The 57,671-nt window shown below is 55.7% G+C and carries 51 protein-coding genes and 2 pseudogenes (2 of these 53 cut by a window edge); 15 read left to right on the forward strand and 38 right to left on the reverse strand.

All coding sequences use genetic code 11. The annotated features are described in order from the left end of the window. Positions 1-331 carry the end of an ABC transporter ATP-binding protein gene (locus KHQ26_RS08435; RefSeq protein WP_002892698.1) on the forward strand. The gene continues 467 nt to the left of window position 1, outside the view, so 331 of the gene's 798 nt are visible here — the last part of the coding sequence; the start codon falls outside the window, past its left edge; the stop codon is at positions 329-331. Positions 332-371: 40 nt separating this feature from the next. Here the strand turns inward: KHQ26_RS08435 and KHQ26_RS08440 are convergent, their stop codons facing one another. The 3 genes from KHQ26_RS08440 to KHQ26_RS08450 all read right to left on the reverse strand — a co-directional run bounded on the left by KHQ26_RS08440 (position 372) and on the right by KHQ26_RS08450 (position 2,635). Beyond that, entirely contained in the window at positions 372-1,514 is a 1,143-nt protein-coding gene (locus tag KHQ26_RS08440) for an HlyD family secretion protein (RefSeq protein WP_002892697.1), read from the reverse strand. Continuing rightward, positions 1,514-1,858: a DUF3302 domain-containing protein gene (locus KHQ26_RS08445; RefSeq protein ID WP_002892695.1), complete on the reverse strand. Its 345-nt coding sequence runs from the start codon at positions 1,856-1,858 to the stop codon at positions 1,514-1,516. The genes KHQ26_RS08440 and KHQ26_RS08445 overlap by 1 nt, the downstream gene beginning before the upstream one ends. Before the next feature lie 135 nt (positions 1,859-1,993). Continuing rightward, positions 1,994-2,635: a helix-turn-helix domain-containing protein gene (locus tag KHQ26_RS08450; protein WP_004151802.1), complete on the reverse strand. Its 642-nt coding sequence runs from the start codon at positions 2,633-2,635 to the stop codon at positions 1,994-1,996. Between the two features lie 238 nt (positions 2,636-2,873). Here KHQ26_RS08450 and KHQ26_RS08455 point away from each other — a divergent pair, with 238 nt between their 5' ends. From KHQ26_RS08455 to KHQ26_RS08475, 5 genes are all read left to right on the forward strand, one after another. Beyond that, a complete protein-coding gene (locus KHQ26_RS08455) occupies positions 2,874-3,797 on the forward strand; it encodes an aminoimidazole riboside kinase (protein WP_004142652.1) in 924 nt (307 codons plus the stop codon). Between the two features lie 164 nt (positions 3,798-3,961). Continuing rightward, the gene (locus KHQ26_RS08460) at positions 3,962-5,479 is read left to right on the forward strand and encodes a carbohydrate porin (RefSeq protein ID WP_004147437.1); all 1,518 of its coding nucleotides are present in this window, start codon (positions 3,962-3,964) and stop codon (positions 5,477-5,479) included. A gap of 104 nt (positions 5,480-5,583) precedes the next feature. Continuing rightward, a complete protein-coding gene (locus tag KHQ26_RS08465) occupies positions 5,584-6,954 on the forward strand; it encodes a sucrose-specific PTS transporter subunit IIBC (protein ID WP_002892640.1) in 1,371 nt (456 codons plus the stop codon). Next, positions 6,954-8,354 carry a sucrose-6-phosphate hydrolase gene (locus KHQ26_RS08470; protein ID WP_004199626.1) on the forward strand — a complete coding sequence of 467 codons (1,401 nt, stop codon included), beginning with the start codon at positions 6,954-6,956 and terminating at the stop codon, positions 8,352-8,354. Before KHQ26_RS08465 ends, KHQ26_RS08470 begins: the two co-directional genes overlap by 1 nt. Positions 8,355-8,377: 23 nt before the next feature. Continuing rightward, positions 8,378-9,388 (forward strand): LacI family DNA-binding transcriptional regulator, encoded by a 1,011-nt coding sequence (locus KHQ26_RS08475; RefSeq protein WP_014907957.1) that lies wholly within the window; start codon positions 8,378-8,380, stop codon positions 9,386-9,388. 53 nt (positions 9,389-9,441) lie between these two features. On the opposite strand, the pseudogene KHQ26_RS08480 reads toward KHQ26_RS08475, so the two are convergent. The 5 genes and pseudogenes from KHQ26_RS08480 to KHQ26_RS08500 form a co-directional block, all read right to left on the reverse strand. Beyond that, positions 9,442-10,045, reverse strand: a pseudogene (locus KHQ26_RS08480) (hypothetical protein). Positions 10,046-10,206: 161 nt separating this feature from the next. Beyond that, entirely contained in the window at positions 10,207-11,229 is a 1,023-nt protein-coding gene (locus tag KHQ26_RS08485) for an ABC transporter permease (protein ID WP_004152946.1), read from the reverse strand. A gap of 19 nt (positions 11,230-11,248) precedes the next feature. Beyond that, complete coding sequence (locus KHQ26_RS08490) at positions 11,249-12,733, reverse strand: sugar ABC transporter ATP-binding protein (RefSeq protein WP_004142660.1); 1,485 nt, start codon at positions 12,731-12,733, stop codon at positions 11,249-11,251. 32 nt (positions 12,734-12,765) lie between these two features. Then, entirely contained in the window at positions 12,766-13,689 is a 924-nt protein-coding gene (locus KHQ26_RS08495) for a sugar ABC transporter substrate-binding protein (RefSeq protein ID WP_002892597.1), read from the reverse strand. Between the two features lie 429 nt (positions 13,690-14,118). Further along, a complete protein-coding gene (locus KHQ26_RS08500) occupies positions 14,119-15,138 on the reverse strand; it encodes a LacI family DNA-binding transcriptional regulator (protein WP_020804406.1) in 1,020 nt (339 codons plus the stop codon). A 101-nt stretch (positions 15,139-15,239) separates the two neighbouring features. Between KHQ26_RS08500 and KHQ26_RS08505 the strand changes: the two genes are divergently transcribed. Then, positions 15,240-16,247 carry a Gfo/Idh/MocA family oxidoreductase gene (locus KHQ26_RS08505; protein ID WP_004177011.1) on the forward strand — a complete coding sequence of 336 codons (1,008 nt, stop codon included), beginning with the start codon at positions 15,240-15,242 and terminating at the stop codon, positions 16,245-16,247. 523 nt (positions 16,248-16,770) lie between these two features. Here the strand turns inward: KHQ26_RS08505 and KHQ26_RS08510 are convergent. From KHQ26_RS08510 to iolE, 3 genes are read right to left on the reverse strand one after another with little or no spacing between them, the layout of a single operon-like run. Then, on the reverse strand, positions 16,771-17,802 hold the full coding sequence (locus tag KHQ26_RS08510; RefSeq protein WP_029497349.1) for a Gfo/Idh/MocA family protein: 1,032 nt from the start codon (positions 17,800-17,802) through the stop codon (positions 16,771-16,773). 9 nt (positions 17,803-17,811) lie between these two features. Next, the gene (locus KHQ26_RS08515; protein WP_004142667.1) at positions 17,812-18,984 is read right to left on the reverse strand and encodes a Gfo/Idh/MocA family protein; all 1,173 of its coding nucleotides are present in this window, start codon (positions 18,982-18,984) and stop codon (positions 17,812-17,814) included. Continuing rightward, the gene (iolE, locus tag KHQ26_RS08520; protein ID WP_002892496.1) at positions 18,981-19,901 is read right to left on the reverse strand and encodes a myo-inosose-2 dehydratase; all 921 of its coding nucleotides are present in this window, start codon (positions 19,899-19,901) and stop codon (positions 18,981-18,983) included. The genes KHQ26_RS08515 and iolE overlap by 4 nt, the downstream gene beginning before the upstream one ends. A gap of 571 nt (positions 19,902-20,472) precedes the next feature. On the opposite strand from iolE, the gene KHQ26_RS08525 reads away from it, so the two are divergent. After that, positions 20,473-20,898, forward strand: a complete 426-nt coding sequence (locus KHQ26_RS08525; RefSeq protein WP_020316409.1) for a hypothetical protein — start codon at positions 20,473-20,475, stop codon at positions 20,896-20,898. A gap of 76 nt (positions 20,899-20,974) precedes the next feature. Here KHQ26_RS08525 and lysS read toward each other — a convergent pair whose 3' ends face one another. The 7 genes from lysS to KHQ26_RS08560 form a co-directional block, all read right to left on the reverse strand. Next, entirely contained in the window at positions 20,975-22,492 is a 1,518-nt protein-coding gene (gene lysS, locus KHQ26_RS08530; RefSeq protein ID WP_002892491.1) for a lysine--tRNA ligase, read from the reverse strand. 331 nt (positions 22,493-22,823) lie between these two features. Further along, entirely contained in the window at positions 22,824-24,299 is a 1,476-nt protein-coding gene (gene dtpD, locus KHQ26_RS08535; RefSeq protein WP_004151795.1) for a dipeptide permease DtpD, read from the reverse strand. 59 nt (positions 24,300-24,358) lie between these two features. Continuing rightward, positions 24,359-26,506, reverse strand: coding sequence for a lysine decarboxylase CadA (gene cadA, locus KHQ26_RS08540; protein WP_002892486.1), 2,148 nt, complete (start codon positions 26,504-26,506; stop codon positions 24,359-24,361). Positions 26,507-26,588: 82 nt separating this feature from the next. Continuing rightward, on the reverse strand, positions 26,589-27,923 hold the full coding sequence (cadB, locus tag KHQ26_RS08545) for a cadaverine/lysine antiporter (protein ID WP_002892484.1): 1,335 nt from the start codon (positions 27,921-27,923) through the stop codon (positions 26,589-26,591). A 365-nt stretch (positions 27,924-28,288) separates the two neighbouring features. Further along, positions 28,289-29,857 (reverse strand): lysine decarboxylation/transport transcriptional activator CadC, encoded by a 1,569-nt coding sequence (gene cadC, locus KHQ26_RS08550; protein WP_004147422.1) that lies wholly within the window; start codon positions 29,855-29,857, stop codon positions 28,289-28,291. A gap of 293 nt (positions 29,858-30,150) precedes the next feature. Continuing rightward, positions 30,151-30,423: a DUF1471 domain-containing protein gene (locus KHQ26_RS08555; RefSeq protein ID WP_002892402.1), complete on the reverse strand. Its 273-nt coding sequence runs from the start codon at positions 30,421-30,423 to the stop codon at positions 30,151-30,153. 100 nt (positions 30,424-30,523) lie between these two features. Beyond that, the gene (locus KHQ26_RS08560; RefSeq protein WP_002892400.1) at positions 30,524-31,444 is read right to left on the reverse strand and encodes a Kdo(2)-lipid IV(A) acyltransferase; all 921 of its coding nucleotides are present in this window, start codon (positions 31,442-31,444) and stop codon (positions 30,524-30,526) included. Positions 31,445-31,954: 510 nt separating this feature from the next. Here KHQ26_RS08560 and KHQ26_RS08565 point away from each other — a divergent pair. Beyond that, positions 31,955-32,821, forward strand: coding sequence for a GNAT family N-acetyltransferase (locus tag KHQ26_RS08565; RefSeq protein ID WP_004211259.1), 867 nt, complete (start codon positions 31,955-31,957; stop codon positions 32,819-32,821). 22 nt (positions 32,822-32,843) lie between these two features. On the opposite strand, the gene KHQ26_RS08570 is transcribed toward KHQ26_RS08565, so the two are convergent. The 4 genes from KHQ26_RS08570 to KHQ26_RS08585 are packed head-to-tail and all read right to left on the reverse strand — an operon-like array spanning position 32,844 to position 37,631. Next, complete coding sequence (locus KHQ26_RS08570) at positions 32,844-33,869, reverse strand: fimbrial protein (RefSeq protein WP_004147417.1); 1,026 nt, start codon at positions 33,867-33,869, stop codon at positions 32,844-32,846. Position 33,870: 1 nt separating this feature from the next. Continuing rightward, entirely contained in the window at positions 33,871-36,306 is a 2,436-nt protein-coding gene (locus KHQ26_RS08575; protein WP_020804402.1) for a fimbria/pilus outer membrane usher protein, read from the reverse strand. 10 nt (positions 36,307-36,316) lie between these two features. Continuing rightward, entirely contained in the window at positions 36,317-37,012 is a 696-nt protein-coding gene (locus KHQ26_RS08580) for a molecular chaperone (RefSeq protein ID WP_012068380.1), read from the reverse strand. Between the two features lie 58 nt (positions 37,013-37,070). After that, positions 37,071-37,631 (reverse strand): fimbrial protein, encoded by a 561-nt coding sequence (locus KHQ26_RS08585; protein ID WP_004151792.1) that lies wholly within the window; start codon positions 37,629-37,631, stop codon positions 37,071-37,073. Positions 37,632-38,102: 471 nt separating this feature from the next. Between KHQ26_RS08585 and KHQ26_RS08590 the strand changes: the two genes are divergently transcribed. Both KHQ26_RS08590 and KHQ26_RS08595 read left to right on the forward strand, forming a co-directional pair. Then, positions 38,103-38,765 carry a LuxR C-terminal-related transcriptional regulator gene (locus KHQ26_RS08590; RefSeq protein ID WP_020804404.1) on the forward strand — a complete coding sequence of 221 codons (663 nt, stop codon included), beginning with the start codon at positions 38,103-38,105 and terminating at the stop codon, positions 38,763-38,765. After that, entirely contained in the window at positions 38,743-39,048 is a 306-nt protein-coding gene (locus KHQ26_RS08595) for a hypothetical protein (RefSeq protein ID WP_002892375.1), read from the forward strand. The genes KHQ26_RS08590 and KHQ26_RS08595 overlap by 23 nt, the downstream gene beginning before the upstream one ends. 52 nt (positions 39,049-39,100) lie before the next feature. On the opposite strand, the gene KHQ26_RS08600 is transcribed toward KHQ26_RS08595, so the two are convergent. Continuing rightward, positions 39,101-40,405 (reverse strand): citrate synthase, encoded by a 1,305-nt coding sequence (locus tag KHQ26_RS08600; RefSeq protein WP_004147414.1) that lies wholly within the window; start codon positions 40,403-40,405, stop codon positions 39,101-39,103. A gap of 45 nt (positions 40,406-40,450) precedes the next feature. Continuing rightward, the gene (locus KHQ26_RS08605; protein ID WP_020804400.1) at positions 40,451-40,591 is read right to left on the reverse strand and encodes a hypothetical protein; all 141 of its coding nucleotides are present in this window, start codon (positions 40,589-40,591) and stop codon (positions 40,451-40,453) included. A 324-nt stretch (positions 40,592-40,915) separates the two neighbouring features. On the opposite strand from KHQ26_RS08605, the gene KHQ26_RS08610 reads away from it, so the two are divergent. Beyond that, positions 40,916-41,086 (forward strand): hypothetical protein, encoded by a 171-nt coding sequence (locus KHQ26_RS08610; RefSeq protein ID WP_002892370.1) that lies wholly within the window; start codon positions 40,916-40,918, stop codon positions 41,084-41,086. A gap of 78 nt (positions 41,087-41,164) precedes the next feature. On the opposite strand, the gene uraH is transcribed toward KHQ26_RS08610, so the two are convergent. Further along, on the reverse strand, positions 41,165-41,566 hold the full coding sequence (uraH, locus tag KHQ26_RS08615; protein ID WP_002892366.1) for a hydroxyisourate hydrolase: 402 nt from the start codon (positions 41,564-41,566) through the stop codon (positions 41,165-41,167). Positions 41,567-41,947: 381 nt separating this feature from the next. Between uraH and KHQ26_RS08620 the strand changes: the two genes are divergently transcribed. Further along, on the forward strand, positions 41,948-42,487 hold the full coding sequence (locus tag KHQ26_RS08620) for a hypothetical protein (protein ID WP_004183237.1): 540 nt from the start codon (positions 41,948-41,950) through the stop codon (positions 42,485-42,487). A 468-nt stretch (positions 42,488-42,955) separates the two neighbouring features. On the opposite strand, the gene KHQ26_RS08625 is transcribed toward KHQ26_RS08620, so the two are convergent. Together KHQ26_RS08625 and KHQ26_RS26015 are read right to left on the reverse strand one after the other, a co-directional pair. After that, positions 42,956-43,240, reverse strand: a complete 285-nt coding sequence (locus KHQ26_RS08625) for a hypothetical protein (protein WP_004183235.1) — start codon at positions 43,238-43,240, stop codon at positions 42,956-42,958. A gap of 230 nt (positions 43,241-43,470) precedes the next feature. After that, positions 43,471-43,551, reverse strand: a pseudogene (locus KHQ26_RS26015) (DUF4102 domain-containing protein); the annotation flags it as partial. A gap of 662 nt (positions 43,552-44,213) precedes the next feature. On the opposite strand from KHQ26_RS26015, the gene KHQ26_RS08630 reads away from it, so the two are divergent. Next, positions 44,214-45,062, forward strand: a complete 849-nt coding sequence (locus KHQ26_RS08630) for a DUF6236 family protein (RefSeq protein ID WP_087847085.1) — start codon at positions 44,214-44,216, stop codon at positions 45,060-45,062. Between the two features lie 125 nt (positions 45,063-45,187). Here the strand turns inward: KHQ26_RS08630 and KHQ26_RS08635 are convergent, their stop codons facing one another. The 7 genes from KHQ26_RS08635 to KHQ26_RS08665 all read right to left on the reverse strand — a co-directional run bounded on the left by KHQ26_RS08635 (position 45,188) and on the right by KHQ26_RS08665 (position 53,170). Continuing rightward, entirely contained in the window at positions 45,188-45,349 is a 162-nt protein-coding gene (locus tag KHQ26_RS08635; RefSeq protein WP_153908601.1) for a hypothetical protein, read from the reverse strand. Between the two features lie 49 nt (positions 45,350-45,398). Further along, on the reverse strand, positions 45,399-45,821 hold the full coding sequence (locus tag KHQ26_RS08640) for a hypothetical protein (RefSeq protein ID WP_211777874.1): 423 nt from the start codon (positions 45,819-45,821) through the stop codon (positions 45,399-45,401). Then, on the reverse strand, positions 45,743-49,279 hold the full coding sequence (locus KHQ26_RS08645; RefSeq protein WP_211777875.1) for a hypothetical protein: 3,537 nt from the start codon (positions 49,277-49,279) through the stop codon (positions 45,743-45,745). The genes KHQ26_RS08640 and KHQ26_RS08645 overlap by 79 nt, the downstream gene beginning before the upstream one ends. Positions 49,280-49,367: 88 nt before the next feature. Further along, positions 49,368-51,845, reverse strand: a complete 2,478-nt coding sequence (locus tag KHQ26_RS08650) for a MoaD/ThiS family protein (protein WP_211777876.1) — start codon at positions 51,843-51,845, stop codon at positions 49,368-49,370. Continuing rightward, positions 51,832-52,227, reverse strand: coding sequence for an NlpC/P60 family protein (locus KHQ26_RS08655; RefSeq protein WP_048265765.1), 396 nt, complete (start codon positions 52,225-52,227; stop codon positions 51,832-51,834). The genes KHQ26_RS08650 and KHQ26_RS08655 overlap by 14 nt, the downstream gene beginning before the upstream one ends. Then, positions 52,224-52,694 carry a hypothetical protein gene (locus KHQ26_RS08660; RefSeq protein WP_049185966.1) on the reverse strand — a complete coding sequence of 157 codons (471 nt, stop codon included), beginning with the start codon at positions 52,692-52,694 and terminating at the stop codon, positions 52,224-52,226. The genes KHQ26_RS08655 and KHQ26_RS08660 overlap by 4 nt, the downstream gene beginning before the upstream one ends. Beyond that, on the reverse strand, positions 52,694-53,170 hold the full coding sequence (locus KHQ26_RS08665; protein ID WP_065520028.1) for a hypothetical protein: 477 nt from the start codon (positions 53,168-53,170) through the stop codon (positions 52,694-52,696). The genes KHQ26_RS08660 and KHQ26_RS08665 overlap by 1 nt, the downstream gene beginning before the upstream one ends. A gap of 140 nt (positions 53,171-53,310) precedes the next feature. Here KHQ26_RS08665 and KHQ26_RS08670 point away from each other — a divergent pair, with 140 nt between their 5' ends. Beyond that, positions 53,311-53,550 carry a DUF1883 domain-containing protein gene (locus tag KHQ26_RS08670; RefSeq protein ID WP_122543637.1) on the forward strand — a complete coding sequence of 80 codons (240 nt, stop codon included), beginning with the start codon at positions 53,311-53,313 and terminating at the stop codon, positions 53,548-53,550. Here the strand turns inward: KHQ26_RS08670 and KHQ26_RS08675 are convergent. The 4 genes in view from KHQ26_RS08675 to KHQ26_RS08690 are tightly spaced (at most 59 nt apart) and all read right to left on the reverse strand, a layout consistent with a single transcriptional unit that may run on beyond the window. Then, a complete protein-coding gene (locus KHQ26_RS08675) occupies positions 53,527-53,706 on the reverse strand; it encodes a hypothetical protein (RefSeq protein ID WP_023301682.1) in 180 nt (59 codons plus the stop codon). The genes KHQ26_RS08670 and KHQ26_RS08675 overlap by 24 nt on opposite strands. 40 nt (positions 53,707-53,746) lie before the next feature. Continuing rightward, complete coding sequence (locus KHQ26_RS08680; protein WP_211657690.1) at positions 53,747-57,115, reverse strand: tape measure protein; 3,369 nt, start codon at positions 57,113-57,115, stop codon at positions 53,747-53,749. Positions 57,116-57,174: 59 nt separating this feature from the next. Next, positions 57,175-57,588, reverse strand: coding sequence for a hypothetical protein (locus KHQ26_RS08685; protein WP_032428681.1), 414 nt, complete (start codon positions 57,586-57,588; stop codon positions 57,175-57,177). A gap of 51 nt (positions 57,589-57,639) precedes the next feature. Continuing rightward, positions 57,640-57,671 carry the end of a hypothetical protein gene (locus tag KHQ26_RS08690; protein ID WP_049182523.1) on the reverse strand. 310 nt of this gene lie beyond the right edge of the window, so the window shows 32 of its 342 coding nt (coding positions 311-342); its start codon lies beyond the right edge, outside the window — the gene reads right to left on this strand; it ends in the stop codon at positions 57,640-57,642.

A 57,671-nucleotide genomic window follows, 5' to 3' on the forward strand; every position in this document is an offset into this window, starting at 1 on the left:
GATCCGCCAGCCGCGCCTGCTGCTGCTCGACGAACCGCTCAGCGCCCTTGACCTCAACTACCAGTTTCACGTGATGGATCTGGTGCGCCGGGAGACCCGGCGGCGCAACATCGTGACCCTGGTGGTGGTGCACGACATCAATATTGCCCTGCGTCACGCCGACCACGTGCTGATGCTCAAGGCGGGCCAGCTGCTCGGCGACGGCACCCCGGCCGCGGTCATCACCCCCGAGACTCTGGCGGCCGTCTATGGGGTGCGCGGGCGTATTGAACCCTGTTCGCAGGGGGTGCGGCAGGTGATTATTGACGGCCTGGTGGACAGCGAGGCCTGACCGCGGCGCGGCGCGGCACGTCCGCCCCGCGCCCGCCGGCTTAGTGATCGAGATAGATATAGTTTTCCCAGCTCTTCATGCGGATCAAGATCTTCCTGATCAGCGACAGCTCTTTCAGATGATCCGAGTAGACCGCCGCCTCGAGGGTAGCCCCCTGCGGCAGAGCGTATTCGGCAAAACGCGGATCGGTCACCTTCAGCACCACCAGCGCCCGGCCATGGGTATTGAGCGCGTCTGTGGTCAGCAGTTTGCCCTGCCCCTGGAACTGGCTCTCGCCAATCGCCGGCAGCACGTCGGCCACTTCTCCGCGAAAGACGGTGCCCGGGATAGCCGGAAACATCAGCTCCGCGGGCTCGCCTTTGTGCAGACGCTGCAGGGCGTTCTGGCGAAATGCCGCGACGTACTCCCGCGAGGCGGCGCCCTCCACCGGCACAAAGGTCATCAGCGGGATCATCCCCAGCGCAGTGGACATGGTGCCCGGCCGTAAGCCGACGGTACTGACATAGCCATCCTCCGGGGCGCGGACGACGGTGTTCTCCAGCTGAAACTGCGCCTTTTGCAGCTGCGCCAGCAGGGAGGCCACGGTGGTGTTTTTGCCCTTCACCACCGAGTCCAGCGCATTACGCGCCTGAACCACCTTCGCCTGAGCCGCGCTGACGCTGGCTTCATCGGCTTTCCACGTCTGCAGACGGGTATCAACCATTTGATCGGAGAAGGCGCCCTGGGCATGGCCCTCCCGATAGCGGGCATACTCTCGCCGCGACTGGTCGCGCTGGGCCACCGCACGGCTCAGCTCGGCCTGCGCCTGGCTTAACGCCGCGTTTAAGGAGAGCGCATCCTGACTGGCTGCTTTTATCTGCGCCTGCAGATCGTCTACTTTCGCCTGGAACGGCGTCGGGTCGAGGGTAAACAGCACATCGCCCTTATGCAGCATCTGGTTAGGCTTCACCGGTACGCTCTGCACCCGGCCGCGTACCTGCGACACAATCGGCACGGTGCGAAACACCTGGTTACCGACGTCGGTATAAGGGAAGTTGTAGTTCATCCCGAAGATCACCGCGCCAATCAGGGCGATACCGCCGAGCACCGCCGTCGGTACGGTCCACTTATTGAGCGGGATGCGAAAAACTTTAAACACCACGATGCATAGCGCGGCGTAGGTCAGCAACATTAACGTTTCCATTATTTTGCCTCCTTCGCTTTCAGAACGTCCACCTCGCGCTGGACCTGTTCCAGCTGCTGGACCACCGTTTCCAGACGCTGATGCAGCGCCTGCTGCTCGTCGGCAATGTGGCGCATCCCCCATCCGCGGTCTTCGCGCCACAGCGTCGCCCAGATCCATAACAAGGGCCACAGCGCGTGGAGGGTAAATAAGCTGACCCAACCGGCATAATGAATCGCATCCTGATGAGGATGACGCCGCTCTTTGGCGATTTCATAAGGAATATCGTGAATAACAATCACGCCATAAAAAAGTATTAAGGCCACGGCGATCAGAATGGCCAGCGCCACATAGTCCAGGGTCATAAAATAACTCCAGAGTGCAAGGTTAAATAAATAAAACAGCCAGATTCAGGCGTAACGGGGCCGGGGGAAAAAGCGCGCTTAGCGCTTTCCCTGGCGGTAATAGCAACGTGATGGCGTGAATCTGCCGAATCGGATTTAGAATTTCTCAGGAATATGACGGTCGATGGAGATCAGCTTGCCTTTTTTCACCGTGATATATCCCCCCTCGCGCAGCGCGGCCAGCACCTGGTACACATAGCTGCGCGAGAGATTGGTTCGTTTAATAATAAATGCCGACAGGCTCTCATGCTGACCCCCATCAATTTCGCCGCGATATAAATAGCGCGACAGCATCGATTTAATGGTCTGAAAGCTGGTCTGGCTGCCGCGTTCATAGTGGGCATCAAGGGCAAATATGCCCATATAGGCCAGGATCGTGGTCAGCTCTTGCATATAGCCCGGCGACGAATGAAAGAATATTCGCTCAAAATCGCTGGCGGTTATTTTCGCCAGCTGGCACTCGCCCAGACACTGATAATAGAGCGCGACCGACGGACAATAATGTTCCAGTAATCCTAACGGCATATGCGCGATAACAATCCCGACCAGGTTCTGCTCATCGCCAAAGGCCAATGTCATTTGCCCCTGCAGCAGAAAGTAGAGATAGCCCGGCTGCGGAATAAAGCCCTGGTCTTTGCCCAAACTCAGCGTTTCACTGCAGGCGATCACCGCCGGCAGATGCGTAGTCAGCGTCAGCTTCTGGTACCGATCGTAAATATCGCCAAAACTGGGGTTCATCGCGCTACGCACTCCTTTACCTTTGGCCACCGCGGCGGGGCTAACCGCGACCTGTTGAACTATACCTAAGCGGGTGGGGAAGGAAAAGTCCAGATCTGGAGTGGCGAAATATTCCGCCTGGCTCACATTTTTTACCCTCGCCTCCCTGTTTCGTGACCCAATCGTTCCGCTTACCGGTGGGCTGTGCTTTAATGAGCTAAACCGGTTTAATAAAGTTTAGCTTAGAGGAGCTTGTCGTATGAATGGAAAAATCTGGGTACTCGGCGATGCGGTCGTCGATCTCCTGCCCGATGGAGAGGGCCGCCTGCTGCAATGCCCCGGCGGCGCGCCGGCCAACGTGGCGGTCGGCGTGGCGCGGCTCGGCGGTGACAGCGGGTTTATCGGCCGCGTCGGCGACGATCCCTTCGGCCGTTTTATGCGTCACACCCTGGCGCAGGAGCAAGTGGATGTGAACTATATGCGCCTCGATGCGGCGCAGCGCACCTCCACGGTGGTGGTCGATCTCGATAGCCACGGGGAGCGCACCTTTACCTTTATGGTCCGCCCGAGCGCCGACCTGTTCCTTCAGCCCGAGGATCTCCCGCCGTTTGCCGCCGGTCAGTGGCTGCACGTCTGCTCCATCGCTCTCAGCGCGGAGCCGAGCCGCAGCACGACATTCGCGGCGATGGAGGCGATAAAGCGCGCCGGGGGCTATGTCAGCTTCGACCCCAATATCCGCAGCGACCTGTGGCAGGATCCGCAGGACCTTCGCGACTGTCTCGACCGGGCGCTGGCCCTCGCCGACGCCATAAAACTTTCGGAAGAGGAGCTGGCGTTTATCAGCGGCAGCGACGATATCGTCAGCGGCATCGCCCGGCTGAACGCCCGCTTCCAGCCGACGCTACTGCTGGTGACCCAGGGTAAAGCGGGGGTCCAGGCCGCCCTGCGCGGACAGGTTAGCCACTTCCCTGCCCGCCCGGTGGTGGCCGTCGATACCACCGGCGCCGGCGATGCCTTTGTCGCCGGGCTACTCGCCGGCCTCGCCGCCCACGGTATCCCGGACAACCTCGCAGCCCTGGCTCCCGACCTCGCGCTGGCGCAAACCTGCGGCGCGCTGGCCACCACCGCCAAAGGCGCCATGACCGCCCTGCCCTACAGGGACGATCTTCAGCGCTCGCTGTGATCCCCTTGGGCCGGTTAACGGCCCACTTTGCTGGCGACATCACAATTCTTAAACCGGTTTAGCAATTTTTATTTTCACCGCGTTACCGACATGTTTACCATATCAACTAAACCGGTTTAGCAAACATTAGCACACTCACTGATTTACCTTTGGATGTCACCAACATGTATAAAAAACGGAAGTTAGCCATTCTTATTGCTTTGCTAACCGGCACCGCCGCCGCCCATGGGCAGACAGACCTGAACAGCATTGAAGCGCGTCTCGCCGCCCTGGAAAAACGCCTGCAGGACGCCGAGACCCGCGCCAGCACTGCCGAAAGCCGCGCCGCCTCAGCGGAGCAGAAAGTTCAGCAGTTAACCCAGCAGCAGCAGCAAACCCAGGCCACCACCCAGCAGGTGGCCAGGCGCACCACTCAACTGGAAGAAAAAGCCGAACGGCCCGGCGGCTTTGAGTTCCACGGCTATGCGCGTTCCGGGGTGATCATGAACGACTCGGCCGCCAGTACCAAATCCGGCGCTTATATGACCCCCGCCGGGGAGACCGGCGGCGCCATTGGTCGCCTGGGCAACCAGGCCGACACCTATGTGGAAATGAACCTCGAACATAAACAGACCCTGGACAACGGGGCGACCACCCGTTTCAAAGTGATGGTGGCCGACGGACAGACCACTTATAACGACTGGACGGCAAGCAGCAGCGATCTGAACGTGCGCCAGGCGTTCGTCGAGCTGGGCAACCTGCCGACCTTCGAAGGCCCGTTCAAAGGCTCGACCCTGTGGGCCGGGAAACGCTTTGACCGCGACAACTTCGACATCCACTGGATTGACTCGGATGTGGTGTTCCTCGCCGGGACCGGCGGCGGGATCTACGACGTGAAATGGAACGACAGCCTGCGCAGCAACTTCTCGTTATACGGCCGCAACTTTGGCGATATCGCCGACAGCAGCAACAGCGTGCAGAACTATATCGTCAGCATGAATAACTTTGCCGGCCCGGTGCAGATGATGGTCAGCGGGATGCGGGCGAAAGATAATGACGACCGCCAGGACGCGAACGGCAATCTGGTGAAAGGCGATGCCGCTAACACCGGGGTTCATGCCCTGCTGGGCCTGCACAATGAGAGCTTCTATGGCCTGCGCGACGGGACCAGCAAAACGGCCCTGCTGTACGGCCACGGGCTGGGCGCCGAGGTTAAAGGCATCGGCTCCGACGGCGCGCTGCGCCCGGGGGCCAATACCTGGCGCTTCGCCAGCTATGGCACTACGCCGCTGAGCGATCGCTGGTTTATTGCCCCGGCCGTGCTGGCGCAGAGCAGTAAAGATCGTTATGTCGATGGCGACAGCTATCAGTGGGCCACCCTCAACCTGCGTCTGATTCAGGAAGTGACGCAGAACTTCGCCCTCGCCTGGGAGGGCAGCTATCAGTACATGGATCTGCAGCCTGAAGGCTATAACGATCGCCATGCGGTCAATGGCAGCTTCTACAAGCTGACCTTCGCCCCGACCTTCAAGGTGGGCAGCATCGGCGACTTCTTCTCGCGGCCGGAGATCCGCTTCTATACATCGTGGATGGACTGGAGCAAAAAACTGGACAACTACGCCAACGATGACGCGTTAGGCAGCAACGGATTCAAATCGGGCGGCGAATGGTCGTTCGGTATGCAAATGGAGACCTGGTTCTGACGGCCACCGGGGCGACAGGGTAAATAACACATAAATATAAGGTTCGCGGCGCCTGCCACGGCTGGCGCCGCCCACGCCATATCATCATGCATTTAGAGGGTACTATGGATTTTGAACAGATTTCCCGCTCACTGCTTCCCCTGCTGGGCGGCAAGGAAAATATCGCCAGCGCCGCGCACTGCGCCACCCGCCTGCGGCTGGTGCTGGTCGACGACGCGCTCGCCGATCAGCAGGCGATTGGCAAAATCGACGGGGTGAAAGGCTGCTTTCGCAATGCCGGACAGATGCAGATCATCTTCGGCACCGGGGTGGTCAATAAAGTCTATGCCGCCTTTATCCAGGCCGCAGGCATCAGCGAATCGAGCAAATCCGAAGCCGCCGACCTGGCGGCGAAAAAGCTGAACCCGTTCCAGCGCATCGCCCGCCTGCTGTCCAACATCTTCGTGCCGATTATTCCGGCCATCGTCGCCTCCGGCCTGCTGATGGGCCTGCTGGGGATGGTGAAAACCTACGGTTGGGTCGACCCGAGCAACGCTCTCTATATCATGCTGGATATGTGCAGTTCGGCGGCGTTTATCATTCTGCCGATCCTGATCGGCTTTACCGCCGCACGCGAATTTGGCGGTAACCCCTATCTGGGCGCGACCCTCGGCGGGATCCTCACCCATCCGGCGCTGACCAACGCCTGGGGCGTCGCCGCCGGCTTCCACACCATGAATTTCTTCGGCATCGAAGTGGCGATGATCGGCTACCAGGGCACCGTCTTCCCGGTGCTGCTGGCGGTGTGGTTTATGAGCATGGTCGAGAAGCGGCTGCGCCGCGTGATCCCTGACGCGCTGGACCTGATCCTCACTCCGTTCCTGACGGTGATTATCTCCGGCTTTATCGCCCTGCTGCTGATCGGCCCGGCCGGTCGCGCGCTCGGCGACGGCATTTCGTTTATCCTCAGCACGCTTATCAGCCATGCCGGCTGGCTGGCGGGCCTGCTGTTCGGCGGCCTCTATTCGGTGATCGTCATTACCGGTATCCATCACAGCTTCCATGCCATCGAGGCCGGACTGCTGGGCAACCCATCGATTGGCGTCAACTTCCTGCTGCCGATCTGGGCGATGGCCAACGTCGCCCAGGGCGGCGCCTGCTTTGCGGTGTGGTTTAAAACCAAAGATGCCAAAATAAAAGCCATCACCCTGCCGTCGGCGTTTTCGGCGATGCTGGGGATCACCGAGGCGGCAATCTTCGGGATTAACCTGCGCTTTGTGAAACCGTTCATCGCCGCGCTGGTGGGCGGTGCCGCCGGCGGCGCCTGGGTGGTGTCGATGCACGTCTACATGACCGCGGTGGGCCTGACGGCGATCCCGGGGATGGCTATCGTGCAGGCCAGCTCGCTGCTGAACTACATTATCGGAATGGCGATCGCCTTCGCCGTGGCCTTCGCGCTCTCTCTGACGCTGAAATACAAAACGGACGCTGAATAATGTCATTACCGTCACGCCTGCCTGCGATCCTGCAGGCCGTTATGCAGGGCCAGCCGCAGGCGCTGGCCGACAGCCATTATCCGCAATGGCATCTGGCGCCGGTCAACGGACTGCTGAACGATCCTAACGGCTTTTGCCAGGTCGCCGGGCGTTACCACCTATTTTATCAGTGGAACCCGCTCGCCTGCGACCATACCTATAAGTGCTGGGGACACTGGAGCTCTGCCGATCTGCTGCACTGGCGGCACGAACCTATCGCCCTGATGCCGGATGAAGAGTATGACCGCAACGGCTGCTACTCTGGCAGCGCGGTCGAGTTCGAGGGCGCCCTGACTCTGTGCTACACCGGCAACGTGAAATTCCCCGACGGCGGGCGCACCGCCTGGCAATGTCTGGCGACCGAGAATGCCGATGGCACCTTCCGCAAGCTGGGGCCGGTGCTGCCGCTGCCAGAAGGCTATACCGGCCATGTGCGCGACCCTAAAGTGTGGCGGCAGGACGGGCGCTGGTACATGGTTCTTGGGGCGCAGGATGTGCAACAGCGCGGCAAAGTGCTGCTGTTTACCGCCAGCGACCTGCGGGAGTGGCGCCTGGTGGGCGAGATTGCCGGGCACGACGTAAACGGCCTGGCGAACGCCGGCTACATGTGGGAGTGCCCGGATCTCTTTCCGCTGGCGGACACCCACCTGCTGATCTGCTGCCCGCAGGGGCTGGCCCGCGAAGCGCAGCGCTTTCTCAATACCTATCCGGCGGTGTGGATGGCAGGCCGCTTCGACGCCGAACGCGGGATCTTCGACCACGGCCCGCTGCACGAGCTGGACAGCGGATTTGAGTTCTACGCGCCGCAGACCATGCAGGCCGACGATGGCCGCCGCCTGCTGGTCGGCTGGATGGGCGTCCCCGACGGGGACGAGATGCATCAGCCCACCCGCGCGCAGGGCTGGATCCATCAGATGACCTGCGTGCGTGAGCTGGAGTGGCAGGCTGGCACTCTGTATCAGCGTCCGCTGCGCGAGTTGGTCGCCCTGCGCGGGGAAGCCCAGGGCTGGTGCGGACAGACCCTGCCCCTCGCCCCGATGGAGCTGGCCTTTGACATCGCCCCCAACAGCACGCTGGGGCTGGACTTTGCCGGCGCCCTGCAGCTCACCGTCAATCGCGACGGTCTGCGTCTGTCGCGCCGCGGCCTGCAGACGGCGGAGATGCATCACCGCTACTGGCGCGGCGAGGCGCGACGCCTGCGGATCTTTATCGACCGCTCCAGCGTAGAGATTTTCATCAACGATGGCGAAGGGGTGATGAGCAGCCGCTTCTTCCCGGGCTATCCGGGGCAGCTCATCTTCAGCGGTGCGACGCCGGTGGCATTCTGCCGCTGGCTGCTGCGGCCATGCATGGTAGAATAAGCGTTTTGCTTTCAGGCTCCCGGGTGCTGATGAAAACCAAACGCGTAACTATCAAAGATATCGCCGAACTGGCGGGCGTCTCCAAAGCGACCGCCAGCCTGGTACTCAACGGTCGTGGTAAAGAGCTGCGCGTGGCGCAGGAGACGCGCGAGCGCGTACTGGCGATCGCTCGCGAACAGCACTATCAGCCGAGCATTCACGCGCGCTCGCTGCGCGATAACCGCAGCCATACCATTGGTCTGGTGGTGCCGGAGATCACCAACTACGGGTTTGCCGTTTTCTCCCACGAGCTTGAGACGCTCTGCAGGGAAGCCGGCGTGCAGCTGCTTATCTCCTGCACCGACGAAAACCCAGGCCAGGAGAGCGTGGTGGTCAATAACATGATCGCCCGCCAGGTCGACGGCCTGATAGTCGCCTCTTGTATGCACAGCGATGCCGACTATCAGAAACTCAGCGAACAGCTGCCGGTGGTGCTGTTTGACCGCTCCCCCAGCGACAGCGCCCTGCCGCTGGTGATGACCGACTCGGTCACCCCAACGGCCGAGCTGATCTCCCGTATCGCGCCTCAGCATGCGGACGAGTTCTGGTTTCTCGGCGGCCAGCCGCGGCTGTCGCCGTCGCGCGACCGGCTGGCGGGGTTCACCCAGGGCCTGGCCCAGGCGGGGATCACGCTGCGCCCTGAGTGGGTGATCAACGGCAACTACCACCCCAGCTCCGGCTATGAGATGTTCGCGGCGCTCTGCGCGCGGCTGGGGCGTCCGCCGAAGGCGCTCTTCACCGCGGCCTGCGGGCTGCTCGAAGGGGTGCTGCGCTATATGAGCCAGCATCATCTGCTGGATTCCAATATTCATCTCGCCAGCTTCGACGATCACTATCTGTATGATTCGCTTTCCCTGCGCATTGATACCGTGCAGCAGGATAATCGCCAGCTAGCCTGGCACTGCTACGATCTGCTCAGCCAGCTGATCGACGGCCAGGCCCCGGAGCCGCTTCAGCGCTACCTGCCCGCCACCCTGCAAATTCGCCATCCCTGACGGCGCGGTTGGCAATTAGCGTTTTCGCCTGGCGCGCGCCGCCTGCCTCAGCGTTAGCAGCGCGCTGGCGAGCACCGCGCCAAGGCCGATCGTTACCGGCCAGCGGTAAGCCACCAGCAACGAGGGCAATCCACCATCCGGCGCCAGCATCACCAGATTCCAGCCCGCCAGCCCCGCGTTGCCGTTCAGCGCCCGGCTTAACATCCTTTGATGCGGGGCGAATGGCTGAATGGTCTGGTAGTGGCTGCCGAACAGCGGGGGCTGCATCTCTCGCGGGAACTGCGCCTGCACCTGGGCCAGCACGCTGGCCGGCAGCGCGTGCGATGCCGCCAGCAGATGCCCGTCGCCATTCACCAGCAGCAGCTGATAATGCCGCTCCTGAGCGAGGGTCTGGAGAGCGGCGCGCATCGCCGCCAGCGGCCAGGTCGCTTCCCGCTGCGGCGCCGGAATGTTCATCCGCCGCTCAAGGCGTTCCGCCACCCACTGCGCATCCTCCTCCAGCTGGCGGATCTGCCTCTCACGGTAAACCTCTCTGGCCGGCAAATTCATGCCCCGACCGAGCGCCAGGATCGCCAGCCCCGCGAGCAGCGTGACGATAAGGCCCCTTTTTCCCGCTAGCCAGCGCGGCGAGAATTTGCCAAAGGATGGTGTATTCATACGACTCCAGAAACCGCAGGCCACGCGTGGCCCCTGACGAATGGACAACGGAAGTGGCGAAACTGTACAGGATGCGCAGCGCGGGCAAAACAGACAGGCGGAGCCTGGCGGGGAGTATTTTGTTTATTTCTGGACAGGACGGGNNCCGCCCGTTGATAAGATTAGTGTTTTTTCCGGTTGCGACGCATATCGATGGTTACCGCCGCAACGATAATGATGCCTTTAATAATATCCTGCACATAGGCATCGACGCCGACAAAGGTAAAACCGCTTTTGATCAGGCCAAGGATCATCGCGCCAATCAGGGTGCCGGTAATACGCCCCACTCCGCCCATTAAGCTGCTGCCGCCGATCACCGCGGCGGCAATCGCGTCCAGCTCGTAGGACATCCCCATGCTCGACTGGCCGCTACTGACGCGCGCCGCCAGCACCACCCCCGCCAGCCCGGAGAGCGCCCCGGCGATGGTGTAGACGATCACCAGATATTTATTCACGTTGATGCCGGACACTTTGGCCGAGGTCATGTTGCCGCCGATGGCATACACATATTTGCCATACCGGGTATGCTTCAGCGCAATGTGAAACACGGCGGCGATCACGAAGAAGATGATCACCGGCATCGCACCCTGGCCTATCGCCGTAAAGCTGTCGGAGAGGAAGCTGATCGGGTTGCCCTGAGTGTAATACTGCGCCAGACCGCGCGCCGAAACCATCATCCCGAGGGTGGCGATAAACGGCGGGATACCGGTCCGCGTCACCAGGAAACCGTTGGTCAGGCCGCACAGCAGGCCGACGCCGATCCCCGCGCAAATGGGGATCACCGCCGGCAGGTTGACCAGCGCCGGGAACATTGGCGACAGGCTATCGGAGGTTTGCGCCAGGCTGGCCGCCACCACCGCCGCAAGGGCAATAACCGAGCCGGAGGAGAGGTCAATCCCGGTGGTGATGATCACCTGGGTGACGCCGACGGCGATGATGCCGATAATCGCCACCTGCAGCACAATCAGCACCAGCCGGTTGGTATTGAGCAGGAACGACTGGTCGCGAACATACCAGCCGGCGATTTCAAAGGTCAGGGCAATCACCAGCATCACCACAAAGATGCCGGTATCTTTCGGCATTTTATGCCGCAAATTAGCGAAGAAGGAGGAACCCTCGCTGGCCGGAGCCGCCGTTAATTTCATATTACTCATTCTCTTTGCCTCAATGGGATGCCAACGACAAAATGGTTTCCTGGTCGGCTTCGTCTTTTTCCAGGATGCCGGTGATACGACCTTCATGCATCACCATGACCCGATCGCTCATGCCAAGGATTTCCGGCAGTTCAGAGGAGACCATAATCACCGCCACCCCCCGATTCGCCAGTTCACTGATCAGATGATAAATCTCCGCCTTCGCCCCGACGTCGATACCGCGGGTCGGCTCATCGAGAATTAAGATTTTCGGTTGCGCTAACAGCCAGCGCGCAATCAGGACTTTTTGCTGATTCCCCCCGCTGAGGTTATTAATAATTTGATCCATCGTCGGCGTTTTAATATTGAGCCGGCGTATTTGCTCCATGCAGTCTTCGGCCATTTTCACGTGCTGGACAAAACCGCTCTTGCCGATATATTCCGGCATTTTGACGATACTCATATTTTCCAGCACCGACAGCACCAGAAACAGGCCCGACTTTTTCCGGTCTTCGGTTAATAATGCCATCCCCTTTTCAATCGCCACGGAGGGGGAATCGATGGTCACCGGCGCCCCGTCGATCAGCACTTCGCCGCTGTCGAAGCGCTCCATACCGAACAGGCTTTCCATCACCTCGCTGCGCCCGGCGCCCACCAGCCCGGCCACGCCCAGGATTTCGCCACGGCGTACGCTAAAGCTGACGTCATGGAACACGCCCTGACGCGTCAGGTTGCGCACCGTCAGCACCTCTTCGCCGATGGTGTTATTAAATTTCGGAAACAGCTGGGTTAATTCGCGGCCCACCATCTGGGTGATCAGCGACTGCCGGGTAAATTCGGTGGTGTTTTTGCTCCCTACCCAGGTGCCGTCGCGAAAGACGCTGATCTCATCGGTGATGGCAAAGATCTCATCCATTTTGTGGCTGATATAGATGATCGCTTTACCCTGGGCGCGCAGGTCGCGGATGATGGTGAACAGGTGAGCCACCTCGCCTTCGGTCAGCGCCGAGGTGGGCTCATCCATGATCACAATATCCGCGTTCCATGAAACCGCTTTGGCAATCTCCACCATCTGCTGGGCGGCGATGCTCAGGTCGCCCACCAGCCGGTCAGCGGTTAAGCGGATATTGAGCTTATCCAGCAGCGCCTGGGTCTGGCGGGTCAGCTGGCCGTGGTCGACAAAGCCGTATTTCATCGGCTCGCGCCCCAGCCAGATATTCTCCGCCACCGTCATATGCGGCACCAGATTGAGCTCCTGGTGGATCATCGAGATCCCCGAGCGCAGCGCATCCATGGTGTCGGTAAACTCCACCGGCTCCCCTTTCACGCGAATCGACCCTTTATCGGGGCGATAGATACCGATCAGGCATTTCATCAGCGTGGATTTACCGGCGCCGTTCTCGCCCATCAGGGCATGCACCGTTCCCGGACGCACGCGCAATGAGACATTATCGAGCGCCTTCACGCCGGGGAAGAACTTACTGATACCTTCGGCTTCAAGGGCAAAAGCGTTCATACATCCACCTCCGTACCACAGGTTGGCCAGGACTATTTCTGATTACGGTTGGTAAATTCAGCCATGTTCTCTTTGGTGATCAGCTGATACGGCACGTCGATGATTTTTTCCACTTTCTCGCCGTTCGCCAGCTTGATGGCCGCGTCTACTGCGCCTTCACCCTGGCCTTTCGCATCCTGGAAGATGGTGGCGATCATCTTGCCGCTCTTCAGCATCTGCAGGGCATCCGGGGTGCCATCCACGCCGGCGATGAGAATATGGTTCGGGTTTTTGCCCAGCGCCTGCAGGGCGCCGATCGCCATTTCATCGTTGTTGGAGGCGATGGCCTGGATATCCTCACCGCTGGTCATCCAGTTGCTGACCACATCCACGGCGTCATTGCGGGTAAATTTCGCGGTCTGCTTCTGGACGATTTTGATGTTCGGGTATTTCGCTACCACCTCTTCCACCCCTTTGGTGCGGTCGCGAGTGGATTCATTCGCCAGGTCGCCGAGCAGGATCGCCACATTGCCCTTACCGTTCATCGCTTTCGCCAGCGCTTCCATCTGCAGACGGCCGGCAAGAATGGAGTCCGATCCCACATAGGCCATCTTGTCGGTCAGCTCCGCCTGCGGACGGCGGTTCACAAACACCAGCGGGATCCCGGCTTTGGTGGCCTGATCCATGATCGGTTTCACCGCGTTGGTATCCACCGGGTTGACGATAATGGCGTCCACCCCCTGGCCGATAAAGTTCTGCACCTGCTGCAGCTGCTGGGAGACATCCCCTTTCGCGTCCTCGATCTGCGATTTAACGCCATCTTTTTTCATCTCTTTTTGCATCGAGGTACGCAGGATCGTCAGGAAGTTATCGTCAAACAGCGCCATCGAGACGCCAATGGAGACATCTTTTGCCATAACCACCGCAGGCAGCATGCAGGCTAACAAAGAGGCAACAATCGTTTTCTTAATATTCATAGTTGATCCTTGATTTTGTAGGTACGCCGGTGAATGAAACAAAATGAAAAATTAATTTCAGTTACGTTGCGGCAAATGTCTGCTGGTATATCGACGACGCTGCGGCACCTCTCGCACTCCATCGTGATCTAAATCACAAATAACGGCTGTTTTATCATCACTATTTTGAAACATCAGTCCATTTACGCCGCAACCTGGATTTCAGACCATTTATTTCATTAACAAGACATTTGAAACTTTTATAAGTAAATAACTGAAATGAAAATTTTAAAACTATGCAGTAACAGAATTTTGACAGACATCTAACATTGCCGCATAAATGAGCGAAAAATGAGAAGCAGACAACGCTTTGAAGCGATCCCTCCCGGCGGGGTGGTCATTTACCCGCCGGGGAAATCCGTGTTGTCAGGAAGGGAGGCGCCGCACGCCTTAGTCCACGTTCTCGGCGCTGTAGAGGATAAAGTCGACTTTACCGTCGGCATAGGTTTGCGGCTGGTAGCCGGACTCCAGATGGCGCAGCATCAGGTCGATCGCCAGCTGGGCGTGCTGGCGGATGTTCTGATCGAGCGTTAACGCCAGGCTGCCCTTCGCCAGCTGCTGCCGGGTGGTGTTGTAACGCTCATGGGTGATCCAGCAGACGTCGCCTTCGCGGCGGTGGCGGGCCAGCGCCTCGGCAATCTGGGTATTGCCAAGCCCGGTGTTATAGATCCCAACAATATTTCGGCTGCGGCACAGGGCTTGCTCCACCAGGCGGGTGATCTGCTCCCGCCGCTCCTCGCCCGCCAGCACGTCGCTGAGCTGCAGGTGGGGAAAGCGCTGGCTCAGCACCTCGCGGAACCCCTGAATGCGCAGGCGATGCGCGCTGTAATCTTGCCGGCCGCTGACCATCAGCACCTCGCCGGGCCGCGGCGTCATTCTCCCCAGCATTAACCCCGCCGTGCGGCCAGCCTGCAGCTGATTGATCCCCACGTGGCAGAGTCGGTCGGCGCCGGGCAGGTCCGTCGCCAGGGTGATCGCCGGGACGCCAGCCTCCCGGCAGCGGCGCAGCGCGTCATGCACCGCGGGATGGTCATTGCCGAAGACGATGATCCCCTGACGTTGCTGGCAACTGCGCGCAATGCGCCGGGCCAGCGTCGTCGGCTGCGACTCCGGGACAAAGGTGCGGTGCAAGGTCAGACGGCGATAGCCGAGGCTATCCGCCACGGCGGCAAAATCCTGCGCCAGCTGCGGAAAGAAGAACGAGTCATTGCTGCTGAGAAAGACCTCAATCTGCCAGGGAAAGCGGTGCTCCTCCGGCAGGATCCGCTTCAGTCCCGCCTCGCGCGCCGCCTGCAGCACTTTGCGCGTGGTCTGCGGCGATACGCCGCCGCGCTCGTTCAGCACCCGGTCAACGGTGGCCACGCCGACGCCAATCTGTCTGGCCAGCATCGCCAGTGAAATGTTTTTCATCGCCCCTCTCTTCATGATGGAAATCCATCAAAACGGCAGTGTCAGTGAGTTTAGCAAACCGATTATGGTGGCAGCGTCCCCTCGCCATTCTGGAGAAAAAAATGATCTGCAAACGTTTTGCCCTGGTAGGCAGTGGTTTTATCGGTCAGGTTCATGCCGCCAGTCTTGCCCGTCATGAAGGAAGTGCGCTGACGATGGTGGCCGATGCCGCCCCGGAGCGCGCCCAGGCGCTGGCCGCCCGCTATGGCGCCCGGGCGGTGACCGTGAGCGAGGCGATCCATAGCGACGCCATCGACGCGGTGCTGATCGCCAGTTCAACCCCGTCGCATGCCGAACTGCTGGAAGCCGCCGCCAGGGCGGGCAAGGCGGTCTATTGCGAAAAACCGATCGACCTCTCCCTGGCGCGCGCCCGTGAGGTGGTGGAGCGGGTGCTCCCCCTGAACGTGCCGGTCACTGTCGGCTTTAACCGGCGCTTCGATAGCAGCCATCAGCAGCTCCGCCGCCAGCTGGAGCAAGGGCTGATCGGCCGGGTCGAGCTGGTGCAGATGGTCTGCCGCGCCTCCAGCATGCCGCCGCTCGACTATCTGCGCAGCTCCGGCGGCCAGATGCGCGATCAGGCGATCCACTTCTTCGATCTCCTGCGCTTTCTCACTGGCGATGAAGTGCGCACCGTAGCAGCGATGGGCGCGGCGCTGGCCCTGCCGGACATTGCCGAATTTGGCGATGTCGACACCTCCATCCTGATGATGCAGATGCGCGGCGGCGCGCTGGCGCAGCTGGACAATACCCGCCGCACCGGCCACGGGTACGATGAACGGATCACCCTGCTGGGCGCCGAAGGCGCGCTGGAGTCCGGTAGCCAGTCGCCGGCGGGCCCTACCCTGTGGCGCGGCAATCAGCGCATTGAGCCGGGCCTGTGGCCGGACTGGTTCAGCCGGGTACAGGGATCTTATTACCAGCATCTTGACGCCTTTATTCGCTCCCTGAATGGTGAAACCGTCGCCGACCTGCCCGGCCTGCTGGACGGCCTGCAGGCGCAGGCCATTGCCGAAGCGGCAGTTCAGTCCCTGCAGCATGGCCAGTTTGTCGCCGTCGACGACTGTCGCTGAGCGGGTGCGAGGCAACCGCTATCAGGCGCTGTACCTGCCTTTATGCCGGGCGGCGGCGATGCCTTGCCCGGCCTACAGAAGACAGGCATTCATACACCGTAATATCAATCGGTTGCATTGATATCCCAGGCCCGTGCAAGCGCAGCGCCGCCGGGCAAGAACAGCGGGCGCGGAGCCGTTTTATGCCGGGCGGCGGCGCCGCCTTGCCCGGCCTACATAACACAGGCATTAATCTGATTTAATATCAAACGGTTGCAGTGAAATCGTAGGCCCGTGCAAGCGCAGCGCCGCCGGGCAAGAACAGCCGACGCGGAGCCGTTTTATGCCGGGCGGCGGCGTCGCCTTGCTCGGCCTACATAACACAGGCACTAATCTGATTTAATATCAAACGGTTGCATAGATATCCCAGGCCCGTGCAAGCACAGCGCCGCCGGGCAACAGACATCAGGCATCGTACGCGTCCTTTTGCCGGGCAATGGCAGATACGCTCGCGCTATCTGCAAACCAATGCCCGGCCGGCTCCTTAGCGTTCTTCGTTAAACACCGCGCCCACCTGGCGCCGCACCTCATCCATCACCTGCAGATTCTGCAGCACCCGACTGAGCGGCCGCAGCGGCGAGTCCTGCAACCCCTGCCCGATGCACCAGGCAAAATGCTCCGCCTGCCAGAACAGCTGGTCGTAACGATTGCGCGGCTCTTCCCAGCGCAGCACCTGCCCGCCCTGGCTGGCGGCGAGCGTGAAGCCGCCGGGGGCGTAAAACTGGCCGTCGATCGTCAGGGTCGCCTGGCGTCCGGCCACCACCGCCCCGCCCGGCGTGTTGCTGAACAAAGTGGTGTTTAACAACCCCTGCATCCCGTTCTGCCAGCCGAACAGCATCGACGTCTGACCGTTCAGCCCCTCCGCCGTGGCGCTGCCGCAGGCGACAATCTCCTGCGGCATGCCGCCCACCATCAGCGCAAACGAGGTCACATAGCTGCCGAGGTCCATCATCGGCCCGCCGGCAAGATCGGCATTGAAGATGCGGTGCTCGGGGGTGAAATACTCGCCGTGATCGGCCAGCAGGGTATGCAGGTCGCCGAGCGCCCCATCCTCCAGCAGCTGGCGGATCACATCATATTTCGGCGCGTAATCGCACCACATTGCCTCCAGCGCCAGCTTCTCCTGGCGGGCGGCTTCGGCCTGCAGCTCACGCCCTTCGCCGAGGTTGAGGGCGAAGGGTTTCTCTATCAGCACGTGTTTGCCCGCCTTCAGCGCCTGCATGCCGTCGGGAAAGTGATGGTTGTGCGGCGTCGCAATATACACCGCATCAATATCCGGACGCGCCAGCATCTCCTCCACCTGGCCGTAAGCCTGGGGGATCCCCCATTCCGCGGCCACCCGGTCGGCCTTCGCCTGGCTGCGGGAAACCACCGCCACCACCTGCTGCCGGCTGTAGGTTTTCAATGAGTGCACAAAGCGCTCGGCGATCCAGCCAGGACCGATAATGCCCCAGCGCAGGATGGGAATGCTCTGCGCCGCCGGGCGGCGCGGGGTTGGTAAGTGTGACGGAAACATAGCGGCTCCTTAGTCTTTAACCACGTTCACCCAGCGACGGCTGGCCATCGAGGCTTCAATCGCCGACAGCACGCGCTGATTCTGCAAACCAAATTCAAAGTTGGGATAGCAGTCGCCCTCCCCGCAAATCCCCTGCACCAGGTCATGCACTTCGATCACCTTGACGTCAAAATAGCCCAGCCCGCCGCCGCCAAAATCGAAGCCGAAGAAGCCGGCATAGGCCGGGATCTGGCTCCCGGCATACAGCGTCTTAAAGCCGCGGTCATGTTTGTCATCGTTGAAGCGATAGACCTGCAGCTCGTTAAAGCGCTCCCCATCCATATACAGCGTGCCTTCGGTGCCGGAGACCTCCCAGAACACGCCGAAGATCCGACCGGCGGCGATGCGCGAGGCCTCAATCACCCCCGCGGCGCCGCTGTCGAAATTGACCAGGCACTGAACCTGATCGTCATTTTCCACTTCCCGCCACTCGGCATCGGCCGCGACCCGGCTGGCATACCCGGCATCGGTCTGCGGCACCGGACGCTGGCGCAGGCAGGTTTGCGCGCTGGCGGTCACTTCACGGATCCCGCCCAGCAAAAACTGGGCGACGGACAGGGTATGGGCGCCGAGGTCGCCAAGCGCCCCGCTGCCGCCGAGGGTTTTCGAGCAGCGCCAGGACCAGGGCAGGTTCGGGTCGTTATAAAACCCCTGATCAAAGGTGCCGCGAAAGCGCACCGGTTCGCCAATATCTCCCCGGGCGATAATCTGCTTTGCCAGCAGCGCCGCCGGCGTTTTGATGTTGTTAAAGGCCACCATGGTCTTCACCCCCGCGCGCCGTGCCGCCTGCGCCATCTCCTGCGCCTGCTGCTCATTGACCGCCAGCGGCTTCTCGCAATAGACATGTTTACCCGCCGCGATCGCCGCCATCGCCATTGTGTAGTGCAGATGGTTCGGCGAGGTGATATCCACCACATCAACCTGCGGATCGTTTACCAGCTCGCGCCAGTCGCCGTAGGCCTTTTCCGCCCCCAGTTTCGCCGCGTGGCGTTCGGCCATCGCCTGATCCTGATCCGCCAGCGCGTAGAGATGCGGGCGCTTGGGCAGATCGGGATAGAACATCGCCGCGCGACGGTAAGCGTCAGCGTGTGCCTGCCCCATAAAACCTGAGCCGATAAGGCCAATATTTAACCGCGCGCTCATGATGCGTACTCCTCTGACGATGAAGGGGAAGATAAATGGTGCGCCAGCCAGGCATATGCGCGGCTGGCGGTGGCCAGCGGCGGCGCCATCGCCGGGTCCTGCTCGGCTTCGATAATCAGCCAGCCGCGGTAGTCGCTGTCCCGGACAAAGTCGAGGATCGGCGCATAGTCGATGCAGCCGTCGCCTGGGATGGTAAACAGCCCGGCGCGCACCGCCTCGTTAAAGCTCAGGTTTTCCCGATACAGACGCCCCAGCACCTGCGGACGCACGTCTTTCAGATGCAGATGGCGGATACGGTGGCCATATTTGTGCAGTACGCGCGGGATCTCGACCCCGGCGACAAAGGCGTGCCCGGTATCAAACGCCAGCCCGACGTTGTCATGGGTGTGAGACAGAAACCGCTCCAGCTCGTCATCGTGCTCCACCAGCATCATCAGATGATGGTGATAGGCCAGCTGGAGGTCATAGTCGCGCAGCAACAGGTCAGCAAAGGTATTCAGCTTGTGGCAATACGCCGCAAGGCTGACGCGGCTTAACGGCGGCGAGAGCGAAATAGGCTCATCAAGCGGGGTTTCACCTGGCAGTTGCCCGCATTCGCCGTAAACCATCACCTTCGCGCCGAGCTGCCGGAGGAGCTGGGCGTGCTCCCGCACCGCCTCCAGCTCCGCTTCCACGCTGCGGTCGGCCAGCATGCCGCTGTACCAGCCGGACGCCAGGCGCAGGTCAGCCGCCGCCAGCAGCGGGCCCAGGGTTGATGCCTGGCGGGGAAATTTCCGTCCTAACTCAATGCCCTGATAGCCCGCCTCCCGCGCCTCGCGCAGGCAGGTATCCAGGGGAATATCACCGCCTAAATCCTCGAGTACATCGTTGGTCCAGCACAGGGGGCTCACGCCCCACCGCAGTTGCTCTGTCGCCATCTTGTTCTCCTTTCCACCCTGTGGTCTTGTCTGGCGTCACTATAAGCAGGTGACGACCGACGATGAAAACGGAGAAATGATGGAAATCCATCATTGCGCTGGCGGTATATTCGCTATTTCAGGTAACCCTGAAAAATAAATGGAAACAATGCTTGCCGCCGGCTTATTTTGCGGATAAAAATTACTGGCTTAATAACCCGCTTCAGAGGTTATCCCTTTCATTCGAAATATGATGATAGCAATATGAAAAAAACTCAACACCGCACCAGCGCGGGCTTTTGCCGTGCGCCAAGGACAGGCCTGCTATTATTTGCCTGAATGACACATAGCCGCTTTTAAAACATCAAATAATTAACATTCTCTCTGCAATAATATGACAAGCTGTGGGAAGGTTGGCTTGCGAAATAAGCATGAAACTTTGATGCTTTACTAATAAATAACCCCAGAGCCTCTTGCTAATTACTTATCAGGACTGGTTGGGTTATTTTATTCTGACGCCAACGGGAGAATACACCAACGTGTATCCCTCTCTCTGGCCCGGCACGCCGCTATCGCGATGAGAAACAATAAGATGAATAAGACCTGGCTTTTCACCACCCTCACCCTGGCGCTGGTCGCCGCCGCGCCGGCCCACGCCATTAGCGCGAAATACCGGGAACAGCTTGAACGTTCCGGCTGCACGCAGATGACCGACGGGATCACCTGCGATATTCATAAAACCAAAGCCGAGAATGCCGCCGCCGCGCAGCAGGCCGACAGCGGCTTCGGCCCCTGGGTGGGCACCTGGTATGTTTATACGGAGTATGGCGATAAAATTGATGAGATTACCGTCACCGCTAAAACGGTGAAAACCCGCGGCCATCTGGTCGAGGAGGGGAAAGCCAGCCAGGGTAAACTGACCTTCCGGGTGAAAAGCTCAGCCTTTACGCTGAACGACGCCTTTAACGGCGTATGGGCAAACGGCAGCCAGCGCGGCACGTTGCAAAAAGTCCTGTAATAACATCGCTCTGCCGACAGGCCGGGGATAATGCAGGGAGAACCTCCCGGCGCAGGCCGGGAGGGAGTGCAACGGATTACTTCTGCGGACGCATGGCCGGGAAGAGGATCACGTCGCGGATGGTATGGCTGTTGGTAAACAGCATCACCATGCGGTCGATACCGATACCCAGACCGGCGGTCGGCGGTAGGCCGTACTCGAGGGCGGTCACGTAGTCTTCGTCGTAGAACATCGCTTCGTCATCGCCCGCCGCTTTGGCGTTCACCTGATCCTGGAAGCGCTGCGCCTGGTCTTCGGCATCGTTCAGCTCGCTGAAACCGTTACCGATTTCGCGGCCGCCGATGAAGAATTCAAAGCGGTCAGTGATTTCCGGGTTGACGTCGTTACGGCGCGCCAGCGGAGAAACTTCCGCCGGGTATTCGGTGATGAAGGTCGGCTGAATCAGATGCGCTTCCGCCACTTCGTCAAAGATTTCGGTAACTATGCGTCCCAGCCCCCAGCTTTTCTCTACCTGAATACCGATAGATTCCGCCAGCGCTTTCGCCGCGTCGAAGTTATCCAGATCCGCCATGTTGGTTTCCGGACGGTGTTTCTTGATCGCTTCCCGCATGGTCAGTTTTTCAAACGGCTTGCCGAAATCAAACACCTGGTCGCCATACGGCACTTCGGTTTTGCCCAGCACCGTCTGCGCCAGGGTGCGGAACAACGACTCGGTCAGTTCGATCAGGTCTTTGTAGTCCGCATACGCCATATACAGTTCCATCATGGTGAACTCTGGGTTATGGCGTACCGAGATCCCTTCGTTGCGGAAGTTGCGGTTGATTTCAAACACGCGTTCAAAACCGCCAACCACCAGACGTTTCAGATACAGTTCCGGCGCGATGCGCAGGTACATATCCAGATCCAGCGCGTTGTGATGGGTGATGAACGGACGGGCGGACGCCCCGCCTGGGATCACCTGCATCATCGGGGTTTCGACTTCCATAAAGCCACGAGCCACCATGAACTGGCGCATGGTGGCGAGGATCTGCGAACGGATACGGAACGTATGACGCGACTCTTCGTTGGCGATCAGATCCAGATAGCGCTGGCGATAGCGAACTTCCTGATCCTGCAGGCCGTGGAATTTATCCGGCAGCGGGCGCAGGGCTTTGGTCAGCAGGCGCAGCTCGGTGCAGTGGATCGAGAGTTCGCCGGTTTGCGTTTTGAACAGCTTGCCGCGGGCGGCGATGATATCGCCGAGGTCCCATTTCTTAAACTGTTCGTTGTAGACGCCTTCCGGCAGGTCATCGCGCGCCACGTACAGCTGAATGCGGCCGCCGACGTCCTGGAGGGTGACGAAGGAGGCTTTGCCCATCACGCGACGGGTCATCATCCGACCAGCCACCGCAACTTCAACGTTCAGGGAAGCGAGTTCATCGTTGTCCTTCGCATCGAATTCAGCATGCAATTGGTCAGAGGTATGATCGCGACGGAAATCGTTGGGGAAAGCTACGCCCTGCTCACGCAGCGCAGCCAGTTTTTCGCGACGAGCTTTCAGTTCATTATTAAGGTCAATGGCCTCATCGGCACCTTGTGCTTGTTGTTCAGACATATGGATTCCTCATAACCTTGCTTTCAAACTAGCTTCGATAAATTGAACCAGGTCACCCTTCCGCGCGGCCTGTCTCTGGGAAGACACCAGAGCACAATCTTAACGATCCTGGATTCACTCCAAGCTGATCTCACTCAGCTATGGCTTCAGTAACGGTATTTTTTATCGTTGGCCTCCGCGCATGCCAGAATATCCTCCTCCTGTTCACTAAGCTGTGCAAGGAGCGACTTCGCGCTCCGCTGTTGAGGTAATGTCCCCGGTCGCGCTGCGCTTACCGGGGCTACGAATCGCAGCCCGGACAAGGTGTTTACGCCACGAGCCGGGACGAGCGTCAGGCGCCGCCGCCGGTAATTTCACCGGCAGCCGCACGACGTTTGCCGACGCTACAGGCCGCGGCAAAGGCGATAATGACCATCACCGCCACGCAGCCAAGGGTCCATTCGCCCATCTGCGCGAAGAAATGCTGATAGGCGGCAATCGCCGTATCGCTGATTTGCGATTCGGTGGTTTGCTGGGCGACCACGCCCGCCAGCCAGTTGGCCACCGCGCCGGTGGCCAGCATATAAATGCCGGTCAATACGCCGGTGACGCCGGGCATGTTCAGACGGGTGATTTGCGCCATCGCCACCGGGTCGATAAACAGTTCGGCAAAGCCCATCATCGCCAGCCCGGCGACCATCATGCCCATCGAGGCCTGACCGTCAGCCGCGCCATGGCGGGCATTGAGCGCCAGCAGCATAAAGCCGCCGCCCATCAGCAGCAGGCCGAAAGAAAATTTCAGCCAGACGCGCAGCACCGAACGCACGCTGCCTTCCGGGCGCATCAGCCACGCCAGCACCACGCCGGCCGCCATCACCGCTATCGCGTTAACCGACTGGAACAGCGCGGTCGGCACGTCCCAGTTCAGCAGACGACGATTGACGAAGTGGTCGATAAACAGGCTAATCGAGCTCCCGCCCTGCTGCGCCAGCACCCAGAACAACGTTCCGGCGAGCATCAGCAGGACGATCTGCCACAGCGCGCGACGATGCTCCGGGGCTTTGATCATGATCCGCGCCACCATCTGGGCGGCGAACAGGCAGACGATCGCTAGCAGATAGCCGGACCAGTTGTTTTGCAGCAGCAGCGTGAAAAATACCGGCGCCAGGCAGAGCATCACCAGCAGCCAGCCCCAGGTCGGCAGCACGAACTTCACCGCCCGCAGCGCCGGTTTATCGACGCCGCGGGTATGCCGGAAGTGGCGGCTGCCGCTTAAGAAAATCATCAGGCCGATAAACATACCGATCCCCGCAAGGGCGAAGCCGATATGCCAGCCGTACCACTGCGCCGCCAGTCCGCAGGCGATGGGCGCGGCAATCGAGCCGACGTTGCCGGCGGCGTACAGCAGCGAGAAACCGCCGTCGCGACGCGGGTCGTCGTGAGCGTACAGTTCGCCAAGCAGGCAGCTGATATTGGATTTAAACAGGCCGTAGCCGCAGATGATGATCGCCAGCGCGACGTACAAACTCCATGCGGAGGTCGACTCAACGCCCAGCACCACATGGCCGAGGGTCATCAACAGCGCCCCGGCAATTACCGCCGTGCGGTTGCCGAGCAGGCGGTCGGCAAGCCAGCCGCCGAGAATAGGGGTAACGTAAACCAGAGATGCGTAAGCGCTGAACAGGCTGATGGCGTGGCTGTCGTCGAAGCCAAGCTGGTGGGTAAGGTAAAGGATGAGTAAGGCGCGCATGCCGTAAAAGCTGAAGTACTCCCAGATCTGGATCGCAACGATGTAGTAAATCGCGCGCGGCTGTGAGGGTGTTTTCATGTGTTCTCCTTGCAGCGTGAAAAAGGGAAGTGGCAAGCCACTTCCCTGGTGTGCGTCTATTACTTGTTATTCTCTTCTTTCAGCACTTTAACGGTGTAACGACCATCCGCCTGACGATAGGCGCCGTGGATATCGGTTTCGAAGCCTGGATAGTGGGCGCCGATTTCGCACAGCATCTGCAGGAACTCCAGCACCGGACGGCTCTCTTCGGTGATCATCTCACCCGGCATCACCAGCGGCACTCCCGGAGGATACGGCAGGATCATGTTGGCGTTGACGCGGCCGACCATCTCTTCGAGATACACTTCTTCCGTCTGACCGTGCAGCTCTTTCTGGAACGCGGCATACGGGGTCATCACCATCGATGGCAGCACTTCAAACGCGCGGAACATCAGATCCGGCAGGTTGTGATGCTCAATCAGTTTGTGAATGTTCTGCGCGAGGTCCTGAATACGCATGTTTTCATAGAATTCAGGATCTTCACGGTACAGCGACGGCAGCATGTTTTTCACCCGCAGGTTCAGGTCGAACGCGCGTTTGAAGTCGGTCAGCGCACGCAGTAGGCTCAGCGCTTTAGTCTTATCGATACCGATACTGAACAGGAACAGCAGGTTGTACGGACCGGTTTTCTCTACCACGATGCCGTGTTCGTCGAGATATTTCGCCACGATGCTTGCCGGAATACCGAAGTCATCCATGGTGCCGTCTTTCTTCATCCCCGGAGTCAGCAGCGTGACTTTGATCGGGTCGAGGTACATGTGTTCGTTATCGATGTTTTTGAAACCGTGCCATGCGCTGTCGGAACGCAGCGGCCAGCATTCAGGACCATCGATATGCTCCGGCTGCCAGACGTCGAAGAACCAGCCGTCAGACTCGCCTTTCAGACGTTTGATCTCTTTACGGAACTTGATGGAACGTTCAATAGAGCCATCGATCAGACGCTTACCAGCGTTCCCCTTCATCATCGCCGCCGCGGTTTCGGTGGACGCCACGATCCCGTAGTGCGGGGAAGTGGTGGTGTGCATCATGTAGGCTTCGTTGAAGGTCTCTTCGTTTACGTCGCCTTTCACGTGGATCATCGACGCCTGGGAGAACGCCGCCAGCAGTTTGTGCGTGGACTGGGTTTCGTAAATCACTTTCCCTTCGACGCGGCCGCCGCTCATCCCGCATTTGCCTTCATAGATCGGCGAGAAGTTGGTGTAAGGCACCCACGCGGAGTCAAAGTGGATGGATTTCACATCCAGGGTTTTCTTGATGAAGTCGGTGTTGTACAGCAGACCATCATAGGTTGAGTTGGTGATAACCGCGTGTACCGGCCAGGTCGCATTCGGCGTCTCTTTCACACGCTTGGCGATAGTCGCGTGCTGGAATTCGCTCTGCGGAATACCGCCGAGGATACCGTAGGCGTTACGGGTCGGACGGAAGTAGATCGGCGTAATGTCGCTCATCATCATCAGGTGAGTCAGCGATTTGTGGCAGTTACGGTCAATCAGCACGGTGCTGCCGGCCGGCGCGGAGTACATGCCGACGATTTTGTTAGCGGTAGAAGTACCGTTGGTCACCATGTAGCTGCGTTCTGCGTTAAACACGCGAGCGATATACTCTTCCGCTTCTTTGTGCGGGCCGCTGTGGTCCAGCAGGGAACCCAGTTCAGAAACCGAAATGGAGATATCGGATTTCATGGTGTTGGAGCCAAAGAAATCGTAGAAGATGCTGCCTACCGGGCTTTTCTGGAACGCGGTACCGCCCATGTGGCCTGGGGTACAGAAGGTATATTTACCTTCACGGACATATTTGAACAGCGCTTTGGTCAGCGGCGGCAGAATGGTGTCGATGTATTCGTCAGTGTTCTGTTTGATTTTGTTCGCGATATCTTCCGCAGCGCCCAGCGCATATTCGAAGAAGCGAACCTGCATGCGCAGATCGTTCAGGCTAACGTCCAGAGTGGAGTAGGTGTTAGCGAACGCATACAGCGGCATGTACTCGTTCATTTTGCTGATTTCTTCGCACAGTTCGAGATTGTATTTATCCCAGTCGAAGATCACGCCGCACAGACGAGAGTTGTTTTCAATAAGTTTTAATAAGTCGTCACGGTCGTTCGGGTAGACAATACGGAAGTCCAGGCGTTCGAGAGCACGATGCAGTTCACGGATGGGTTCTTCTTTGAAGTAAACCCCCATGTGATTCATGATTGCAATAACGTTCATAGTCAAATCTCCAGATGTAGAAAGCCCCTCCCGTCGCGTGATGACAGGTGATGGAAGGAGCCTCAGGAAAACGGGTTGCTGATTAGTGCGCGTTAGCGGTGGTGTTGTTATCCGATGCGTTGTTCTGGCGCTGGTGCATTTTGCGACCGTAGAACATCAGGATAATCAGGCTAACGATGAAAGTGCCGGCCAGTTCGAAGGAGCTTGCGCCCATCAGCGCGATGAAGCAGAACACGCAACCCAGTACCGAACAAATCAGGCTAACGAAGTTACGGATGTTGATGCCTTCGAAACGAATCAGGTCAACACAGGAGTAGAAGTAAGGCAGCATGGTCAGCAGTACCGCGATACCGGTCAGTTCGCCGAACAGGTCAGAGGCTTTACCACCGGCGGAGTTCATCAGGGTAATCAGCACCATCAGCGCGGTCATTTTCACTGCGGCCAGCAGCAGGCCTTTTTTCGGAATACCGTTGTTATCAACTTCGCCATACACTTTCGGGAAGTTACCGTCGTTGGCGGCACGTACACCGGCCTGGCCAACCAGCATCATCCACGAGCCCAGAGAAGTCAGGCAGGCAAAGGCGGTGAAAGCGGATACCATCGGTGCAGCCCAGCCGCCGAGGATGGTAGAGGCGCTAATTGCGAACGGCGCACCGGACGCGGCCATCTGAGAAGCAGGATACATACCGGCGATAACCTGAGTCGCGGCGATGTAGACGATACCGGCCATCGCAGTGCCCAGCATGGTAGCCAGCGGCACGGTACGTTTCGGGTTTTTCACCATCCCGGTACTCACGGCGGCGGATTCTACGCCAACGAAGGCCCACAGGCAGAGCAGGATACTTTTAATAACCGCGTGGCTATCGGTGGTGCTGGAGGTATTCCAGTTCGCCTGATAGGTAGCGACATCAAACCAGTGCCAGCCGACGACCGCGGTCATGACTACCGGAATAAGCACCAGTACCAGACCAATAGTGGTCAGACGGCTGACCCAGGTCCCGCCGAGCATATTAACGAAAGTAAAGATCCACACGATGGCAATACAGGCAATACCTGCTGGCACCGGGTTATTTAAAATTGGGAAGAACGTAGAGAGATAAGAAACTGCGGTAATCCCGATGGCCAGGTTACCAATCCAGTTTGCATGATAATAAAGGACACCGGTCTGGAAACCGAATGCCGGAGATATTTCGCCAGCGTAGGCAATAGGACCGCCCTGCTGCGGGTTTTTAGTGGCCAGTCGGGCATAAACATAAGCCAGAGACATCGCACCAATAATTGAAATCACCCAGCCCCAAATGGCAATACCACCGATGCTGGCCAGGTTCGCAGGTAATAATGCAATCCCGCTCCCCATCATATTACCGGCGACGACACCGGTACAGGCAAATAGCCCGATCTTCTTGGCAGAACTCATGGTTGTTTTTCTCCTAAGTTTATTTGGGAGGTACAGATCATGATACAGAACCATTAATTGACCCGACCAACTGCCAACAAGATTACTGATTTGTACGAGATAAGTCCTAAAGATAAAGTGATATAAAAACAAACATCAGACAAATGATATTTTGACCTTTTTCGCTTAACATATAAACATGACAACAGGGTGTCAGAAAAAGATAAACATCGTTGTATTACAGTGAGTTAGAAGAAGGAGAACGTGTTATCTGGCTGTTATTTAAAGCCTCCCGAATGCTAAATAAAAATAACAACAAGAGGCTTCATGAGAAACATAAATTTAACCTCACCATGCCCAAAACCTTGCACATGATGAGGGTTTACTTATTCTGAAGAGAGAAAGTTGTCGAGATATGGAACGACTCGGTTAACCGACGTCTGGAAAACCCCATTTTCAATCCAGTACAGGGTATCTTCGCCAGGACGTAAATTAAACGCCGTGATGTAAGAATCGGCAGCCAGACGGTTCTCACCTTTCATCTCATAGACTTTGCCTAACAGCACATAATTTAGCCATGACATCTCTAAATCAATCGCACTATTAATTGCGGTATTTGCTTCGTCGACTTTGCCCTTCCCCAATGAATCCACCGCTTTTATTTGATAATAAATCGCCATGTCTTTTATACCCGGCATCGCCCCTACCCGCTCGACTTCACTGTAGAGGGCGGCCAGCTGTTTATCGTCCAGCGGCTGTTGCGAATGGCGCAATACATCCACCAGCGTTTTTTCGGCATAGGCGTAAATAAAATCCGGCGCCCGCTTAATCACATCATCCAGCAGGCTACTGGCCTTACTTAATGAATCGACGTCGCCCTTCATTAACAGCTGATGCGACTGGTAGAAATAGGTTAACGCCACGCTTTGCGAGGGCTGATATTGCCTGAGCATCGCCTGCATTCGCGCCGGCCACGGCTGCGCCAGGGCATCCGACAGGCTGTTCATCAGATCGTTCTGGATGGTCAGCTGGTTATCGTTGGTCACAAAGTAGCGCTTATCCAGCATCGTCGAGCTGTCGGCGTTGTCCACCAGCTGGACCGACATAAAGCACTGCTGCGCCCGATAATGGCGCTGATTAACGAACTCAATGGTCAGCGTTTTGCCGGAACTGCTTGGTTCATTGATGTTGTAGTCCGTTTTGTCATGCACCATAAAGGTCGAGAAGGTGTTCAGCGAGGTGGTGATCAGGCTGGCCAGTCCAACGGCGTAGGAGTGCTGCGACGACCAGTTAGCGCAGGAGTTGCCATTCACCAGGTGGATATCGATATCGCGCGGATTGAGCAGCAGACGCGCCTTGTTGACCGGCGGCCGCGATTCCATGCTCGACAGCGCCACCAGCGCCACGCAGGTGCCCAGCGCCAACAGGAACAGCCCCCACACCAGGGCGGTAGTGAGGCGCTTGCGGCCTGACGGCGCGCTGGCCACGGTAGGAGCCGGTGGCGGCGCGGCGGCATCAGGGAGAGGGACAGAGACGTCGGATGGCGCACCGGCGGCCGGCGGCGCAGGAACGGCGGTCGACGGCGAAGGCGTCAGCGCCTCCATCGACGGGGCTAGCTCCTCCCCCTCTTCGGTGCACCAGATCACCGGCACCGTGAGCTTATACCCCCGTTTGGGTACCGTCGCGATGTACTCAAGGCTAACGTCGTCGCCGTCTTTGAGCGACTTGCGCAGTTCAGAAATACTCTGCGTGACGACGTGGCTGGTCACAACGTTCCGGGTCCAGACGTTTTCGATAAGCTCGTCCCGGCTAAGCACTTCCCCCGGATGGCGGGCAAAAAAGACCAGAAGATCGATTAAACGCGGTTCAAGGGTAAGCTGGCGCCCCTTCCTGCTGATTTGGTTTACAGAGGGGGTTACCAGCCATTCACCGACGCGAACAACAGGTTGTAGCATACAAGAAAGCCCCAGACAAAAAGGGAAAGCCGCGATGATAACACATTTGTCCTACCTATTTTTGCCAGGGGTCACTCCCTCAGGCATTAGGCCGGAATTGGCTCTTTATTAACAATAAAAAGCAATAATTCATTAACATCGTGATCATGAAATCTATATATAGCGATAAAAACGCATTTCCGCTGCCGCTATTGCCTAAGGCAATTCCGATAGCAGAAAAAAATAAGCCCGGAGGCTTAACGCGCTCCAGGCTCAATGCGTTGCGCGCCGATACGGCACGCTTTAAAAAAAGGTTATTTATACACTTCCGCTGTGGCTTCAAAGTTAGGGCCATGCTCACGCGCAGCGGTGATCACGTAGTACTTTCCGCCTTTCTCATCGGCCAGCTTGGAGAGCTGATCGTGCAGATCGGAAGGCGAAGAGAATTCGCCACCGGACGGCCCCACCGAGATCGGCCCGACTTTGGTCAGTTTGAAGTGTTTCACTTCTTCTTTGGTAATCAACTGCGCGGCGGAGGCGCCAAATGCAACGGCGGAAAGGGCTAACGCGACTATCACTTTTTTCATCCTGCAATCTCCTTGGAATTAGCCTTCAGTCAGGCCCTTTCAGTATAGACGGCGATTTACTAAGCGTGCTACCGATGCGCTTATTTTTTGGCCGAGGCGTTCAGTAACGCGGCGGTACTCCTTCCGGGCGGGTCTTAAAGCGCCGGTGCAGCCACATGTATTGCTCGGGCGCCATCAGGATGCACTGTTCGATAATCTGATTCATCCAGGCCGCCGTAACCTCGGCGCTCGCCAGCGGCGGCGTGCGCTCCGGCGTCAGGGAGATCAATTCATACCCCATGCCGTTGGGCTTGCGCCGCGGAACAAACGGCACAATCGTCGCCCCGGACATTTTCGCCAGCATCCAGGTACCGGTGGTGGTCGCTGCCTGTTCGACGGCAAACAGCGGGGCGAAGACGCTGCTGGCCGGACCGTAGTCATGATCCGGCGCGTACCAGAGAATTTCCCCCTCTTTTAGCGCCCTGACCATCCCTTTCAGATTTTTTCGATCCAGCATGGTCTTGTTAGAGCGCAAGCGTCCCCAGGTTTGCAGCCAGTCAATCAGCGGGTTATCGTTAGGACGGTAGACGCCAATGCCTGGGGTAAACATGCCGTACATTCGCGCACCCATTTCGAGGGTCAGAAAATGGATACCGATCAGTAAAATGCCCTGCTTTTCTTCCAGAAGCTCCACCACCTCGTTAACGCCGCTGGTCTCGGTCCAGCGCGCTACCCGGTGCGTCGGCCAGAACCAGGCCATGCCGGTCTCCATCAGCCCCATGCCCAGCGATTCAAAGTTTTTCACCAGCAGCGCCTCGCGATCGGCGGCGCTCATCTCGGGAAAGCAGAGTTCGAGATTACGTCTGGCAATCCGCGCGCGGCTTTTCATCACCCGCATTGCCAGCCGCCCAAGCGCCGTTCCCAGACGGTAGATCACCGGATACGGTAATTGCACCAGCAGCCACAAAAAGCCAATTCCCAGCCACAACAGCCAGTAACGCGGGTGCAACAGCGCGCGGGAAAATTTGGGTAAATTTGACATAGTAATCCTGTTAATTCACTCAATAATAGCTGAGCAAAAACCGCGAAATAAAGTAGCGGATCCTGCACGTAGTATTTTTCCAATTCGTGCGGTAATACTCAATCACAAAGCGCGTTATTATAAGCCGATTCCAGGATAAATTCAGCCCTTACGCTGGGGACTACTCTATTATTAGACGCAACGCGTAAAATTTCCTGTTTAATGCATAAATAAATAAACCTAACCTCTACGGCTCGGCCGATTGTTGATAAAATAGCCAGTACATTTGCCTCAGCCTCTCGACCAATACCTCTTTTACTCACGCTTTATTATGGCGATAGCGAACGCAAACAGTCCGTTTCGCCCGGTTTGACACGGCCAGCATGCGGTTATTTGTGACTGGGGCAAAGGTTAAGCATCGACATTGCGGATCCTTTTCCCAGATATGCTACGTTTACAGCGCTCATTCGACGCAAGTGCCTTTGCCGACGTCGCCGCTTTCAGAAGCCATAGTGAGAAGGAACTATGACAATGAATTATCAATTAGTGAAGCAAGTCAGAGAAAATAACCCATTAAGAAAAAGCTTCATTGACCTTGCCGTTAAGACTTTTGACCTGTCTTTTGAAGAGTGGTATCAGCAAGGTTACTGGACCGACGCCTATATCCCCTATGCTTTTGTCGAACGCAATAAAGTTATCGCTAACGCTTCGGCCAACATCATCGACCTGCGCTGGCAGGGCGAGCCCCGGCGTTATATTCAGATTGGCACCGTGATGACCGAACCGGACCACCGTAATAAGGGATTAGCCGGCCAGCTTATCCATCACATCCTGCAGGACTGGCAGCAGGAGGCGGACGCCTTCTTTTTATTCGCCAATCCCACCACGGTGGATTTTTACCCCAAATTTGGCTTCACCCGCAGCGAAGAACATCAATATATTATGCCGGTCTCCCCGCGAGCCGGTGATTTTCGTAAACTGGATATGGACAGCGCTGACGATGTCGCCCTGCTCCGCCATTACTATGAAAAATCCAACCCGTTCTCACCGCTGCGGGTGGAGCATAACTTTGGCCTGCTGATGTTTTACTGCTCAGCCTTTATGAAGCATTTTGTCTATTACTCGGCAAAAAATGAGGCGGTGGTCATCGCCATGCAAAACGGTCCGGTGCTGATCTGCTTTGATCTGTTCTGCGACGTGGGCAAGAGCCTGTCGACGCTGGTCAACGAACTGGCCGATGACCACGTTTACCAGGCCATCCTCGGTTTTACCCCCAGTGAAGACCGGCTCGGCGAGTATGAGAAGATAGAGGGAGAAGATATCCTCTTCGTCTATGACCAGAAGGAAAACCTGTTTAAAGACAGGAAGTTGATGTTTCCTTTACTGGCGCATGCCTGACGGCGCTGTGCCGCCAGGCAGATCAGTTATAAGTCACCACGAAGGTCGCACTGGCGTTCGCTTCGCCCGCAGTCACTGCGGGCTGCGTCTGGATATAGCGGGCCTGATAGGATAAACGATAGTTCGTCTGACTGCCTTTTTTCCCGGACCAGACCTGGCTCACCTGGTTTAGCGGCACCAGCGAGCCGCCGGCACTGAGGATCTGCACGCCAAGTCCGGATGCCCCTTCAGGTTGGTCATCGATTTTAATCACTTCGTTGGCGGCGACAGCGCTGTCCACCGTCGCGTTAAACTGCATAAACACGCTGCCGACATTTTCACAGTTCGTCAGGTTGATGTTAAAAGGAACCGGGGCGGTGGTGCTGTTGAGCCCGGTAAATGCGGTTTTGTTATGCCGTCCGAGGAAGACGTTAATGTTTTTACTGTCGTCAGTAATCTTGCAGGTGGGTGATTTGACCTGAATACAGAGTCCGCTGACGCTGAAGCGCATCGCCTGTACTCCGCCAAGATAAATATCGCCAAGGTAATCATTAAGGCAATATTCGCCCGGCGGCGGTAGACCGCCGTTATCGGCAATCCGCCAGAAATAGATGGTCGGTTTTTTATTTTCCGCCTGAAATGCGCGCTGGCCGGAAAATACCGGCGCGGAAGGCCAGGCCGTGAACAGGGGATCGAAATTAATGCCATCCTGTTCCCCCATCTGAAAGCTGTAGCCGATGCCCGGCAGGCGGTCGATGCTGTAGATATCCCCCGGCTTGCCGTCTCCCGCCGGGCCGACCCGGGAACCGCCAATGCTCTGAAACCCGCCGGGCTCGCTGCCGCTGCAGGCGATCTCCCAGCGTTCGTTATTAGTGATAATCATCCCTCCGTAGCTGTATAGCAGGGAGCCGATGGGGAGATCGCTGACGTCAAGGTTGATACTGGCCTGGCTGACGTTCACTGAATACTCGATAGTTTTGCCACTGACCATCTGGCACGCTGCCGACAGCGAAGCGCAGTACCCGCCGGCCAGCAGAAGAGGTACCCCTGATGCGATGATTTTTTTCATATTACTTCTCCTTTATTCCCGGCCGGCAGACCTGATGCGGCGTGCCGCTGCTAACCTGCTGCACCGCGTCGTCGCGGATGGCATAGGCCAACCGGCAGCGTTGCCCGCTGCGTTCGCCCCATACTACCGAGACGCTGCCGTGGTCCTGCGGCACCCGGGCATACAGCAGCCCGCCCTGACCGACGGCGCCAACCGCCCGACCGTTGTCGTCGAACACCTCCGCGCCCAGCGGGGGCGCCGCGCCATCCGGCAGCGTGACATGGGCAAACCAGGGATAGCCGGTACGCGTGACAAATTTGACCTTCACCGCCGCGCCCGAATCGGGCACCACCGTCGTGCTGCTGGAGACAATCTCCACATGGTCGTTCAGACCCTGCGGATCGAGATCCAGCCAGTTAGCGGTAAAGGGATCGAGGTAAGGGATGATCGTAAAACCCTGGCGGTTAATCGGCTGTCCAAGGCGGTTAGCCACCCGGGCCCCCACCGCGCCGGGCGCTTCCACAATGGCGAAGGTTTCCCCCAGTTCGGGGGTGGTGGTCATGCCGCCCTGATGCGCTACCAGGGCGCCCGATGCCCCCAGCGAGTACTGCTGCTGATGGCGACCGGCGCTGGCGCTGGCGTTCAGGTACGCATAATCCGTCCGCAGGCTACCGTTGGCCGCAACGCTGGCTTCATTTGGGTTCTCCCGCGGCATGTCGTAGCTGGCGGTCAAACCGTAGCTGAAGGCGTTTTTCTCGCCTGCGCTGCCGGTATAGCTGGACTGCAGCTGGCTGCCGTAGTTTTTATCGTGGTTAAAGCGGGTGGTCAGGCTGCCCGCCTGCCCGAACGGCAGCGAAAAGGAGACGCCCACCACCTGATTATTGCGGTGATGGATATCCTGGCTCTGCTGGGCATACAGATAATAATTGAGCTGACCATAGCGGTTGGCATAGCCAAGCTGATATGAGCGCCAGCGGTGGTGGCGGACATCCTCACTCCAGATTCCGTTAAATGACAGACTGCCGCTGCCGGCCTGCTGAGACAACGTCGCGCTGTAGCGGGTCATCTCCCGCCAGTCGTTGGGGTGCCGGTCGTGCTCCCAGGCGGCATCGCGAATGGAGCGATAATTGCCGTCGTTGCTGTGGCTCATCGAGAGCAGCATTCGCGTATCGGATGTAAACGATTTTGATGCGGACACCCGCCAGCGGTAGCCCTCCTGCCAGCCGTGCTCCCTGCCCTTCGCCGCAGAACGGGAAAGATCGACCGCCAGCGCGCCCCAGTAGGTATTGAAGGCGCTGCCGACCAGCGTCGAGTAATAATCTGTCGTCGCGTTAGCGCCGGTATAGCCGCTGATATAGTCATTGAAGCCGTACTGCAGCGTGGCTTCGCCAAATCCCGGCCGCCCGGCGATCCCGTCCTCATCCAGATAGCCCAGCGACAGATCATAATAGACCGCGCCTGCCCGCACCAGGCCAGGCAGCGTGGCGTACGGCACGGTAAAGGTGTCCTGACTGCCATCCGCCTCGTGGATCGTCACCTGTAAATCGCCGCCGGCGTTGGTGGGATAGAGATCGTCGAAGGTGAATTTGCCCGGCGGAACCGTTGCCTCGTACAACAGAGCGCCGTTCTGGGTGACCGTTACGCGGGCGTTGGTGCGCGCCACGCCGCTGACCGACGGCGCAAAACCGCGGCGAGAGCCCGGCAGCATGCGCACATCGGTAGCCAGCCTGCCGCCGATAAAACTGACGCTGTCAAAGAAGGTTCCGTCGGTCCATCCCTGACCCAGCCGTAACGTGGACGCCCAGTTCACTACACTTCTCTCAGCCCAGGTGGCAATGCTATCCCAGTGCGTATTCCCTTCCTGCGCCTGGTAGCTGGACTGGTGATGTAACCGCCAGCCAAAGGCGCGCAGGCTGGCATCCAGCCCGAGATAATGATGGCTGCTGGTGTCCCCGTCGACGATGCTCTGATAGCTATTGGCCTGGTAGCGCAGCACCGCGGCGGGCACGCCGCTATCCACCTTTTTCAGGTTCACCGCCCCCCGATAATGGGGTTGCAGCAGCGACTGGGGCATATTTACCCGCAGGACGTTTTCCCCGCTGTCATACTCCCAGCCGATCGCCTTATCGATCTGCGAAAAACGCAGGCAGGTGGCCGCGGTTGGCCACTGGGCATCCTTCAGCTGCAGAGCGTCGAACAGCGAGGGTGAGATGCAGGGCTCAAGCTGGCCATCGTGTTCCTGGATAACAAACGTTTCTTCCCCCAGGTCCCGGCCATTCACCGAGAGCGTGCTGCGGTACTGTCCGGCGTGTAGTGGATTACCGTATTGATATTTCTGGAGATCAACCTGCGCGGCGCCGTGCAAATGGGCGCGGTTAAAACTAAACGCCTCTGCCGCCCATGCCTCCTGCCAGGGAAGGAGCAGCATCAACCCAACCTTGATCTCCCTGAATTTCATAATAATGTCCTTACTGAGGATAATTATGATTCACTACCGCGCCGTAATCATTGATGGTGGTGAAGCTGAATTTGGCTGGCAGCGTGCGCAGCGCGACCCCTTTAGGCGCGATCTCCAGCGAGGAAAACGGGGCGACCATGCCGGCAGCGTGTTTTTGTCCGTTAAGGGTGATGCTGTCGATGGTGATATAGCGCGCTGAGGCATTGCTCACCCGCAGCCCGTTGCCCGTAGGAGCCAGCGCCCAGCTCAGGGCTTTTTCCGCGGCTATTTTTTCCGCCGCCACGCCTGCCGGACGGTAAAACAGCTTGATACGCGACCGTATCGCGAGCTGCAGGTAATTGTCAGTCTTGCCATTTTTCGGCTCAGGTGGGATATCCAGAAGATTGAACCAGAACAGCGATTCCCGATCCTGCGGCAGGCGGCTGCCGTTAAACACCAGGCGCCAGCTCTGGCCTTTTCCCGGTTCGATGCGCACAATCGGCGGCAGCACAATAAACGGCGCCGCATCCTTTTCCGGTTGATTTTGCACGCGGCCATCGTCGACCCAGACCTGCGTCAGAGAGGGGGTCTCCCCCATATTGGTGGCCCGGACGGCGATCTCTTTTTTGTCGCCGGAAAAAATAATCCGTGTGCCGTCAATAACCATGCTGGCGTCCGCCGAGGGTAAATAGCTGGACAGCAGCAGTGCCAGAACCATACGCCGCATATTCACCTCCTCCTTGCCGGGTGGACAAACGGCCCCTGAGCGGGGCCGTGGACAGGGGTTACGGATAGACCACCGTAAAGTTGACGTAGGTAGCGACTTTTCCAGCCGTAGCGGCGTCGGTCGCATAGTAGCGGGCATAGAAAGGCAGCGAGGCGGAACCATCCTGCTCAGCCACCGCCACCGGGATCACGTCCGGGCGAGCAATGGTGCCGTCTGCAGCGACCGCCGGGGTCTCCGCGAGGTTAATCGGCGTAAACCGAGTGTTCAGCAGCTCCACATCGACGTTTTCTGCTTCCGTGCCGTCAGACAGAGTGTTTTTTAGTCGACCCTCCGTGGAAACGTATTGATCTTTCTCGAAGTACACCGAGACATCAGCCCCTGGGGTGCAGCTCGTCAGATCGATGGTGAAGGGAACCACGCCCGCCGTTTCACCCGCGCTGCTGAGCGCTGAACGCTGGACCGTCGGTAGGGTTACCGTCTTGTCTTTATTCACTACCGTACAAGTATTTTCGATGACTTCACCATTAAAGGTGACTTTGCCATCAGCAGCCTGTGCCGCTACCGGAGAAAGCATCATCATCACCACGAAAGATGCCATTCCTCTGCTGTATTTTTTCATCTTCACTCCTCATCACCACGCTTATGGAGAATCGTTCAGGAAATACCCTGGCGTACTTTATACGTACAATTTATTAATGCTCAGTCCATTGGATTAACCTGTTATCTTTTAACCCCTTCCCTGCACTGACATCCTACTCACTTCATTATTTATTATTCAAATTCGCCACCAGGACCATTTCTACTTTTTATAGAAAAGTCTTAACACCACTTTGAAAAAGAAATAAAACTGACGCACAATAAAAACACAACTCACTGTAAATAAAAGGTAATTTTTATTTTTTATTTTCTAAAAAACATTCGAGAAATGCGATCTAACTATCTCACCCTCATTATTAACCACCTCCTCCCACGTTCTCCCCCCCTGGACTGAAAGCGCAGGGAGTATGTTATTTCAGGTGGGTATTCTCTACAGTAAATTGTCGAATCAGGCAGGACAGCATGCACAGCGTATTTATGCCAGGAGGTCATTATGTTGATCTGCATTGCGGATTCAGAATATTTTAATATTGCCCTGAAAGCGTATATTAATGAACCAAACAGCAAGCCTCTGGATATTAAAGAAATACTCTGTTACCCGTTTAGTGGACAGAGTGAGATGTTCTATTCTTTTTTTGCGACCGATGCCGGAGCCCGGCTAAGCACCATCCTTATTGATTACAGCAGCGTCAGCATCGAAGTACTGCAGGTCGCGCTCAGTTTAAAATCGTTTAATCCCCTGATCCGGATCTTTATTTTTGCCAAATCAGGCTACCCGTTGAGCGAGCTCGAACGCAGCCTCGCCATTGTGCTCGGCGCAGAGTTCATCACCAGTTTTGCCGGGCTCAGCGCTGCCCTTGCCCGCGGTCCGCGCTTGACATCGCCCCCCGCCGACAAGCTCTATATCGCCATACCTGACAGCTATAACCTGACCCGTAAGGAAACTTTTTTAATCAGCCTGCTGATGGGGGGAATGCCGTTGTGTCACGTGGCCAGCACCATGCAGCTCACGATCAAACGGGTCTACTACTACCGTTCACGCGTCCTTAGCAAGCTGGCGGTGAAAAATAACGTGGAACTGATGAACAAAGTTCAGGGGATGGTGTTGCGCCACTACCGACAGGAGACAGGCCATGAAATCGTATCTCTACGCTAAAAATCGCCTCATGTTGATTATTCTGAGCTGGCTAAGCGCAGACGAGGCGTTGCCATCTCGTCATGATTTCCAGCAGACTGAAACCATCCTCAGCACCCTGCATATACCGTATGTGCTGAAGCCCGACCTTGATCAACTGAGAGCTACGCTACAGCAATTACTCGCCACGCCCAGGCCGCAGGCCTGTGAGGTAGGCGCTTTTCTCAGCGCCCTGTTGGCGCTGTATACCCGGTTAACCGAATATACCGCCGTCGAGCACTATCTGCTCTCCCGGCATCTCTGAGTAGTAACCCGCCTGGGCAGGAAGACGCCGCGCGCCTCCTGCCTGTAAGGCATTACCTTAGCTCAGCAGACCGCTCGCCGCGTCGGGAGACGTAATCCCGATAGCCCTCGCCAACGTAAATCTGCCGTGGCCGGTAGATGGTCAGCGGCGCCTGGTGCATCTCGTTCCAGTGCGCCACCCACCCGACCGTCCGACCGACCGCGGTGACCACCGCAAACATCGACGAAGGCAGATTCATCGCTTTAAGGATCACCGCGGTATAGAAATCCACGCTTGGCGACAGGCCATTGTCCACAAAATAGGGGTCGGTCAGCGCCACGTCCTCAAGGGCCATCGCCACCTGCAGCAGGCGGTCAGACATGCCTACCTCCGCCAGCACCCGATGGCTGGTTTCACGCAGGATATCGGCGCGCGGGTCACGGTGACGGTAGCGCGAGTTGCCAAAACCCAGCCGGCGAAATGCCTGCGGATCGCGCTTCGCCTGGCGCAGAAACGCCGGAACCTGATCGACGCTTTCAATCTCCTCCAGCATTCGCATGCTCGATTCATTTGCTCCGCCATGCATCGGCCCCCACAGCGACGCCAGCCCGGCGGCGACGCAGGCGAATAAGTTCGCCCCGGAGGAGCCCGCCGCGCGCACCGTAGTGGTCGAGGCGCACTGCCCGTGATCGGCATGCAGCACCAGGATCTGGTTCATCGCCTGCTCGATGACCGGATTCAGAACATATTTCTCCGCCGGGATAGCAAACAGCATCTGCAGGAAATTTCCGGCATAGGAGAGATCGTTGCGCGGATACGCGGCGGGTTGTTCAATGGTGTACTTGTAGCTCATGGCGGCGATAGTGGGCATTTTCGACAGCAGCCGGGTGGCGGCCAGCGCCCGGTGCTGCGGATTTTCCACATCCAGTACATCATGATAGAACGCCGCCAGCGCCCCCACCAGGGCGCACATCAGCGCCATCGGGTGCGAATCGCGACGAAAGCCGCTGCACATGCGGGCTATCTGCTCGTGGACCAGAGTATGGCGGGTGATGGTCTCGCGAAAGGTTTGATAGCTGGCCTCATCCGGCGCGTCACCGTTCAGCATGATGTAGGCCACTTCGAGAAAATCGCACTGGCGGGCCAGCTGATCTACCGGATAGCCGCGGTGCAGCAGCACGCTGTTTTCCGTATCGATCCACGAGATCGCCGACTGGCATCCGGCGGTATTGGCGAAGCCGGGGTCATAGCTGCAGAATCCGGACTGATTTAGCCCGCGCATGTCGACTCCCACCGGCCCCCGCGTTCCCGGCACCTGCGGCAGGGCGATGGGCGGTTGTTGCCCGGCAAAAGAAAGCGTTAACGGTGTAGTGCTCATCCTGTTAGTCCCCCAGCAAGCTTATCAGCGACCTGAAGTCATTCTTCAGGCGGAAAGACCAACATAACCAATGTGATGCCGCTTATTCATTGATGTCATCACTATAACCCTGACAAAGAGGATATTTTGCTGGCCTTCACGGGGAAACAGGCCGTCTTTCCCCAGCCCACCGCCGGATAGCGGCACAAATCGCCAAGGATAAAGGCGATCATCACTGTCAAAATTTACGGCGAGTAAAGAAAGGATGAAGAGGAGCTACCATGAATTTTGTGCTGTCGATGACCCTTATCTGCATCGCCATCGCCTGGCTGATGATGAGCCTCCTGCCGGTGTAGATGCACCGCTAATCGCCACGCCAGTGGTCTGGATAACCCCTCCTTCAATTGATTTCCGCCGTGGTCTTCGCCTCTGAGGTTTCACAAGAGCCATATAAGAAGTACTGGTTGCATATCAGGCTGTTGCGTTTTCCCGCCGAGGGGTAGGCTAAAGGCCCACTGTTAAGGAGGTGATATGTCTGGACTGATCAATCCACATGCGGCCCCGGAAGAAGCAGCCTATGCGCTGCTGATTGAGCTCGTTCGCGCCCAGCGCGTGCCGCAATATGAAGGCGAAATTTCCGGCCTGCTGGCGATGTACGACGAAGCCGTTAAACACTTTAAAGAGAAAGAGACCGAGCGTTAGGCGTGGACATCGTGGTGCGAGAAAAGTGTGACGCCTGCGGAAGCCGCGCAGGCGTTGGCTGGATAGCGGCTTGGGTCATCAGCTGCCGCGGTAGGTAGAGTATCCGTACTGACTGAGCAGCAGCGGGATATGCAGTTTTTGATTTTGCTTTGTGACATTGAAAATAACCGGAATCACCGGGAAGAACGTATTCATATTTTGGCTTTTAAAATAGTCACCGGTTTTAAACGTCACTTTATACACCCCCGGCTCCATATTCTCCGCCTGCGGATAGAGCGATTTAATCCGCCCATCGGCATCCGTTTTACCGGTGGCGATATGCTGCCAGCTCTCCCCCTGCTGTTTATCCAGCTCAATCTGCACCCCCGGTGAAGGGAGCCCGGTTTGCTGATTAAGAATGTGTACGCTGAGCGTCCCCTCTGGCGCCGCCAGCGCGCTGAAGCTGAGCAGAGAAATTACGGAGGCGATAACTAATTTCATAATCGTGACCTTATTGGGCAAGTGAAAGTGCCCTAACTATAGTCAGCGCGGCGGGGAAAAAAATTAAACTTTTTGTTATCAGATTGCGGTTATTTGGCGGGGAACGGTACAACTGGGTGTACTCTGAAACAGGCCGCAAGCGGCCTCCTGCACAGAGAAGTCGGCTAACAGATATGGTTTGCGAAGCCACTTTTCATCTTGAAAAGTAGATTTTTTCCGGATAGCGGGTAACGAACGTCCGGGACCTACCGCTGATATTTATACCGTTAGACGCTCGTTGTCAGAAGAGGGATTGATTGTATATAGACTTTGGATAAATGTTTGGCCAGGATGGGAGCATAGCTTGTCACTGATGCACTCAATTTTACAAGGAATAACCCGATGCCATTACCCGAACGTCTGCAACCAGCCAAAGTAAACCGCCAGAAACTGAAACAGCTAGCGGACATGGCCGAAGAGATACTGGCGCAAATTGATAACGGGGCTAAGGAAGAGGATGCCGGGTTGAAAATGTTGATAAATGACTGGAATAGCCAGGTTATTAACCCGTATGCATTCTCTGATTTCCGGGATTTCTCTTCATGGACCAGTGCAAAAGACTTCACCCGGATGGCGTTTAATCAAGAAAAATACGTGGCGGATTTATCCTGGGATGAGCTGATTCAGATCATCCAGTTTGTGTGTCAGGCCGAAGGTAAGGAATCTGAACAAAGCTACGCGCTGGGACTGCTTGAGAAAAACTTTGATGCCAATCCATCCGACCTCATCTACTGGCCTAATGAATGGTTTCAGGATAAAGACATGCTTCATGTCGATTTAACGCCTGAAGAAATCGCCGGATACCTGATGGCAAAATCTGGCCGGCGGCTAAGCGATGCGCCGCAAATCGAGCTGAAGTATCCTATCCCTTCAAATATTTAAGGTGTATTATCCTGCCCGCAAAATGTGAGTACGGGCCCTGCTCCAGTGAGGAGTCTACCAGGTATATAGCCTGCGGATATTCAACGTAATGCGCGACTATTATGAATAATTCAGAGTAACGAACCATGCATAATTTGCGTTATGTCCGACGCCCTTCAGAAGCCAGCGATAGTGTAAGTATCACTGCAAAAAGCAGGGCGAGGCTAAACGTTGTCTTGCAATAGGTAGACCAGGCGATCAACTACTGATGAATCCGTTTAACGCTCCGCCAGGCGCCAACTCAATGAATGCCAAGTCATCGACAGCATGCACATCTTTGCTGATGAGTTACCACTTAATAACCCCCTGAGTGCTATCCAGGATTGATAGCGGAAATTAGAGGATAAAAGTACATAGCTGCAAAGGTGTTCGAGTTAGTCGGTTACGTCGTGCCCATGAACCTATTTTCGGGTAATCTGGATGTTGCTATTACCGCGGATGCGGAAAGTATTTCTCCATTTTCACGAACTCTGGTTCAACCCATTTAGGCCCCTTCACTACTTGACCATTCTCACCAGTCATCAAAATTCCGGCCTGATATAATCGGTCAAACGACTCGATTAATTCCGCATTTGTGATGTGCTCTGTTCGCCCCCTGATGATTAATGGGTCTAATCTGTACAAAGGAATCTTGTACGCAAGCGCGGTTAGCAGGTCATCAATAGACTCATCACGAAGCATTGCCTTAAATCTTTCAAGTTCAATATCTGACATATGAAATCAGGCTCCTGTTCTTTCAATATAACGAACGAGTATTCATATATTACCCAAGCCTTAATATTTTTGAGGAGGGCTCCTGACAGCAACTGTATCCTACCACAGCCGCCATGCTTAGCGCTCGCTGATTATCGGTCTGAAAACATGATGCGGGTAATGAAGTGCCCCTGCTGTTACGTGTCGTTGGCTGACAATAATGCATTCCAGCTCACGCGCATCAAACGGTGATAAAGGCCACCGCCATCAGACAGCTTATAGGGTTTGTCCTTAGTTTTAGATATATCGACCTGGCGGGCTGCGAGCTTCACCTGGGGTATCTCCTTTCATTGAACAGGAATCTCCCTCCACATGAATGTGGATTTCAATGAATCATAGAAGACATTGAGGTAATGGAATATTTGAAAATGCCGCGTATATACTGGGTTGAGTAGACTTCAGAGGACGCTAAGAGAAGTGAGTATGGCACGCCCTACAGGATTCGAACCTGTGACCTACGGCTTAGAAGAAAGTAGAGCGTTAAATAACTCACTGTAATCACACATGTTTACCGCGTTCGCATCCGGTTTTGTGTCGTTTCGTGTCGTTTGAATACATCCCTGTCTTTATCGTGCATTCCTGTCACGCCACATCTACGACACAGCAGCCTCGAGCTGACAGCAACTAAACAACCGCATTGTCCTGGCGCACATCGCAGATAGTAAACGTCACGACTCCGGCGACAGTAACATCATCCAGTGCTTCCCCCTCGATACTTTCCCTTTCCGAAGTGACAAGCGACCTCCCCATGATTTTTGCAAACTGCAGTTTGCCAATAATGTAAAAATTAACTTTTCTTTCAGTGTATTAAGTAACACTCAGATCCCACAACATCAATCCACATTGACAAAATACAAAAATATGCTCATAACAATAGCGTACCGTGATGAGAGTAGTCTGGTTTATTATATATAGTTAACACTTAAGGAATGACATGGAAAATCATATAATTATTTACCCAGAAATGTATCTGGATCATAATAAAAAATCAGTGCAACTCACCGCTAACCTATCACCACGAACCTTAATGATTTCGGCTTTGTATTGGGATAAAATTTTAACGCCTAACAATAACTTTTATTATGCGGCATACGAGGTTGTGGAGGAATTTAGAGAGTTAAACAAAGCCGGATTTATTTTAATGGACATCCTTGAAATAAATGGTGGTGGGTATGTTAGTGATATAATTTATAAAGAAAACAAAAAATATGTATTTGAAAAGCTAAACAGCAAAAAATCTAACACCACAATAAATGATGCGTATGGATTGTTTTCCAATGACAAAGAAAATACCTTACCAGATCACGGCGAAATAGTTAACTTAATAAATGCAATACCAGAGCCATCAGTATCAACAAATATACATGACATACTTGAGTTCAGGCTTAAGCGTGGCGATGAATTAAAAAACCTCATGATAAAGCTTAATGAGTTTGAATTGAGAATAATGAAGGCAGAAAACAAAGAAATGGAATTCAAAATGATCGTTAATGAACTAGATAGAGCTTGTTATGATATAATAAAGCTATACAAAGAAAGCAAAATAAAATTTAATTTATCAAATGTAAAGTTTAATTTCTCAATTAAGGAAGTAATGAAATTTGCAGGCTCAGCATATGGAGGAGCTATTGCAATAGGACTTGGGGAAACTACCGCATTACTAACAGCCATGGCTGCCGGAGCAGCGGCTACATTAGAGATAAATGCTGACATATCTTACAAGAAAATAGATAAAACCTGTCCTTTTAATTACATAGGAATGATGAGCAAGAAGCTATCATGATCATTTAATTAAAACCATTAATTCAAGGTGGGCTACTATCATTAAGTACACCTTGAGTGTTTAGCTCAATTATTTTAAATAAATGAGATCAGTAACTCCATTTTTAATTTTTTAACTTAACACTTTCATCTAAATTTATATGTAATCTTTAATGAATATAAAACAGATAAAACGACCGACGCCAGCGCACCTAACCCCCAGCCATAAAAATACGTAACAGCAACTGCCACAAGCATCATATAAAGCTGAGCTCCTGATGCCCGACGTTTGACCACTTGAACTCTCATTTAGATCACCTGCGAAAAGGCCATCCCTGGCCGTTATCCTGTCCCGTTTTTACGAGGACATACTGGCTTCAATAGCTGCCAGGCGTTTTTCAATATCCTGCTGTTTTGCGATGGTTGCCCTGCTGATCCAGAAGAGCAGTTCCTCCTTACGGAATGCGTAGACGCTTCCGGCCTCCCGCGCTTCCTGGATAACATTGCTTCCCGCCGCTCTGATGAGGGTGCGCGTTTCCGGTACCGCCTCAACAACCACGTTACCTTCTTCGTCCAGTTCAGCTGGGGTGCCGGGGTTTACCTCCCACTCGTCATCCCACGTCTCAATAATCGCATCCTGTGCATCCCACTCGTCATAGCAGAACGCGGAATATTCCCGCCAGTCAAGACCGTACTTATCCATCACGGCAATCGCCGCCTGAACAGTCGGCCCGGAGTGCAGGCGGGCGCCATCTCCTTCCACCATGTATTTTTCAGCCACTGCCAGACGCCGGGGAGCTGTCCGATTTCATAATAGGCGTCGGTTTCCGCCGGCGTGTCTGCCCGTGGGCGGGTTTTATGCGTCTCGTCTGACGTCCCGATAACGCTATTCGATGCAAAAACCTGCGACCAGCGGCCGGATGGGGTGCCAAGCGAATAGGTGCCGTCAGCATTCGGGTAGGTATTCCCGTTTACTGACAGGTTTCCGCCGGTTTCCAGGCTCATTACCGTCGTAGACGTGGCAACAATCCTTTGCGTGTAGGCGGTTCCACCATTGACGTAGAACTCCAGCGCTTTAGCTCCGGATGCGCCACCATAGCCAATAGCTGAAGAGTATGTAGACCTGTGGGCGTTTGCTACTGACACTCCGTTGACAGTCACTGACGTCGCGGTAACAGCATTGAAGTTGCGGTCATTATAGAACGTGTACGGCGGAATTTGCGCCTGGTCGATGGTCAGAGTGTCACCCACCGCACCGATGGTTCCCTGTACCAGATATCGCGGAGATAATGTACCGTCACTGTTCATCAAGCGCTTAATCAACCGAACCTGACCGGTAACACCTGTTGATGAACCACCGGTGATATACAGCGGTATACCAACAGCTACGTACGGCAGATATGCAGCAGGCACTGTGATGATAGTCGTCGCATTGCTGTTGACAGTTGTCACTGTTGCGCTGAATGCAACTTTGAAAGCAGCTTCAAGCGTGCAGCCACCTGTCACCATTTTCCGATCCAGCGTATATCCAGGGGTCAGCGTCGGGGAGATGACGTAACCGCTTTGCGTACGCCGCACATGCGACCACGGCCCGATAATATCACCTGGTGAAAAAATCCCACCACCGATAGAAAATCCCGCCCCTACTATATTGGTAGCTGTGCTGAGAACGCTGGTTGCAGCTGATTCAGGAACGTAATTTCCGCAACCATTAGGGAATACAGGTATACCACCCGTGTAAGCTTCTATTGCTTTAACAACGATCGGCGTGCTTCCATCAGATGGAACGTCAAAATAAATACCGCAGTTCCGCTGATAGCTAAACAGACCATCCCAGGCTGTAAGCCGTTTGTTTGTTATTTTTAACAACTTATACCCGTTATTAAAATCAACCCACAATTCAGCCTGTGCTTTGTAAAGAGCCGTATCTGTATTAACTGAGCTTTCCTGCCCTGCCGCTGTTATCCATGCGTAAACTCTTTGGGGGTCAAAGTTGCCGCTCAGGTCTTTAATCCAGATCCCTATCTCTGATTTTATAGACGGGTTGGCCCACAGGGCCATTGCTGGACCAGCATTTATCGCAAACCCATACGGGTTAAACATTTCCTTTGCATAAGGCCGATCACGCCAGGAATCCCAGTCAGTGCCCACACCTACATACCAGTTATAAGGCCCAAATTTATTATCATAACCCCCGTGATGAAATGCACCCCAGTCGCGTACCGGACTATTGAATGACAGTCCCGACAGGCCGTTTGGCGTATCGTAATGATAGAAACCGTCCGGGTATATCGAGTTACCACCATCATCCGTTGTCGGGAAACAGCCGCCTTCAAACCGAAGCATACAGTAGTTTCTGGCGTCATCTTTATAGGTACTTAAACAATCAAGATGTAGGCTAAACAGTCGGCTTGCCTTGCCGTTAAAGCCCCAGCGCGAAACAGTGTAGAAGTTGTAAGTCCATTCGGTGTAAACACCGCTGAATACATGGTTTTGTGCAGTCCCATATACTGTTCCAAGACGCCCGTTGTAGTCTTTTGCTGCTGCGGGACCCCAATAACCCCCGGAAACGTGCATAGCAGTTCCGGTACATACCGCTATGTATTCCGGGATAGTTCCATCAACGTTTCCGGACTGCCACCATGCCCTGCGGTTGATGATTTCGCAGTTGGTTAAGGTGGTCCAGTCACAAGCGTTGCGGTAAACCCCGCGTCTCCCTGACTCATACTTACAGTTGTCTTCTTTGACACGGTTAAAATTTCCGGCTCGTGTGGGGACGCCCGATGAGTTCACCATGAAGTCAGTTATGTATTTATAATCTAACTCATTATTATCAAACGCATGACCCTGCTGATTGAAGTAAGTCGCCTCAATCTGACTGGGCATTGCAACACGATCCCAGTTAAAATCTTTAACGCACAGCCCTGAAACGATTTCGCCTTCGGGGTTGAGAGTCATGTTGCCTACGCCACCCGTACATGCGCTGGCTGTTTTCGTTATATCATGGTCGCCGATTAGAATGATATCCTGCAGCTTAAAATCCTGCAGGCTGAGCGACCCCCAATATAAATTTGAATTTACGGCATCCCATTTCTCTTTTATTTCGTTATAGCCATGACTAAAGCCATCAATCCTTACTCCAGTTGCAGAGAATTTAGTTGATGGCCCGGCACAAAGAATTAACCTTACGCTATTTCCGTTTACACAAACACCAGATGCTTTCTTGAAATACGTCTTCCCGAAACGCGTCCTTAAAGATGGGAAATTTATTTTAAGCCTTCTTCCTCCCGTATAACTTGCTTCATTATTGGATGTATACACTGCCGGAGGAAGCAGAGAAATTATGCCGTTATAGACCTCCGCTGCACATACATAATTATCAGTTGAATCATCCTTACACTGTGCATAAGTATAGGGTTTTAATCCGTTAGCCAGCACATTGATAACCCCGCTGGAGATATCTAACGAATATTCAACACCGTTTTTATTGTATATTTTTGCAGTTGAAGGAATGTGCTTACCTGCGTTACCGGTGATGGTCACCCCTGTCGCCAGCCAGGTACCCGCCCCCCCATCATTCACACCGTAAAAACCGCGAACATAAATCGCTGAGGCATCCTCTTCACTGAGCATCAGTGCGGCTGCAGAAGGAAGCCATTTACCGAGCTGATACTGTACCTGCTGGCGTATATCATTATCGCCGATCGGGACCAGCTTATCCTTGTCATTGGCCCAGGATTCCGCGCTGGTTCCTGTGGTCGTGAAGCCAACAGGAGTGGAAGCAGCAAGACGATATGCCACGCCATTATAGACTGTTACCTGACTACGATTAAAGAATGTCACTGGGCCATCTATGTAATCATTGAGCCACGAATATCCGGAAGAAGTTAGCAGATCGATAAATTCATCTTTCTGGTCCTCCATCTGGTCATCCCATGCATTTTTCTGTTCAAGCATGGCTGTAGTGAACATTTGCGCCTGCTGATGGAGCTGGTAGTCAAATGCGATTTCCTGCGCAGAAATCATGGCCTGAAATGTCTCGGACCGGTACGATTGGTCGGAGTTAAACTTATTATTTCTCCCGGTATTAGTCAGGCGCTTTACACCAAGGCGATCAGTGTAATATTCGCCAGAACCGGTTACTTCCTCATCAAGCTTCGCGCCTGCAAATACCGCATTGCGGATATCGGTACTAGGTACCGGAACCTGTGTCGGTGTCGGGAGTGGAACTTCTGCCATTGTGCATGTCGCCCTATGTATAAGGCGCACGAACCCCTCAGAAATTAATCTGATGTTGTGCGCGAAGGTTGGTAATTACTGCTCTGTGTTACGGATAAATCGAGTCTGAATACTCAGTCAGGGATAGCGTTTGAGTATCGTCACCATTTGGCTTGGCGCTATCGACGCGCCAGATTGTGGAGTTCAGTTCCGAGTCGGTAGCGATGAAATACCGGCTGGAGTTTTGCACATTTACTCGGTCATAAATGTTCAAATCGAAGGTATCGGCTGCAGCCTGGAATGCCTTGGCATTGCCGTTTACCGGATAGGCCAGCCAGCGCCCGCGGTAATTGCCGAGGCTGTCGGTCATCACCACCCACATATCGCCGAGGGAAAAGTCGATACGCTCTGACGTCGTGAACACATCCCCGGAGCGCCCGGTGATGTATCCAGTCTGCTGCGCGTTGTCGTACATGTCCGGACACTGAACCACCGTACCTCGCACCACCTGCGTCGACTCCAGCACTTTCACCGTCATGGTCAGGCGTGAGTAGAGAATTTTTCTCGCCTCAAGCCAGGCCCGGTCTATCGCCTGAGTGGCGTTTCGGCAGCCGTCCAGGCTGATCTGCATCGCATTAACCGTGGCGTCCTCAACCTCAGTGATCCCGCCGCTGTCGATCTGAAGGTAGATGTACGCCTTTTTGTTCGTCAACGGGTCTACGTAGTCCAGCGCCACGCCGTCGTAACCGCCGGGGAGAGACATTTGCCAGGCGACTTTGTACTCGTCCCAGAACATGTTTGAGCGCGCAAAAACCGCGTCTGGATTTGTCACTTTCTCATCACGCCAGAACGTCAGCACATCGCCGATGTTATTGCCGTCAACGCGGGCCACATTGGCGATCGTCGCTATTTTCTCACCCAGCGACTGCTTCTCATCCGAGAAGGTGTAATCGAAATACCCAAGCTGGGCATCCGGCAGCGAATCGGCAATGGCATACAGAGCGGCGACGTCAATACTGGCCACGTCCTGCTTACCCACAACCACCCATTCGTGAAGGATAGCGTCGGCAAACGAGCGACTCGGCCGCAGCGTATAATCGACCGCGCCGGTTGTCCGGTCGTAGCTGATGGTATGCCGCTGCGCCAGCATGTTGTACTTCTGCTCGCGGTTGCTGTTGCTGTCGTTCGAGCCTTTGATCGTGATGCGGGCAATCGTGTCTTCCGGATACACGACGTTTTCGCGCACGTTCACTGCGTGGATCGCCATCAGCGTCACGACGTTGGCGTCATTGCTGTTGTCGAGGCGCTCGATGGTCACCGCATAGCGCCCCGCCCCGGCAGACGGAACGAACTTATGCGTTGTGCGGAAATACCGGGTCGTCACCTGGAAGTCGTTATCGAAGAAATAATCGTGCTGCTCGGATGTCCCCGGAACCTGATTGTTGTCGTCATCGACCTGCCAGAACTTGATCCGGTATTGCGTTGTGCCGGCCGTCGCGCCGAGCTGAACCAGCACATGCACCCAGACCTGCGTCGAGACGATCGGCGACACTGACGGTCCGATAACCAGAGGGGTCTGGTCGTTCAGCGTGAACAGCGTCGGGTTGATAACTGCATTGCCCGGCAGAGACGTAATTTCTCCCGATAGTTCGCCAATATAGAACGTCGTGTACGAAAGCGTATCGTCGCCGATAAAGCTCTCCGAGGAGATGATATTCCCGGCGCCGGTGACATTCCGTGTGACACTTGTCCCGCCTTCGCTCCAGGTAGCATTAATGACGAATGACACGGGATGAGGTACCGCCAGCGCGGCGAAGTATGCAAAGTTGTCATCGTTCGACAGCACAACAGCCTTGAGCTGATTACTCTCGATCGCCACCGATGTCGGCGCCGTCGTGGTAGCGGTTTGGGCCGGGAAGTCCTGGCTTTCGTTCAGTCCGGGGACAGTTTCGTTATCGACATCATCGAACTGATAGCCGACTTCAATCGTGCCGATCACGTCACCAGGGTTATAAATAGCGGAACTGGCGCCAGCCAGGCTGCCGAGGTTCGATTCCGAGTAGCGGATCGACGATATGGTGTACCGGCCGTAACCCACCTCGAACCATTCAGTAAGCTGTTTGTTATTGTCGACGAACTCAAACAGTGCTTCCTGAATCAGGTCAGGAAAGACGCGGCACTGGCCGTAAATGTTAGGGCGCCCCTTGTAGAGTCGCGCGCGGTTCGTCTGGCCGGTTAAGTCGTTGTTGGGGGATTCGCCTGTCGCCACCGATACCGACGCACTAGGCTTATTTGACAGTCCGAACACCTTCAGCGCGCCGGAGAGGATTTTCGTGACCGGACGCAATATCGTGGTGATGAGTTTGCCAACCCCGCCCTCTGGCTGGTCGAACACAGCCACCACGTCGCCAGATCGCAGTGGCCGGCTGATGTCGTAATCGTCCGGCAGTGCTCTGCCATTCAGTTTCACGATAACATCGCGGTGCAGCTGCAGAGAATCCAGCAGGCTCACCAGTGTGGTGCCGGCATCTACCGTTCCCCGCTGCAGCGGCGCGCCAGGCAGCCTCTGTAACTCATATCGCACCATGCACCATGTACTCCACTTTGCTATAAACCTTCAGTAATGCCAGCGGGCTATCGCAGCGCACAAAACCAAACTCCCCGCGGGCGTGCAGGCATTTCACCGGGCTGATCATCACACCGATATGCGCCGGCACGTCGCCTCGGTAAAAAACCGCGATGCAGCCGATGGCGGCAACCGGCACACGCCGCCAGTGCGCGTGCTCCTGTTCGTAGCAGGTGATGAAATCCGCGCCCGATTCGTAGCCGGCGATGTGATGCAGCTCCAGGCCGAGCACATGCCGGTAATAGAGAACCACCAGGCCCCAGCAGTCCATCTGCTCAAAACTGCAGGCGCGATTAGCCCAGGGCTTGCCGTTAACAAGCCCGATAAAGTCGCTCTGTGTCATACGGTGATCAGTCCGGGATAGTCTTTCGTGGTGTAAATGATGGAGTTGGCCAACGTCAGCGGATTGGTCTTACCGGCGGTCACAGTGACGTTGCTGGCATCGGCTGAAATGTCGTTCACGTAAAGCGTCCAGTCTTTCAGGGATGATGCATCACCAATCGCATTCCACTGCTGATACAGGCATTGTATCGGCGTCATGCGCGCCGCCCCGCGCCAGCTTTTCAGTGTCTGCCTGACATGTTCCGTGGCGGCGACAAACGTTATGGTCATTGATATGACCGCCGTCCCGTCCTGTGCCGGCTCGGTCACGCTGAACCGCGCAGGCTCGAATGAGTTGCCGCCAAACGTCGCCGGGCGGAACAGGTTATTGACTACCCTGTAATAACCAAACGCAGGATGGTAAAACTCCACCGTCTGTTTGATATCACTGGCCGGCCTGCGCTCTTTCCATTCTCGTAAAGTCGGCATCAGTCTGCCCTCGGCATCACTTCGGTTATCAGATAATCCAGCCAGTATCCATAGCCAGGCTGGGCCTCAACGATCCAGTCGTCGTAGTCCTCAGTTATGTCATCGATACCGTTGCTGATGACCGTTGCGGTCCAGGTGACAATGTTACCGTTTTTGCTGGTCTGTACCGGCATGTCGACGAAATGCAGCGTCTGCTGCTGCACGCCCTGCGTATCACCCAGGTCGATCGGCATCTGGAACCAGGCGCGCCCGCGGTCGCAGTATGTCGGCGAGCGCAGCCACGACTTAAATCGCTCAGCCTGTGCCAGCGTGAAAATCCACTGCAGCGTCCAGGTTGCTTTGAGGTCCGTGGTGATCGGCGTGATTATCAATGGACCGACTGCCGTCTGCGTCGTCTGCCAGGCTGTATCCTGCGTCATGTTCTGATCGGCACGCTGGGGAAGCGGCAGGAACGGAGGGTATTGAACTGTTGCCACGTTTCCTCCGGGCATAAAAAATGCCGCGGCTGCGGCACTGATCTTTTATCAGGATGTTACTAAATGTGTCTCGCTGATACTGTGTATTTTTCACACACAGCAAGAGAGGTCATATGTCTTACACGCACAGCAGGGATTACATGGAGGGAGGATCAATAGTTTCCGTTCAGTGCTCCCACCAAATCAACGTCCTTGTTATGGATGACGCTGCTTATAACCGATATAAGCGAGGTGAAAGTTGCAAGGTCTACGGAGGATTCTATAAACAATTTCCCGCCAACATTGCAGTGCCGCACTCCGGTAACTGGAATGTCGTTCTGGCTCTCCCTGCCGGGCATCGCGCTACATACAGATATTCAATCAACGTAATCAGGCAATAGCATCTGCCCTTTCGCCTGGAATAAAGCCTCCTCAAGGGCGGCAATGATTTTCTGCTGTGTGCCGTCCTTCAAGTAGCCCAACGACGCCACCCCCTCCTGTTTATCGCTGTCGCGGTACCAGATAACCTCGCCATTCACTTCGATTGCTACTTTCATTATGTTCACCCATTAAAAAACCCGCCGGAGCGGGTTTGGTTTAGTAAGCACCTTGCGCTTTGCGGCTTAGTCCAAATGTCTGCTGCATCTGAGAGGATATGGGGCCGCCTCTTTCCATGTCGGTGATCAGCAAATCCACCACTGCGCTACCGTCCTGCATATAGCCGTCGGCACTCTGTACGGTGGCACCGGTAGACTGGTTGATGACGTTCACCTGCACGCTGATCCCTCCTCCTGACTGCATATCCTTATTGCTGATGACCTTCCCGTTATCGCCGGGGATCATGTACTGCTTGCCGGTGCTGGCCTGGTAAATCTCTGGCTTACCTTTCTCGCCGACCTGATACAGGCCGCCGGCTGATACCGGTCCGCCGTTGTAGCGAGCGCCGGCTATTGAAAGGGCCTGCGCCATGCCAACTGTTGAAGCTATTCCTGCCTGAGCGGGGATAGCGTTAGCGCCAGCCGTGGCAAGGGAGGTCATTGCAGCAGCCGGAGCCATGGATGCGGCTATTAGTTGCCCTTGCGCAATAGCCATTCCAGAAGCGGCGGTCATTCCAGCCTGCCCCATAATTACAGACTTCAACCACTCAACTCCCATCTGGACAAAGGAGTTGATAACGCTGTTTAGGACAGTTGATCCGAGTGAGCTCATGGCTTCGCTGACAGACATACTGCCAGTGAGTATGCCAGTGAGGGCATTAGAGGCGTTTCCTGCAAATGAATCAAATGCCGCAGCAGCTACCTCATATCCTGCGTTTTGTTGCCTCCATATCTCCCACTGCGCCGCTATGCGCTGTTGCTCGTACTGAGTGTTAGCGGCATTCATCAGTTCAAGACCGCGCTGGGTTATCTGCCCCTTCTGCGTTTCGAACTGCTGGATGAGAGCCAACTCCTGAGCATGCTGATTAGCCAGCTGTTGGACGGGGTCAATCTGCCCCCGAGCTTCCTGCATGGGGCTTACAGTTTGCTGAGCGCGTATCTTAGCCAGATTAACCTGGTGCTGAGCCTCCAGTTGCTCACTGGTCTGATTGTACTGCTGCTGAGTGATTTTTTTGGCGGCCAGTGCAGTTTGCAGATCTTTAACATCCTGCTGGTAAGACGCATTCTCTCTGGCTTCAGGGAGCGGTTTTTCTGCCGCAGCCTGGGCTTTGAGGGCATTAGCCGTATCCCATATTTCTCCACGGTATTTACCGGCAAGGGCAATTTGCTCTTGGGTGGCTCCCTTACCTAGTGATTGCTGAGCCTGTAATACTGCCTGCTCCCGGCTTAACTCCTGCGTTGAGCCAGCAGCGAGCTCTGATTGCTGGCGCAGATTTTCAAGTTTTTGGTTTACCGATTCCTGCTGGTTAGCAAGTTTCTTAGCCTCAGATTCCGCTTCCTTGGTGGCCTTTTTGTTATTTTGCTGCGCTTGTTGAGCATCGAATTCAGCTGCTGCTCTGTCACGAGCAAGGTTAACATCCGCCTCTGATCCACCGAGTTTCCTAATGTCCTGCTCAGCCCTTAATTGCGCTCGCTTCCTGTCATTAAGCTCGCTCTGAAGTGTTACCTGATCCTGTAGCTTATCCAGATACTCCTGAACATCTTTCGGGCGTTCAACCATGAGGCTGCTGGAGTTGAATTTGTCTTTTGCCTTGGCCGCAAAATTAATCATATCTCCCAACTTGCTCATCATGCCGGCAGCAATTCCCGCTTCCTGCCCATCCCTGCGCAGCAAATCGATACCTTGCTTCATCGTTCCGTTTAGCGTAGCGCGGCCAATGTTAATGGCGTTTTGGGTCTGACTCAGTCTGTTCTGGGCCTTCTCCAGCTCAAGGGTAGCTATAGCTAGGTTATCCTGTGCGCCGCTAAGCGCCTCGGCAGCCTGCCGCCCTCTCGTTGTATTCGTACCCCAGTTTGCAATTTCTCGCTGCTGTCGCTGGACAGCCGATGTCGCGTCATTGAATTCCTTTTGTGCGTCTGATACCGCGTCACTTAATTCAGGCAGGCTTTGGCTTAGCTTTCCTATCGTTGCCGCCAGCTCTGTATGCGACATCGTCTGGAATTTTGAGCTCAGATCGTTAACGCTATCTGCAAGGGCATTAGCGTCATTCCTGGCCTCTTTTGCGCGCTGTGAAAAGTAAAGGATTGCACTAGCAGCAAGCATTGCCGCTCCGGCAGGCCCACCAATTAACCCGAGAGCCCTGCTAGCCAGGCTGGCACCAGATGAGAGAGCCATTTGAGCAGCCCTGTTTGCCGCCAGTGCTCGATTATAATTATCAACCGCACCGGCAGCCGCAACCCTGGCAACGGACAAGCGCTGTTCAGCTGCCGCAGCGTTGGTTTCGCTGATAGCAGTAAGGCGCATCATTTCTGCGAGCCTTATCTCATCTAAGGCCCGTTGTTTTGCGACCGCTGCAGCCCTGAGGTCTGCCGCTGCTTTATTCGCGGAAGCCTGAGCTGCTAATGATTCTTCTGCTGAAAGCGTGCGTGATGCGGCAGCTGCTTTGATTTTAGCCGCAGTAGCCATAGTTAAGGCGCCGACATACCGACTCCCAAGAATAGCCGCGGCACCAGTCAGCAACGCGCTCAGTCCGCCAATATTCTCACTGATGGTGACCACTGCATCACTGAAAATTGCCGCGCCTGTTTTAACCGTAGAATTTTCACCGAAGAACTTAGTGATGTTATTGCCAGCAACCTGAAGAGCCTGGCTGATAGTCGTAGTGGTGTTGGCAAATTCAGCACCGATTAAACTCCCCTGGGAAAGCAGACCGTTAACCACAACATCTGTCGTTAGCTTGCCCTGTGCCGCCATGTTGCGCATCTGGCCGATGCTGACCCCCATAGAGTCAGCAAGGGCTACGATAAGGCGGTTACCCTGCTCGTTTACAGAGTTGAATTCCTCGCCGCGTAAAGCTCCAGAAGCAAGGCCCTGAGATAGCTGAATAATCGCGTTCTCGGCCTCTTGCGCCGTGGCACCTGATACAACGAACCCTTGGTTTATAATTGTGGTTAACTTCGCCAGATCATCTGCGCTGGTCCCGTACTGCCTGGTTGCCCTTTCTAGTCTTGCGTAGAGGGATGCCGTTGCATCTAAACTACTGCGAGTTTGCTGAGTAATGTTGAAAACCCGCTCGGTTACATCGGCAAGTTGTTCTGATGGGCGAATAGAGTTTGATAATTTATTGTTAACAGTAGCCCACGCATCAGCGTATTCAGCCACCTGCTGAACTGACAATGCCGCGGTGAGCGCAACCGCTACACGTGACAAGCTCGACATCGAACGCTCTGTGGTATCAATGGAGCGTGATGTTTTATCAAATCCCCGTTCCATCAGATCAAGGCGCTGGTTAACGCGCTGCTGAGCGGTAAGTAGCCCGCGCACATCCATTTCAATGTCGTAATAAATACCGCCAGCGTTCTCAGCCATTTCCTTTTCTCCGGGCAATAAAAAACCCCGCCGAAGCGAGGTTTTGGGGTTGAGTTTTGTTATATTAGCCCAGCTTTTCTTCGGGCCTCTTCGAGATACTCATCATCTGTTTTTTCGGGACCGAGGTCTAAAGGCTGCTGCCTTTGCCACTCTTTTAATTTGCCGCTAAGTGCATAAATGATTTTGTCGAAGTTTTTCTGATGCCTGTGTGCACCTGTCACGTTAACGCCTAACTTCAGGGCGGAGTCTATACCGACGACGCATGAGTTTTCGCCGTCGGAATTCACCACAATAGACACATTTTCACCCCATGAGAAAAGTGAAATTCCAGCACTTACGGAAACTCGGCGAAGTGTGTCATCCTTCTGTTTAATCGTCATCCCGACTTCTGGAATAGCCTCTAAAAGTTTTTCAAAGGCAACGTCAGCCGGAAATGGAAAAATTTGCTGCGTAGATTGACTGGCAAAGCTCATATCCCTATCCCCCTCAGTAAAAGTAAGAAAATCGTAGCAAACCAAACATCTTTAGTCTGCCCATCCTTCCGCCTTTTTCTTTT

Source organism: Klebsiella sp. 10 (genome assembly GCF_018223925.1).
GTDB lineage: Bacteria > Pseudomonadota > Gammaproteobacteria > Enterobacterales > Enterobacteriaceae > Klebsiella > Klebsiella pneumoniae.

Coding starts and splice junctions, on each gene's coding strand:
- KHQ26_RS08440 (WP_002892697.1), bottom strand. CDS start 1,514: ATGGAAACGTTAATGTTGCTGACCTACGCCGCGCTATGCATCGTGGTG.
- KHQ26_RS08445 (WP_002892695.1), bottom strand. CDS start 1,858: ATGACCCTGGACTATGTGGCGCTGGCCATTCTGATCGCCGTGGCCTTA.
- KHQ26_RS08450 (WP_004151802.1), bottom strand. CDS start 2,635: ATGAACCCCAGTTTTGGCGATATTTACGATCGGTACCAGAAGCTGACG.
- KHQ26_RS08455 (WP_004142652.1), top strand. CDS start 2,874: ATGAATGGAAAAATCTGGGTACTCGGCGATGCGGTCGTCGATCTCCTG.
- KHQ26_RS08460 (WP_004147437.1), top strand. CDS start 3,962: ATGTATAAAAAACGGAAGTTAGCCATTCTTATTGCTTTGCTAACCGGC.
- KHQ26_RS08465 (WP_002892640.1), top strand. CDS start 5,584: ATGGATTTTGAACAGATTTCCCGCTCACTGCTTCCCCTGCTGGGCGGC.
- KHQ26_RS08470 (WP_004199626.1), top strand. CDS start 6,954: ATGTCATTACCGTCACGCCTGCCTGCGATCCTGCAGGCCGTTATGCAG.
- KHQ26_RS08485 (WP_004152946.1), bottom strand. CDS start 11,229: ATGAAATTAACGGCGGCTCCGGCCAGCGAGGGTTCCTCCTTCTTCGCT.
- KHQ26_RS08490 (WP_004142660.1), bottom strand. CDS start 12,733: ATGAACGCTTTTGCCCTTGAAGCCGAAGGTATCAGTAAGTTCTTCCCC.
- KHQ26_RS08495 (WP_002892597.1), bottom strand. CDS start 13,689: ATGAATATTAAGAAAACGATTGTTGCCTCTTTGTTAGCCTGCATGCTG.
- KHQ26_RS08500 (WP_020804406.1), bottom strand. CDS start 15,138: ATGAAAAACATTTCACTGGCGATGCTGGCCAGACAGATTGGCGTCGGC.
- KHQ26_RS08505 (WP_004177011.1), top strand. CDS start 15,240: ATGATCTGCAAACGTTTTGCCCTGGTAGGCAGTGGTTTTATCGGTCAG.
- KHQ26_RS08510 (WP_029497349.1), bottom strand. CDS start 17,802: ATGTTTCCGTCACACTTACCAACCCCGCGCCGCCCGGCGGCGCAGAGC.
- KHQ26_RS08515 (WP_004142667.1), bottom strand. CDS start 18,984: ATGAGCGCGCGGTTAAATATTGGCCTTATCGGCTCAGGTTTTATGGGG.
- iolE (WP_002892496.1), bottom strand. CDS start 19,901: ATGGCGACAGAGCAACTGCGGTGGGGCGTGAGCCCCCTGTGCTGGACC.
- KHQ26_RS08525 (WP_020316409.1), top strand. CDS start 20,473: ATGAATAAGACCTGGCTTTTCACCACCCTCACCCTGGCGCTGGTCGCC.
- lysS (WP_002892491.1), bottom strand. CDS start 22,492: ATGTCTGAACAACAAGCACAAGGTGCCGATGAGGCCATTGACCTTAAT.
- dtpD (WP_004151795.1), bottom strand. CDS start 24,299: ATGAAAACACCCTCACAGCCGCGCGCGATTTACTACATCGTTGCGATC.
- cadA (WP_002892486.1), bottom strand. CDS start 26,506: ATGAACGTTATTGCAATCATGAATCACATGGGGGTTTACTTCAAAGAA.
- cadB (WP_002892484.1), bottom strand. CDS start 27,923: ATGAGTTCTGCCAAGAAGATCGGGCTATTTGCCTGTACCGGTGTCGTC.
- cadC (WP_004147422.1), bottom strand. CDS start 29,857: ATGCTACAACCTGTTGTTCGCGTCGGTGAATGGCTGGTAACCCCCTCT.
- KHQ26_RS08555 (WP_002892402.1), bottom strand. CDS start 30,423: ATGAAAAAAGTGATAGTCGCGTTAGCCCTTTCCGCCGTTGCATTTGGC.
- KHQ26_RS08560 (WP_002892400.1), bottom strand. CDS start 31,444: ATGTCAAATTTACCCAAATTTTCCCGCGCGCTGTTGCACCCGCGTTAC.
- KHQ26_RS08565 (WP_004211259.1), top strand. CDS start 31,955: ATGAATTATCAATTAGTGAAGCAAGTCAGAGAAAATAACCCATTAAGA.
- KHQ26_RS08570 (WP_004147417.1), bottom strand. CDS start 33,869: ATGAAAAAAATCATCGCATCAGGGGTACCTCTTCTGCTGGCCGGCGGG.
- KHQ26_RS08575 (WP_020804402.1), bottom strand. CDS start 36,306: ATGAAATTCAGGGAGATCAAGGTTGGGTTGATGCTGCTCCTTCCCTGG.
- KHQ26_RS08580 (WP_012068380.1), bottom strand. CDS start 37,012: ATGCGGCGTATGGTTCTGGCACTGCTGCTGTCCAGCTATTTACCCTCG.
- KHQ26_RS08585 (WP_004151792.1), bottom strand. CDS start 37,631: ATGAAAAAATACAGCAGAGGAATGGCATCTTTCGTGGTGATGATGATG.
- KHQ26_RS08590 (WP_020804404.1), top strand. CDS start 38,103: ATGTTGATCTGCATTGCGGATTCAGAATATTTTAATATTGCCCTGAAA.
- KHQ26_RS08595 (WP_002892375.1), top strand. CDS start 38,743: ATGAAATCGTATCTCTACGCTAAAAATCGCCTCATGTTGATTATTCTG.
- KHQ26_RS08600 (WP_004147414.1), bottom strand. CDS start 40,405: ATGAGCACTACACCGTTAACGCTTTCTTTTGCCGGGCAACAACCGCCC.
- KHQ26_RS08610 (WP_002892370.1), top strand. CDS start 40,916: ATGTCTGGACTGATCAATCCACATGCGGCCCCGGAAGAAGCAGCCTAT.
- uraH (WP_002892366.1), bottom strand. CDS start 41,566: ATGAAATTAGTTATCGCCTCCGTAATTTCTCTGCTCAGCTTCAGCGCG.
- KHQ26_RS08620 (WP_004183237.1), top strand. CDS start 41,948: ATGCCATTACCCGAACGTCTGCAACCAGCCAAAGTAAACCGCCAGAAA.
- KHQ26_RS08625 (WP_004183235.1), bottom strand. CDS start 43,240: ATGTCAGATATTGAACTTGAAAGATTTAAGGCAATGCTTCGTGATGAG.
- KHQ26_RS08630 (WP_087847085.1), top strand. CDS start 44,214: ATGGAAAATCATATAATTATTTACCCAGAAATGTATCTGGATCATAAT.
- KHQ26_RS08635 (WP_153908601.1), bottom strand. CDS start 45,349: ATGAGAGTTCAAGTGGTCAAACGTCGGGCATCAGGAGCTCAGCTTTAT.
- KHQ26_RS08645 (WP_211777875.1), bottom strand. CDS start 49,279: ATGGCAGAAGTTCCACTCCCGACACCGACACAGGTTCCGGTACCTAGT.
- KHQ26_RS08650 (WP_211777876.1), bottom strand. CDS start 51,845: ATGGTGCGATATGAGTTACAGAGGCTGCCTGGCGCGCCGCTGCAGCGG.
- KHQ26_RS08655 (WP_048265765.1), bottom strand. CDS start 52,227: ATGACACAGAGCGACTTTATCGGGCTTGTTAACGGCAAGCCCTGGGCT.
- KHQ26_RS08660 (WP_049185966.1), bottom strand. CDS start 52,694: ATGCCGACTTTACGAGAATGGAAAGAGCGCAGGCCGGCCAGTGATATC.
- KHQ26_RS08670 (WP_122543637.1), top strand. CDS start 53,311: ATGGAGGGAGGATCAATAGTTTCCGTTCAGTGCTCCCACCAAATCAAC.
- KHQ26_RS08675 (WP_023301682.1), bottom strand. CDS start 53,706: ATGAAAGTAGCAATCGAAGTGAATGGCGAGGTTATCTGGTACCGCGAC.
- KHQ26_RS08680 (WP_211657690.1), bottom strand. CDS start 57,115: ATGGCTGAGAACGCTGGCGGTATTTATTACGACATTGAAATGGATGTG.
- KHQ26_RS08685 (WP_032428681.1), bottom strand. CDS start 57,588: ATGAGCTTTGCCAGTCAATCTACGCAGCAAATTTTTCCATTTCCGGCT.